The following is a 57671-nucleotide window of genomic DNA, read 5'->3' on the forward strand; positions in this document are numbered from 1 at the left end:
GTGCTTTAATTTGCTCTAATGATGTTGTGGTATTCATTGATCACACCTTAGTTGTTTAGGTTGCAATCAAGTATGCCGGATGGTTTTTACTTATTTGCGCTATCTTGCCGTAAGGTCACAAAACAAACATTTCCTGAAAAGAGCTGGAGTTCGACATCCGTTGGAAGGCTTTTGCAACCCATGATCGAAGATGGCTTCATATCCGAGACCAACATGGGGAAAACCAAGTTGCTTACAGTTACATCTAAGATGTTAACCTTTTAAATCTAAATAACATCAACAACAACACCCCCTTTATAGGGGGTGTTGTTGTTGATGTACTATAAGAGGATTGATTTTTTGAACATGCATTTGCTTAATATTTTACGAAATTTATTCGTCTTATTACTTGATTAATTAAAAAATGACCAAATATCAACTAAATATAAAGAACTACATAGAAGACTAATTGATATGGAAGTTACAACTTTAAAGTCAAAAGTTTGTTTTGTAATCATGGGGTTTGGTAAAAAGTCAGATCCAGAGTCCAAAATAACTTATGACCTAGATAAAACTTATAAAAATATTATCCGCCCAGCTGTTATTGAAGCAGGTTACGAGTGCGTGAGGGCTGATGAAATATTAGATTCAGGTCTGATTGATAAAAGTATGTATGCCTTATTGATGCAAGCTGATTTAGTTATTGCGGACATTACGACATATAACCCTAACGCAATTTATGAGCTCGGTATTAGACATGGCGTAAGACCTCAATCCACCATTATTTTGAAAGAAAAAAATGGAAAAATTCCATTTGATCTTGATCATAACACAATGTGTATGTACACGCACATGGGCGAAGATATAGGCTATGAGGAAGTTATCCGATGTAAGAATTACCTTATCAGCCTTATTGAAAATATTTCAAAGCAACAGCAAGTTGATAGCCCTCTATATCAGTTTATCAACAATATAAACCCTCCAGTCTTGCCTCAAGAGGAGTACATTTCTCTAATTGATGATTTGGCTGAGAAAGAAAATTTAATATTTGCTGTTGTTGAAAAAGCTAAGGCCAAAATGTCAGAGGGGGATTTCGAGTCTGCTGCTAAATATTGGGATAAAGCGCATCAAAATGCGCCAAATGAACCTTACTTCATTCAACAAAAAGCATTGAGCGTGTATAAATCAGAAGTGCCAAGCCCAGCAACTGCTCTTACTGACGCTTTGAATATTATTTCTGAGCTATCACCTGATGAAGCTTCTACCAATGATCCCGAAACGCTAGGTATTACAGGTGCGATATACAAGAATCAATGGTTATTGAGTGGAGATATAGCCTCTTTAGAGAGAGCGATCACATACTATGGAAAGTGCTTTAATATTCGAAATGACTATTATACAGGCGAAAACTATGCCTTATGTTTAGATATGAAGTCTAATCAAAGTAAGGACGCAGAAGAGAAAATATATGCGAAGTTTGAAGCCAAAAAAACTCGTGAAAAAATAGTATCTACTTTGTTGGACATTATCGAATATGGGGACTTTGACACCAGAATTGATCGCATGTGGATATATGCAACATTGTCACACTGCTATTTAGCTTTAGGTAACGATGAAGAGCACCATAAGTTTGAGGCTTTATTCATGACTGAATCGCCTGTTGAGTGGCAGGTTAAGACATATGAAACAAGTAAACAAGAGTTAGTACAATTGCATGGAGGTAAGTAATTATGGCAAGGCATAAGTGTTTTATTTCATACCACAAAGATGATGAAGATGAAGTTAACGAGTTCATCAGAAATTTTGATCATGATAAAGATGTATTTATAACTCGAGGTATTGGCGAAGAAATGCCTGGAGACGTTATAAATAGCGACGATCCTGATTATGTTATGAAGCGTATTCGAGAACTATATTTAAAAGATTCAACAGTTACTTTAGTCATGTTAGGTAAATGTACATGGTCTAGGAAGTATGTTGATTGGGAGCTTCAATCATCACTGCGAAATGGTGAAACTGTTACTGCAAATGGATTGTTGGGGATTAAATTGCCTAGCTACAGCAAAGGGGATGGATATCCAAATAGATTGAACCTCAATCTAAAGCAAGATGATTCTCAGGAAGATTGTTACGCACGAACAATTGATTATCCAAAAAGAAAAGATACCCTCACTAATGCGATAGATGAAGCATTTGATAGACGGAAAACTCATACAAAGTGGATTAACAATCCAAGGGATAAATTTAAAAATAATCGGAGTTGCTGCTAATGGCTAAAAAGGATGTATTTATCAGCTATGACTATGATAATGATCGCCATTATAAGAGCTTACTATTAGCATGGGATGCAAACGGACAGTTTAAGTTTGGTTTCCATGATCATTCTGCCGATGTTTCGATCAACAGCACCAATGCTTCAGCAATAAAAAGAGCGATATCAGCAAAAATTAATAATGCGAGATATTTTCTTTGTATTGTGGGGAGTAAGACGCACAAGAGTAAATGGGTTGATTGGGAAATTGAAAAAGCTGTTCAGCTGGGGAAAAAAATTGTTGCGGTGAAAACTGATAGAAGTAACACAACACCAAGTGCGTTATATGGCGTTGGCGCTTCGTGGGCTATGTCATTTACTTTTGATTCTATCTCTAAAGCAATCAACAATGCTTAGTGTAGTTGATTGAATCAGTGTTTAATTGAACTGTCAGATTCAATTACTCGATTTCAAATCTGACAGTCGCATTAGTGTGTGAACATAAGGGAAACGTCCACACTTGAGACTAGTTTTGAGCGCAGTGGAAAAGCAGCCCGACAACATGCGCTTGTTATGTTCGTTAATATGCACCAAGCTGGTCATGACCAATAGATGATTTTTCTTTAAGCATTGAGATAAGGGGAGCGTATTTTTCCTTTAGGAGCGGATTGGATACGTTATTAGCCATACCTTGTAGATTAGAGGCCAAATTATTCCTATCTTCATCTGAATTACATATTTTATATGGATCAACAATAATGTACCCATCGACATCTTTTCGAAAATTGGCTATCAGGTGATCAGTCATAGTGCTTGGATGTCTGGTGGCTATATCTGCGAGTATTTTGTTTAATTTTGACGAAATTACAACTCGAGATACCCTCGCGATTTCAGATTCAAGGCGATATGCGTTAATAAATGCTGGACCTATCAATTCATTTTGATCCCAATAAATATCACCAATATCAATCGCTCCCCGTAAGGTATAGCCGCTCACTATTGCTGCACGCCAGACTTCACGAATATTTGCAACCAAAGCTTCAAGACCCAGAGCCATATCACCAATTATGAGTTTTGGTTCGAGACCAAAGGCTATCGTTATGCTGTCGGACACTGTATTAACGCGGCATACATAGCTACGGATAGAGGACTCCGGATTTATCTCTTCAACTTCCTCGCTAAGTACAGGTAATGCGGATTTGATCGCTAATAGTTTCTCTAAAGGATTGGATTCAATCGCCTTCCAGTTTTCCAAAATATCCTGAGAAAAGCCCAGTATGTCTAGAAAGCAGACATAACCAACACCTTTAAAGCTTTTAACATTACCAAGCTGCAATAGTCTACTCCTATAAAATATAACGGGTTATTATCTAGACATTTTAGTGAATGTCCACTCAAGATTTTCTTTCTAAACTACCATGAATTATAAATAACTCAATACGTTATAAGCTACTACACCTAAGCTTTCGTTGTGTATTAAATTTCAGTTTAGTAGTCGCAGTAATAACGCATATGCAATCATTTAAATTATAAAGCTTTTACCTTTGCTTCATAGTGTGTGGCAATGTTGAGGATAGTTCTCTCTTTCTGAGGATAGAAGATAATGTTGTTCTACATTTTCGAGAGATAGCTGTACTCATTTGATTTTTTAATTCACTGAGTTTAGCAAGTTCGAGTGCCTGTCCACGTTAATTTAATTTACCTCGTTAATTTATTTCTTATCTCGCTGACACGCTTATAATTTACCTCGTTAATTTATTTCTTATCTCGCTGACACGCTTATCACCAGCCAACAGCGCAACACGTGCTGCATCATTAGGTTGAAATGGTCGAAGTAGCAAACGTTCCGTCAAAATGTTTAATTTCATAAAATCAGGTTCCCCTAAAATGAAAATTTAACCTCAAGCGTTAACTATCGAGCAATCCCTCTCATTAAACTAACAAATTACTTTTTAAAATCAATAGGTAAGTCACTATAAAAATCAAAACAAACAAAATTAGAAAGAAAAGTAGGTACAAGTATGTTGACGCATGCAATTGTTATAATATAACATTCGACAATGATACATTATAACATTACGGAAATTTAAATTGAAAACGCGCTTATTACTCAGTTTTATCTCTCTCGCTGTTCTCGTGGGCTGTGGCTCAGATAAACATACACTCACGCCAATCGCACAAGATAGCCATGATGAGCATACAACCCCTATCAGCAAACAACCTGATGTAATCTTGCCACACGGCCGACTCGCTGTGTCCCACGCTAATATGGTCTCAATTTACAATGTGGAAGATGGTAGTTTGGTTGAGTCATTAACCACCACACATGAAGAACTAACACTAGTAACCAGTGCCCAAGGGCGCTATGTACTGGCCATGTCACGCCAAAACGACCTTGTGCAATTTATTGATTCAGGATTACATTTAGAAACCACTGACAATAAGCAAAGCCTTCATCAAGACACGCCAAGTTTGCTTAGTTTTGAGCTATACGACAGCAAGGCAACGCACTATATACCTAACTCACAAAATGCTTTGCTGTTTTTCGATGGCAACAAAGACAGTGGCACAGATGCAAGTTTCGCGTTACTTTCCGATACGAGCATCGCAAACAATTCAGTACTAGCAAGTCACCACTACACAACGTATATGCATGGCACAGGACAAGTGCGTGGTGATTGGGTGATTGCCACATTACGCGAGCCCGAAAGTGAAAGCTCGCTGCCAAGCTCACTCGGCTTATTTGAATTACACGGTGATCATTTTCATCAAGAACAGACTTTTGAACATGCCTGCCCTTCGTTACATGGCAGTATCCAAACCACATCTTATATCGCATTTGCATGTGGTGATGGTATTGTGAAAATAACCCAGCATGGTGACACTTTTACGTCAGAGCATATCGCCAATACAGCGGCATTACCTGAAGGACATAGAATCGGCAAGCTCATTGGCAGTCATAGCAATGCCCATGTGCTGGGCGTTGCGAGAGGGAGCTTCTACCACGTTGATTTAGAACACAATGAGTTGAGTGCTTTCAACTGGCAACCCGAAGGTATTGAGAGTTACTTAGCGTACGGGATCAGCGCTATTTCGCAAGATTTGCTGATCTTGGACGAACAAGGTTATATCAACGTATTTGATAGTGAAAATGAGTGGCAGGCCACGGGCAGGTTTAAAGCACTCGCGACAATTTCAGCTGATGTGCCCACACTGTTAATAAACAATCAGGCGTACGATGTGACTTACCTTGTGCATGGCCAAGAAGTCATCAGTTTAGATCTTAAATCGCTGCAAGCAACCCCTCTTTTTACACTAACGGAAAACACTCAGACCGCTGCTTGGGCCGGAATCCCTGCAACCAAGTAAAAACACAGACACTCCCTTAACCTTTTGCGCTGCCTCTTTTGGTAGCGCGTTTTTCACAGTCACTATGGGCGCTTGTTATGGTTTTTCCAAAAGTGAAGGCTTTATCATGAAAATACACCCTTCCAGTGAACCTTCATCCGATACTGGTGCTTTCACAACAAATAAAAGTGGATGATGAGATGGACGCTCCAAAATCGGCGTCAATGCGCCAAACTGATTTGGTAGCAACAGTTCATAGGAGCATCCATCATGAAAAAAGTTAGCACATTGTCCATTGACCTCGCAAAAAATGTATTTCAATTACTGGGCGTCGATAGTCAGGGTTATCCGTGTTTATCCAAACGCCTGTCTCGAAGCAAGTTTAAAGAAACCATTGTTAACTTGCCACCTTGTGACATTGTTATGGAAGCCTGTGCGTCTTCTCATTTTTGGGGAAGAGCATGTTTGGCTGCGGGTCATCAAGTCAACTTAATCCCTGCACAACATGTCACCCCTTTCGTGCGTGGTAATAAGAATGATAAAAACGATTGTCTCGCCATTTATGAAGCCAGTCGTCGACCAAACATTCGCTTTGTGCCTGTAAAAACTGAGCAGCAGCAAGCTGTACTTATTCCGCATCGGATGCGTGAGCGTGTTTTATCTGCTCGAACGGCTTGTATCAACCAAACTCGCAGTCTGTTACTTGAGTTTGGCATTGATATTCCTCAGTCTTACAACAAGTTTAAGCAAGAGTTACGAGGGCTACTGACTCATTCATTACAACCAGCTGTTCTTTTGATGATTTCAGAAGTCTGCGATGAACTCACTTGCTTTGAAAGGAAAATCCATTTACTCGATGATTTGTTTAAACAAGAAAACACCCGTAGCGAAGCCGCCCAGATCATACAATCTATTCCCGGTATTGGGCTTATCAATACCTCCGCTTTTGTGGCTTCAATTGACAAAGGCCAAGCTTTTAAAAGCGCCAAAGAATTTGCTGTATGGCTTGGTCTCACTCCTTCGCAATACGCTTCGGGTAATACCAACCGTTTGGGCAGTATAACCAAACGTGGCGATGGTTATCTTAGAAAACAACTTATTCATGGTGCCAGAACCGTTGTGACGCATGCCAACAAGAAAGACGATGATTTAAGTCGTTGGATAACAACGCTAAAACAGCGACGCGGTCATAACAAAGCCGTTGTTGCTACTGCACATCGACTAGCGAGGCTGATGTGGATATTACTGCAAAAAAACGAACCTTATCGGCCCCAATATACGCAACAAGGCGCTGTGCATAATGTTTGATTATTTTCATCTTTGGTTGTTAGGTAAGCTCGTAATGGACAAGGGAAAACTAGCCCGAGTGGGTGTAGTGAGCACCTAACAACCTTTTACCACTGCTTATTTTTAATTGATGAACAAAGGCCAGAACCTGCCTGCATCAATCCCGTATAGGGCACGGCTATAAAGGCCGAGTGGGTGATTAACTTTTTTGGGAATGCAGGCTCGAAGCTCATTAGGGGCGCTGATAGACACAGTTAAGCCCGGATATATGTCAGAGCAGCTTTTTATTGCATAACTGTTTGATTCTAAATTAAAACGATAAGCAGATAGATTAGGCAAAAAACGGCACGAGGCGACTAAAAGTCACCTCGATTGATTCGTATTATTTGACAACGGCTGAGCGTCCATATATGTCCACGATTGGTTTTCTGCCCACACCATGCTCTCTATCTTTTCAAATTTGAGCAATACAGTCAGTTTGTCATCTCGTTCTTTAAACTAGTTATCGGTAAATGACTCGATTGACGTAGGCAAAGCCTCTTCCATTCAAGCTTCAACAGAATCTGATTTTTGAAACTTTTCAGGCTTTTCTTCGATTGATTCTGCAAGATTTTGCCAAAGTTCTGTCTGAATTACCTCAGGGCTTTGTTGACTTTGCTCTGCGCATCTATGAACCATTTACTACCCTACACCCAACAGTTCATATGAACTGTTTGATTAAAAATTTTCCCTTTTTTAAAATCAATATCAAATGGTTCAGGCTAAAGCCTTGCAGCTTTTCAATGTCTGAACCATTTGCTTTAAGACGGGGTGCTGGTATAGCAGTTAATAACAGCGATATCTCTTAAACAATAGTTGGTATCTAGCGGGTCGTCAGACAAATGCACAAAGTTGGCGTGATTGCCTACTTCTAAGCGCCCTGTCTCACACCCTAAGTGCATGGCGCCCGCATGGGTGATGGCATGTAGCGATTGCGATTTAGATAAACATTGATCTGGTAAAAGCACGCGCTCATGTCGTGTATAACATCCCGGCGCGTATTCCATCACTCTGGTACTGGCTTGTTCCGCTGCTCGCATTGGACTGAGCGGCTGTGCAGGAAACCCAGATTGCAAACAAACATTGTAGCCCTCGCTAACAAGTTGCTGGCATGGTTGCAGTAAAGACTGACCATGATAGCTTTGTACCCATTCGTAGCCACAATAGCCAACGTCACCAATATTAATCACGATTGAGCGACTCGCTGTAAACGAATCGATGCTCGAATCGTGGTTTAAACATGCAAGGCTATTAATTTCACGCAACCAACCATTTTTGGGTTCAATTAAATTTATGTTTTGTGTTGCAAGTTGGTATTCTGATAGCACTTTGCGTGCAAAAGGATGGGTATCAATCACGCCTAAGTGTGTGATCCCTTGCCTTATCGCGGTGTCGATTATTTTATCGATATTGACAAATATGCTATCTAAATAGCTTTGCATCTGAGATGTTGGCAGCGCGCCAACAATCCATAATAATTGTTCATTCTGCAAACCATGTTGGTTATCAACCATCTCTTTTAGCTGTGCTTTACTAGAGAACGGACATGCCCCACTGCTTTTCAAGTAATCATAAATCAACTCTAAAGCGGCGTCGTTCACATACGCGATTGCGCTACCCGCATCAAATATTGCAACAGGCCTTTGCACATTTAGTTGCTTGATCAACGCGTACACTTCACGTCGGCTTTCTTTGCTGTTATGACCTAGCAAGCCACTATATAAGCCATAGCTTAGTAACCAATGCTGTGGCGCAAGCCCTTTGTCTAAATACAAAATGGCGCGGGCAATATAGCTAACACTATAATTAGGCATGAGTTTTTGCCAACTACAGTCAAAACCAAATGGGCCGAGGTGACTCCATTGCCTAAGCACTGCGCTCATCACTAAATGAATGTTTGGTTCAACAAAACCTGGGCAAATTGATTGGCGCTCATCCAAATACTGAACACGTACTTTTAGAGCGTATTTAGATAGGTAGTCGTTAACTTCTTGCACACTGCCAAGGGCCTCGATTTTGCCCTGTCGCACCAACATAGCATCAACAACCTCTACATAAGGCTCAAATTGACAGTAAATCTTCCCATAAAAAACAATACTATTAGGGTCATTGGAAGAATATTGATTACTCGCATAAGCACTGCAAAACGACAACTCAGACAGCTTATCCAATAAACCATCAAAGAAAATATGATTGAGTGAGAAACAAGAGCTTGCCTGCGGTATTTCTTCCATCATATACATCCAACAAAACACACCATGTAAACGTTAGATGATATTTCATAATCTGCCATTACAGCACATTACATGACTAAGTTTGCAGTAGATTAGTTCATGATAGATAAGTGAATATAATCACATTGGAAGGCAGAAGGCGCGGTAACTGCGTTAAATACGATGGTATATCTGTGCTATATAACATCGTATTTAACGCACTTGCTTGGTCGCTTAGTGCTGTTGTTGATAAGCAACTTTTATAAATAACAACTACTTGATAGGTAAAGTAATATCTGAAAACAAAGCATCAACATCATCTTGATTGCGCAACAAACTTGCTTTTTCAACAAGATCCTTACTCAAGTGAGGTGCAAATCTTTCAATAAAGTCATACATATACCCACGTAAGAAGCTGCCTTTTCTAAAGCCGATTTTAGTGGTGCTGGCTTCAAACAGGTGGCTTGCATCAATACATACAAGGTCTTGATCTGCCACCTTATCTATCGCCATGGATGCTAGCACACCAACGCCTAGACCCAGACGGACATAGGTTTTAATTACATCCGCATCCGTGGCTGTAAACACAATGTGGGGTTCAAGACCATGGGCATTAAACGCCTTATCGAGTTCAGAGCGGCCAGTAAAGCCAAATACATAGGTGATCAACGGGTACTTAGCGATATCTTGCACCGTTAGGTTATGTACTTTTTGAGCCAATGGGTGGTCTTTGGCTACCACAATACTGCGATTCCAGTGATAGCAAGGTAGCATCACCAAGTCTGAATACAAATGAAGTGCTTCAGTTGCAATTGCAAAGTCTGCGTCGCCGCGGGCCGCTGCATCTGATATTTGCTGCGGTGTACCTTGATGCATGTGCAAAGACACCGCAGGGTATTTTTTCATAAAACCCTGAATGACGCTCGGCAGTGCATAACGAGCCTGCGTATGCGTTGTGGCAATATTAAGCTTACCTTGATCGGGTAAAGTATGCTCATTAGCGACCGCTTTGATCCCTTCTACTTTAGATAGAATTTCACGCGCAATATTAATGATTTCATTGCCAGCATTAGTAACATGAGTGAGATGCTTTCCGCTGCGGCCAAAAATTTGCACGCCTAATTCATCTTCAAGCATTCTTACTTGTTTGGATATGCCTGGTTGAGATGTATATAGGCTTTCAGCTGTTGCTGACACATTTAAGTTGTGATTTAAAACTTCTACAATATATCTAAGTTGTTGTAATTTCATAGCTTATTTTTCTTATTAGTTTTTACAAGGCAATGATCACGGCGCGCTACAAGTTCTTGCTTGGGATAAAGCCAATCTATCTTAGGCTAGCATATTTACTTCTAACGAGATAGCTCTCAAGTTAGATGATTGTGCAAGATATAAAACTATTTCCTTTGGTCTATAATGATAAATAGTGATTTTTTAAAAAATTTCATCCATATGAACGGAAAACTGTTCAGAAAGCAATTAATTGATGTAAGATAAAAAATCATCTTTTGAGTCGTGGTCTAAGAGAAGTCTGTTATGTTTGTTTCTATCATTATTATGTTGATTGTTGCATTGATCGTTATTGCGGTGTGGGTCAGTGCAGTTCAGCAGCACAGAGAGAAGCAAGAAGCCGAACGTAGAAAAGAGCTCGCCAAGCAGAAAAAAATCATTGAAGAATCAGAAGATATCATTGTGAATAGCTGCAATATTCCAATGTCTGAATTGATACTGCGCGTTTTACAGCGTCGTGTGTATGATGCGCTATGCGTTATGGTAGAACTATCCCCCTCTAATAAAGAACTAAAAAACCGCCTTAAAGAGGCAAAAGAAAGATTAAATTCACAACTTGACCCTGAATCTCAAATAGATACATTGAGCTTGCCTGATGCAGATAAGCAGCTGATTGCTTTAGTGCAAGGTATTAAGCGCCTACGACATGTTATCCGCTCTGAACACTCAAAAGGTAAGGTAGATACACAGCTTTTTGTAGCTGAAGATCGCCGACTAGAAAAACTACAGTTGCGCATTAATGTTGAAAGCCAAATCAAACGTGGTGTATCAGCGCGTGCTGCAAATATGGTCGGCTCTGCCCGTCAATATTTTGAAAAGGCCTTCGCAACAATTAATGGAGTTACTTACACCGATGACTATGTAGCTGAAAAGAAAGCCCAGTTACAGACCTATTTAGACGAGATAAGCACCGAGCTTAAAGCTTCTAACGCTTCTGCGGTAAAGAAGAAAAAAGAACAAGAAAAAGACGATTTGGATGTTTTATTTGCACCAAAAAAGAAGTGGTGATCATACCACTTCTCTTCTTACTACTTTTACTCAAAAGCAAACTTAAGTACGAACAAGCCTGTAAGTAACCAAACGCTCACAGTCACTTCATGCGCTTTATTGCAAACAACTTTTACCGCTGTATAGGCAATAAAACCAAGTGCGATGCCATGGGCAATTGAAAATGTCAGCGGCGTCATCAGCAACACCACACTGACAGGAATTGCATCACTCATATCATCCCAATTAACTAGCTTAAGGTTTTGCAACATCAACACTGCCACATATAATATTGCCCCAGCAGTTGCATAAGCAGGCACCATTTTTGCCAGCGGCGCAAAAAATACCATGAGCAAAAAGCATATTCCAACGACCACCGCTGTTAAGCCTGTTTTTCCACCCACCGATACACCTGATACAGACTCAATATAAGAAGTGGTAGTGGATGTGCCAAGCATTGAGCCTGCAATTGTCGCGGTACTATCTGCCGATAGCGCTCGGCCTAATCGCGGCATTTTGCCATGAGCATCAGCTAGCCCCGCCTTTTGCGTAACGGCTACCAAAGTGCCCGAAGTATCAAATAAGTCAACAAACAAAAATGCAAAGACCACGCTCAGCATTGATACCTCCAACGCACTGGCAATATCAAGTGCCATCAGCGTGGGTAAAACGCTGGGTGGTGCCGATACTAGTCCCTGATAAGTTATTAGATCCATGCTCCACGCAGCGCCAGTGACAACCAAAATGCTGATCAGCACGCCACTTTTTATATCTCGAAACATTAATGCCGCGATAATGAAAAAGCTGAAAATAGCCAACAATGGACCTGCTTGGGTTATGTCACCAAGTTGCACCAGCGTGGCGGGACTGGCAACGATGATCCCTGCGTTTTTCAGAGCAATCAACGCGAGAAACGCACCAATTCCAGTGGCAATAGCCTGTTTTAGCACCAGAGGGATGGCTTGAATGACCCATTCTCTGATCTTAAAAACACTCAATATAAAAAATAAACAACCAGATAAGAACACCGCACCTAATGCTGATTGCCAAGAGTGCCCCATTCCCAACACAACACCATAAGTGAAAAATGCGTTCAACCCCATTCCTGGCGCTAATGCCAAAGGGTAATTAGCCCAAAAACCCATGATAAAGCACCCTATTGCTGCAGCAATACAAGTTGCAACAAAGGCTGCCCCCATGTCCATGCCTGCTTGAGCTAGCATCAGTGGGTTTACAAAAATGATATACACCATGGTGACAAAGGTAGTGAAGCCTGCCAACACTTCGGTTTTAATCGTCGAGCCTTGCTGGCGAATGGCAAAAATGCGTTCTAACATAGATATGGGATTAAATTGGAAACAAGTGTTTGGATTTTAACATAAATCACTGGTTTATTCGGACAATTTCGTTAGAATTCAGCTACACTTTCTATTAGGTTTATTATTGCGGTTAGACTATGGAACGAGAACAACTTGAAAATTCGGCCAGCCAAGATTTAGAGCAACAATTGCTTAATGTACTTAACTTTGTCACTGCGCCAATGAATAGTGATGCTCAGCTACCTGAAGACAACGACCCACAAGCCGCATTTAAAAAAGGCCTCTATTATCTTAAAGAGCAGGCTTACCCGCTTGCTGCTAAATGGTTCAGAATGGCGGCAATGTCTGGCAATAATAAAGCACAGTTTTACCTAGGCCTGCTATTTGTTAAAGGCCAAGGCGTTCCACAAAGCCCATTTCATGCAATGGCCTGGCTGACGCTCGCACAAAGCCAAGGGATGGAAGCGGCAGATGCAATGATAGAGCAACTAAAACCTCACCTTTCGACCAAACGTATTAAAGATGCGCATTGCTACGCAGCCACTTTATACGAACAGATACATCAGCTCACATTTATCAAACCTTAAAATATAAAGCTTTTATATTTCAAATGCATATTTAAATTATGAGGGTGCTGCGTGCATACTCATACAAATTTGTATAAAAAACTAACAACTTTTTCTTGCATCTAATTACTGTATAAACTACTGTATACAAATACTGTATATAACACCAGTGAGTTGATTATGTTACACGCAAGTTCAGTTTTAAGAGTTTCGTCAAAGTTACCGCAGGTATCAGTTTCTAACCAGCACTTAGTGCACACAGCCGATGATATCTGTGCCAGTTTGGAGTTATTAAAAATTGTTCATCAATGTAATCAAAAAAAGGGCTGGACATTATTAATTGCGCCAGACAACGTGCCTAATAAGGCAATGATGGATAGCTGCTCTATTGATTCTAGTAAACTGCTCGTTATCAGAAAGAAGCACATTGTAGATCTTAATTATGTTCTAACATCGGCTCTAAACAATGGAAACTTTGCGGCGGTGATCACCTGGACTGATATTCTCTCACCCGATGAATTAAAAAAGATGAGCTTGCCCAGTTCAAATACAGAAATTTATTGCTTTTCTAAGGCTATCAATAAGGAAGCATGTACAATACCCGCATTGATTTCTTAATTTTCTACGAAGCTATGTGCTACTGCCCTAGTAATACCCCATTTAATGAATGCTGTGAGCCTTTTATTATAGGCTCAAAGCGACCAACTACTGCAGAACAACTAATGCGTTCACGCTACAGCGCTTATTGCACCAAAAACGCTGAATATATCAGAGCGACTTACATTGCAAGTGAACAGCATAACCACAGCGTTGAAGATATCTTGGCGTTTGCAGATATTGCACAATTTATTAAGTTAGAAATAATTGCAACGGGCGATACCTCTGACGGCAGCTACGTTGAATTTAAAGCAACCTATATAGCTGATAACAAAGTGTGCTTATTACATGAAAAGTCTTTGTTTGTGAAAGAGTCGGAACATTGGAAATATGCAGATGGTACGATTTATCCAACGCCAGACGTCAAAGTAGGTAGAAACGACGAGTGTCCATGTGGCAGTGGTAAAAAGTACAAAAAATGCCACAGTAATTGAGTTTAAGCACTTAGCTGCAAAGCACTTTGCATTTGACCCGATGCAATTTGATCATAAAACCCCGCAGCATTCATGGCGGGTTTTTCATCTGTTGCATAACCTTTTTTAGTCGCTTCTAAACGCTTTCTCACAGCAAGATCACAGTTATCCACAACGACTAACGGAATGTGGGTTTTGTCATCACGAATAGCGAGCGGCTCGGGGTTCAAGTAGTCTTGTAATTTCAAAGACGTTAAACTGCTTTGTTCAAGTATCTTGGCATTATCTTGCCCTATCAGCATATCAAATTGCTCTGGCGCCAAAGCGCGCTGGGGCCCTATTTGCAGCTTCTTTTTTAATGCCTGCTCTGATAAATCGGCTTCGGTTTGTTGTGCTTCAGGTAAGTGAAATTGGCTAAAATCTAATACATCTTGAGAAAGCATCGCCAGCAGCATAGCAAAATCGGCTCTGCGATGTTCTGCCACACTGACTGACAAAGCACTGCCGAGCTGTTCTTCTCTGGTCAAGACTGCATCAAGTTGCATAGAGTTTCACCAATTAATTACGAATCTATGCTTTTATCGGCATTTTTTTAAATTTCTTTAGTAGTTTTCTTTACTTAATTAGAAACTTTGATATTATCAGCGCCGTTGTTTAGGAGGGGTTCCCGAGCGGCCAAAGGGATCAGACTGTAAATCTGACGGCACTGCCTTCGCTGGTTCGAATCCAGCTCCCTCCACCACAAACAACGCAAATACAATTTGGAGGGGTTCCCGAGCGGCCAAAGGGATCAGACTGTAAATCTGACGGCACTGCCTTCGCTGGTTCGAATCCAGCCCCCTCCACCAAATTGTATTCTCCCATTGCGGAGGGGTTCCCGAGCGGCCAAAGGGATCAGACTGTAAATCTGACGGCACTGCCTTCGCTGGTTCGAATCCAGCCCCCTCCACCATTTTTATTCTTTCGCTATAAATAACTGCTTGCCATTACTTTTAAACCAGCTAATCGCCTCTTTATAATTGCTATCATACCTTGCAACCAACGACCAAAAAGCGCGATTGTGCGCCATTACATGGCAATGCGCTAGCTCATGTATCATAACGTAATCAATCGTTCGCTTAGGTGCCCCTGCAAGTAACACGTTAAACGTAAGCGCATAGTGGCTTGAACAACTTCCCCAGCGACCTTTGTATTCTCTGAACTTAACACTTTCAATCGGCGAATTCATTTGCACGCTCAAAGCGTGTAAGCGACTATCAACATATTGCTCAAGCTCAGTTGATAACAACTTTATTAACGCTAAGCGAATTGACTTAGTACTCGATTTAGCTGTCGTGCGCACCACAACTTTTTGTTGTAAATGATCAATATGTGAAGCCATAGCACTGTCACACATAAACGCATATTCATTGCCAAAAACCAGTACTTTACCGCTATTCCAAGGTACCTGTTGCTGCACGCCCTTGGCAAGTACTTGCTGCTGTTTTGCAACCCAGGCTTTCTTGGTTGCAAGCCAACGTTCTATTCCCTTAATGCAAGCGCCTTGGGGTGCATATACTAACACGCCATTATCTGTCACTTTCAGGGCAATCGTTTTACGTTTTTTGCTTAGTTTTAGTTGGTATTCAAACATCTTGATTTTAAAAAAATTTCATTGCTTGCATTCTACCGCGCAAATTAGCTGCTAATCTAATAAAATAAATCGGCAAAAGGATCAGGTATCTATGAGTGATAAGCCATGTTGTCAGTATAAATCACCCGATGGCCACCACTGCCAAGAAATTGATATGGGCTCTGGGCTATGTTTTTGGCACGATGCAAAATTCGACAAAAGTGGTTTAGAGTTAACACATAAACTGGAACGCTACGCCAAGCGAGGTGGGTTGCTGCAAGGTCTAGAGCTTAAACGTGCTAACCTAGAGGGGCTGAATCTCGTTAAATTTGGTGATCATAATGGCTATGATCTTTCCTATAGCAATTTTTATCGAGCCAACCTAAAAGGCGCGCATTTATTCAATAATACCTTTCGTGAAGCCTCTTTAATGAAAGCAGATTTAAGAGAAGCTAACTTACACTGCTGTCACTTAGAAAAGGCAAATTTACTCGGTATTAAGTTAGATAATACCCGAATTGATAATTTATACCTTGGCGATAAGCTTTTGCAAGAACAACAAGGGTTTGTTGCGCTTAAAGAAAAGCGTATAGATGACGCTAACGATTTATTTTTACAATCTGAAGAAATATACCGCTCACTGCGCAAAGGCGCTGAGCAACAAGGTCTATTTGAAATGGCGGGCAAGTATACCTATCAAGAACTGCGTATGCGCCATCAACAGTACCCAAAAAACTCTCAGCGCAGGCTAGTTTCCAGTTTTATTAACTTACTATGCGGATACGGTGAAAAGCCCGAAAATGTTATTCGCTTTAGCTTAACCATGATTATCGTGTGTGCCATTTTGTACTTTTTATTTGGCGTTACTTACGAGGAACAAATTTTACAACTCAATACCGCAAATTCTTTGAACGAGAATGTCAGTGCACTACTTAACAGTTTTTATTTCAGCGTAGTCACATTTACCACATTGGGGTATGGTGATATAACCCCGATTGGCGTATCTCGATTTATCGCTGCTATTGAAGCGTTTACTGGCAGCTTCTCATTAGCGTTGTTCGTTGTTGTGTTTGTAAAACGTATGACTCGATAGTCATACGTTTAAGATGTTATTTCCTGCTTAAGCTGCTCTAAAAAGGTATGCATAAAATCTGTTCGTTTGCGCGCTTCCTCTTTGGCTGCGTCGGTATGCATTTGCTCGGCAATATGTAATAACTTGATAAAAAAGTGGTCAAGCGTATAGCGCATATCATCCGCCTCGCGGTTTTCGCAAAAAGGGTCGTCAGGGTGATATAAGTGCCTTGCGATTGCACCTCCTACTTTCATACAGCGGCTCACACCAATTGCACCAAGTGCATCCATTCTATCTGCGTCTTGCACAATTTTCGCTTCTAACGTCTGTGGCATTACATTGGCGCTAAAGCTATGGGCAACTATTGCATGATGAATAGCATCAAACTTAGACTCGTCATAGCCGATAGACTGTAAAAAAGTAACGGCTTTGTCTGCCGCCATTTTTGACGCGCGCGCTCTGTCAGGATGGTTCTTTGCAACAGCCACACAATCGTGTAACCATGCAGCAGGTATTACAACCGCCAAATCTGCCTGTTCTTTTTCTGCTAGCTCTTTTGCTGTTTTCACTACTCGTTCAATATGGGTTAGGTCATGTGCGGTATCAGCAAATACGCTGTTGACCATAAAATTCTTACATGCCTGTTCAATATGTTGCATCACTTTCTCTTATCATCACTGCAAACTCGGTAGTAGAGCGCATTATTTTAGGTTGCTATCAAAAGATTACTTAATGTAAGTAGTTACTATCAAGCTTCTTTACCATATTATTCGTTGGTTTCGATTGTATGTTGGCATGGCCTTCACTAAAATGGCAAGCATTCAATTTTGTAAGGAATTTTTATGTCTTGTGCCCTGTATTTACAGCCCGGTCGAGAAAAGTCTCTAAAACGTAAGCACCCGTGGATTTTCTCTAAAGCAATAAAAAAAATAAAGGGCAAACCTGCCTTAGGCGATACAGTCACTGTATATAGTCACGATGGTGAATATTTAGCAACTGCCGCATATAGCCCTGACTCACAAATTCGCGCTAGAGTTTGGAGCTTCGATAAAGAAGAGCAAATCGATGCTCAGTTTTTTGTTAAACGTTTACGCAGAGCACTCGATGCCCGTCAGCAAGTCATTGAAGAAGGCGGATTAACTGGCTATCGTCTAAGTGCTGCAGAGTCTGATGGCTTACCTGGTATCACCATTGATAAGTTTGATAATTATCTGGTGTGTCAGTTACTCAGCGCAGGTGCTGAACGTCACAAAGGCGACCTACTAATGGCCCTTCGTGAGCTTTTCCCCAATTGCCATATTTACGAGCGTTCTGATGTTGATGTGCGTAAAAAAGAAGGACTTGAAAAAACCACCGGTGCATTATGGGGCGACGCACCGAGCGGACCAGTTGTTATTGAAGAAAATGGTTTAAAACTCGAAGTAGATATCATCAACGGTCATAAAACGGGTTTTTACCTAGATCAAAGAGATAGTCGTGCAGCCCTTGAGCGTTTTGTAAAAGGCAAAGAAGTTTTAAACTGCTTTTGCTACACCGGCACATTTGGGCTGTATGCGCTGCGTGGTGGCTGTGAAAAAGTCATTAACGTAGATGTTTCTCAACCCGCATTGGATACGGCAAAGCGCAACGTTGAACACAACAACCTTGACCTATCAAAAGTCGAATTTGTTAAACAAGACGTGTTTAAGCTGCTGCGCCAGTATCGTGATGAAGGCAAGTTGTTCGACACAATTGTCATGGACCCACCTAAATTTGCAGAAAGCAAAGCTCAGCTCAATGGTGCTTGCCGTGGTTACAAAGACATCAATATGATAGCCATGCAAATTTTAAAACCCGGTGGCACTTTACTTACCTTCTCTTGTTCTGGATTGATGGAACAAAACTTATTCCAAAAAGTGGTTGCCGATGCAGCGCTTGATGCAGGTAAAGATTTATTGATTATGGAGCGCTTAAATCAAGCTGCTGACCACCCTATTTCTGGTAACTATCCAGAAGGTTTTTACTTAAAAGGGCTTATTTGTAAGGTTTACTAAGCAATTGAGCATTACTAGGTACGTATTTGTACCTAGTAGCCTTTTCACTTTGATTCGTCTTCTTTTACGTGCATATGTGTTGCGCAATCCTCACATTCTGTAACAACTTCTCCTTTGATATGACTTGTTGCTTTTCCCTATCTCAGTTAGCTTTACACTTTAAAAACAAAAGTTTAAATATCCTAATACAACTAAAGTACAATTATCAAGGAAGCAATATGACCCTCATTCGCTCAGCACTTATTACACTGTGCTTTATCTCACCTTTTGTATCTGCGGATAATGATTTTTTCGATAACGAAATAAAAACCTATATGAAGGCCAATAACGTACCTGCTTTATCAGTAGGAGTTATTGAAAATGGCAAGGTCACGTTTAAACACGGCTATGGTGTTTACAATCGAAATAGTGACCAAGCTATTAAAGACGACAGCTTGTTCCAAATAGGTTCTCAAACCAAAGTGCTCACCAGCATAATTACCTTGGCTTTGATTGATGAGGGTCGATTATCACACACTAGCAATATTGCTGAGCTACTCCCTGAACATTTTCAAGCAATAGACAAAAACGTACTAAAAAACATAACAATAGATACATTGCTAAGCCACCGCTCCGGCTTACCAAACTACCCTAGCAATGTAACACGGGTTGATGGCGATGCAATGAAAGGCGGATATAGCGAAGCTCAACTATTTACAGCCCTAAAAACTGTAGAGCTTGCTCATCAACCCAATAGCAAATTTGCTTACTCAAACTTTAACTATGCATTATTAGGCTACATTGCGAGCAAAGTGTCAGGAAAAACCTACGCGCAACTTGTAAAACACTATATTAATGATGGCTTTGCTGTTAATGATGTATATGTGCAATTGTCACCTCAGCTACAAAAGCGCCTTGTAACACCCTATCGCAAAGATCAAAGAGATATTGCAACAAGTGCATGGAATATGGGACTGCTAACACCACATGGTGGTGCATATGCCTCTATCGACGGCATGCTCGAATTAATGAAAAAGCAGCTTATCGCTTATAACAATCATTCAGAAGATAAGCCGACTAGCCCCTTATTCTCAAGTCAAGCGGACTATGCAACTGGCTTGTACGATGGGCTAAACTACGGCTATGGCATGTTTTCAGCAACACCTGAACTAGGTTTATACCCACAAACCGTTTATTGGCATGGCGGAGACTTAGACGGGTTTGGCAGCGAATATGTGTTTGCTCCACAATCGAACAGCGGAGTGGTTTTACTTACCTCAAGTGGTGGCAAAGAGTTTGTGATGCTTGGTAGGAAGCTCATGCGCCACCTGCTGGCAAAAGGGAGTGAGTGAAATAAAAACCAATAATATTGTAAAAAATCAGAGTAAACCTGATTATCTGTACTTTTCACATAATTCTTCGCATAGCGCTCAACACAGGGCTATGCGAAGATTTAAAGCGTTTAATTAAACTGTTTTATTTCAAGCCCAAGCATGTACTGCCCATCTTGTTCTTGTGAGCAGCGCACCACGTTCGCATGCGCATTTAACGGCGGTATAGCTGCACTGGTAGAGTTAATATGTACTTCTATCAGTGTATTTGCTTCAACGGGTTCTGTTACTTCAATCGACAGGCCTGTTGCACTCAAATCATGACATTTACCTTCAAATGTTATACCCGATTCTAGTATCGTCAATCTGGCTGTGGTATTGACCATCATACGCATAAACCGTCGTTTGTCTTCGTGCAACATACTTCCCCCTTAAACCATTGATTTTAATTGTTCTAATAAGGACTGTATGGTGAATGGTTTTATCACGTAGGCATCGCAACCCGCTTCATAACCCGCTTGTTGCTCTTGCGCTGACTCTAACCCTGACACCATTACAACAGGAATATCTTTGGTTTCCGGTGTATTTTTTAACATACGACAAGTGTCGTACCCATCAAGGCCCGGCATACATACGTCTAGTAAAATGGCGTCGGGTTTATGTGCTATCGCATTGGATAAACAGCTTTTTCCCGAGTCGGCATAACTAAGCGTAAAAGCATCAGACAAGGCCATACTGAGCATTTCATAGTTAAAATATTCATCATCTACCACCAATACATGTGGTGTGTTATTCCTTTGTTCTTGAGTGGACATAGTTGATGTCACTTCCTTTTCAAAATCCAAAAATAGTTCCTATTAATAAGGTAATTGGCTTGAGGTAAATTGCAAGTTAATAAAAGCAATTATTCACACTCTTTCAAGGCATTCATTACCCGTTTAGCCGATATTGGATAAGGCGTCCCTAGTGTTTGCGCAAATAATGAGACGCGCAGCTCTTGCTGCATCCAAAAAATATCCGCTACATTATCAGGTAAAGGGTGTCCTTTTGGAATACGGGCAACCACTTTTTGATAAGCATCTGCTACTTTTTCAAGCTCTAACACACATAACCTATCTCTATTTGGGTCTACAGGGAGCTTTTCCAAGCGCTTTTCTATCGCTTTCATATAACGCAGCAAGTCAGGCAACTTTGCAGCTCCATGAGCGCTCACAAAGCCCTTGAAAATAAGCGACTCAAGTTGAGATTTAATATCTCCATGAGCGGTTATCATGGTCAAGTCGACCCTTCCCTTCATGCGTTTGTTAATGGCGTGCGCAATGCTCAGCACTTGCTCAACGCCAGTAGCAATACTGACAACCGTGTCACCTAAGTCACCACGAATGCGCTCTTTTGCTTGCTCAAATGCTTGCTCGTCACGAATGTCGTTATTGGCGGCGAGCAATAAATCAACGCCAGCGGCAATACAGTCATCGATTAAATCTTGCACTTTACCAAACGGGTTAAAATACAAGCCTAACTTGGCTTTATTCGGTAAATGTTGCTGTAGGTATTTTATCGGCGACGGCACATTTAAAAGAACCAAACGACGCAACCCCTTTTGATGGGCAGCCAATGCCTTAACTGGATTATCAAATAACTCTATCGCAGCTGAAGACTTTTTATCAACCAATGCAGGAAACGCTTTGATTTCGTAGTTCCCTTGTTTTTTGGTGTACTCAGTTGGTAGTTGCCCAAATTCCCATTGCGTTAAATCAGTACGCTCAATGCCTTTTTCAGCAACTTGAGAAAGGGTATCAGACACCCTCCCTTGCAGCTTGTCTTTAAGCGTTTGTAAATCAAAGCCATGAGCAATGACCTGATTGTCATCGCCAATGACTTGAAACTGAATTTTTAGATATGGCTCAAGGGCACTTAAATCCCAGTCTTCCACTTCCACCTTCACGCCAGTCATGCGCAATAGACAATTGGCTAAGACTTCAAGTAAAGAACCTTGCATAGGTTCAATCGACGCCAATACCGCATCGGCATAGTTCGGTGCTGGCACAAAATTACGGCGCAAATTTTTAGGCAAGCTTTTGATTAAGCCACAAATCAATTCATGACGAAATGCCGGTACATGCCAATCAAAGCCTTGCTGATCAACCTGATTTAATAGCGCTAAAGGAATGTTCACCAACACACCATCAACGGCTTGTCCTGGCTCAAAATGATATTCCAGCGGCAACATTAAATTCCCTTGCTGCCAGACATCAGGGTAATCAAACTCGGTAATTTGTTGGGCATCATGTTGCATTAAAAGCTCTTTGCTCATATGCAAAAAGCGCTTGTCGGATTGTTTTTGCTTTTTCCACCAATGATTGAAGCCTGCACGCGTACAAACATCTTGTGGAATGCGCTGATCATAAAATTCAAACAAGGTTTGTTCATCAACCAGAATATCGCGACGACGGGCTTTTTGTTCAAGCACGTGAATGTCGTCTATCAGCGATTGATTATGTTGTAAAAACCCTTCATTTTGCCCAAGTTGCTGAGCAATCAACGCCTCTTTAATAAATAACTCGCGGCAAAGTTTCGGCTCTATTTGGCTATAAACGGTGCGTTTACGCGCCACAATAATCAAGCCAAACAAGGTTTGTTGTTCAAAGGCGATGATACAACCGGGCTTTTTCTCCCAGTGTGGCTCACTAAAACTGCGCTTAACCACATGTTGTGCTAAAGGCGCTATCCAATTCACATCAATTTTGGCGTTGATACGTGCATAGAGTTTACTGGTTTCAACCAGCTCTGCAGACATCAACCATTTCGGACTTTTTTTGAATAAGCTTGAACCCGGGAAAATATGGAACTGGCTATTGCGCGCACCTTTATAATATTGTTTTTCATCTTTAACACCAATGTGACTTAACATGCCACTTAATAGCGCCTGATGAATATTATCTAAATCCGCTTGGTTGTCACTCAACTGCATATTCATTTCCTCGCAGATGGTGCCCAACTGATAAACAATATCTTGCCATTCACGAATACGCATATACGCCAAAAAGTCCTTTTGACATAGCTTTCTAAATTGCGCGCGTGTCAGCTCTTGCTGCTGTTGTTCGATGTAATACCAAAGGTTCAAGAATGTCACAAAATCTGAATCTGGATGTTCAAATCTGGCGTGTTTTTCATCTGCTGCGCCACGTTTTTCTTGCGGTCGCTCTCTGGGATCTTGGATTGACAGGGCTGCCACTATCACTATCACTTCTCGAAGCGCACCGAGTTTATCAGCGGTAAAGACCATTTTTGCCAAACGAGGGTCGATAGGTAAGCGACTTAACGTGCGACCTGATTGTGTTAGTTTGGTACTCTGGCGGCGTTTACTTGGATGCACGGCCTCAAGCTCTTCCAGCAGCGCAATACCATCATTGATATTACGACTGTCAGGCGCTTGCACAAATGGAAACTCAGTAATATCACCTAGTCCAAGACCTAACATTTGCAAAATAACCGACGCTAAGTTGGTTCTGAGGATTTCTGGGTCTGTAAACTCTGGGCGAGATAAAAAATCATCTTCCGAGTACAAGCGAATACAAATACCGGCTTCAACACGCCCACAACGTCCTTTACGCTGGTTGGCGCTGGCTTGAGATACTGGCTCAATAGGTAAACGCTGCACTTTTGTACGATAGCTATAACGGCTGATCCTGGCTGTACCTGGGTCAATCACATAACGAATGCCTGGTACCGTTAAGGATGTTTCAGCCACATTGGTTGATAACACAATGCGTCGTTGGCTATGTGGAGCAAAAATGCGGTTCTGCTCGGCGTTAGATAAGCGCGCATACAGAGGCAGTACTTCAACGCCCTTAAGGTTACGCTTTTCTAGTGCCTCTGCTGTATCACGAATTTCTCGCTCGCCGTTCATAAAAATCAGAATGTCGCCTGGGCCCTCAGCACACAACTCATCCACCGCATCAAAAATGCCCTGCAGTTGATCGCTTTCTGCCTCACTATCATTGCTGGCAGAGTCTAAAATTGGTCTGTATCTGACTTCTACAGGGTAAGTACGACCTGACACTTCGATGATTGGCGCGTTATTAAAGTGTTTTGAAAAGCGCTCAGGATCAATGGTAGCCGAGGTAATGATCACTTTAAGATCAGGGCGTTTTGGTAAGAGGTTTTTCAGGTAGCCAAGAATAAAGTCAATATTCAGACTGCGCTCATGGGCCTCATCAATAATGATGGTGTCGTACTGATTTAGATACCTATCTTGCTGAATTTCAGCAAGTAAAATACCGTCAGTCATCAACTTTACATAGGTATTGTCAGATACTTGGTCACTAAAACGGATTTTAAAGCCTACCTGCTGGCCAAGCTCACAATTAAGCTCTTCTGCAATACGGTTTGCGACACTGCGAGCGGCAAGTCTTCTTGGTTGAGTATGGCCGATATAACCTTCTACACCGCGACCCAACTCTAAACAAATTTTAGGTAACTGAGTGGTTTTACCTGAGCCTGTTTCCCCCGCCACAATAACGACTTGGTGGTTTGCGATAGCCTTTTTTATTTCATCTTTTTTTTGGCTAACGGGTAATTGCTCAGGGTATGAAGCTTTAGGTAAGTGTTCGCTACGTTGTGCTTTAAGTGCTTGGCTTGTTTCTATTGCCGCTTTGATTGAGGCAACCACCTTGCCTTGTTTGTTTGCATCAGCAATTTTACTAGCGCCATGCAACCGCTTTTTAAGAATAAACTGGTCTTTTTTCAAACAAGCATTTAGCTCAGCAAACAGTGGTCCTACACTCACTACACATTACCTATCTAACGTAAAATTTAAGAGCGCGTAGTGTATCAAAAACCGTTCACTGAGCCTATGCTCTAACGCAGAATATCTCTGCGCATTTTTGCACTAAACATACCTATGGCCAGATGTATAAGCGTCATGCAAATGTTTATCAATGGCCAAAAGTACATTAGCGCGACTGATCACCCCCATTAAACGGCCATCATCATCCACAACAGGATACACCTTAGGCTTATCAATCGTCATTTTATCTGCTATTTGCACGATACTGTCGTTTGGACTAACACAAACTGGGTTGGCACTCATAACGTCACCAACCACACTATGTGATTCATTTTGGTAAGTAGCTTCTAACATTTTTCTTAAACAGTCTTGCTCAGATAAAAAACCTACGACGCGCTTATTGCTATCAATAACAGGTCCACCAGATTGTGCGCTTTGTAATAGTTTTTCTACCGCAGACTCGATACGCATTTCAACAGTGAAGGTAACAGGGCGATGATTTAAGTAATCAGCGACTTTAATTGATTGCATAATTATTTGCTCCATAAAAAAACGCCAGCAATTTAACTATAGCTGGCGTGTATGGAATTGCCTGTTTTTTCAATCGTTTTTAAAGATTCCTACATAACTTTCTTGGCGGCTAGATTTACTCGCCCTATACATGCCTTTAGTATTAAAAGGCATACTAATATTCCCTTTTGTATCAACAATGATCACCCCGCCCGTGCCACCAATTGGGGCTAAAACGTCGTGTATGACTTCGTTACCAGCCTGAGTAATTGATTTATTTTGGTACTGTACTCGCGCACAAATATCACTGGCAACGCTATAGCGAATGAAAAATTCACCATGACCTGTTGCTGAAACAGCACATGAACGGTTGTCAGCAAACGTCCCCGCCCCAATTACCGGTGAGTCGCCAATTCTGCCAAAACGCTTTGCGGTCATACCTCCGGTTGAAGTGCCCGCCGCTAGATTGCCACTTTGATCCAAAGCCACAGCCCCCACTGTACCCATTTTATATTGACTAGGTAATATTTGATGCGCCGCTTGATATGACTTTGTGCCAGCTTTTTTTGCATCTAACTTTTGCTTTGCCTCTTTTAATGCTTCAAAGCGATGTGGTGTATCAAAATAATGGTTATCAATTAAATCGAACCCTTGGCGTTTTGCAAAATCTTCCGCCCCCTCACCACTGAGCAACACGTGAACAGAGTCTGTCATCACTTTTCTAGCAAGATTGATTGGGTTTTTAATATGCTTTACACCTGCTATGGCTCCTGCTTGTCGGTCTCGACCATCCATAATCGACGCATCAAGCTCATGCTCTTCATCATAGGTATACACTGCACCTTTACCCGCGTTAAAAAATGGCGAGTCTTCCAGTACATTAATAGCGGTTGTTACAGCATCTAAACTCTCACCGCCTGCCTCTAAAACAGCATAACCTGCTTCTACCGCTTCTTTTAACTTTGCTCGATATGCCGCTTCTTGTTCTTCACTAAAACGACTTTTGTCTATGGTTCCCGCACCGCCATGAATGGCAATCGCGAATGGCTTGCCGGAGGGCTTGCCGAATTGCTTGGTCTGCGCAAAAACATTATTTGAAATGACAAGAGATAACCCCAAGGTGAATAGCAACGGATATTTGTTTTTCATTCTTTTCTCCCCTAAAAATATCACCATGCTGCTCAACATCACAACTTGCAACAAAAACGCGACTAAACACTCTGGCAATAAAAAAGGCACCTGAGGTGCCTTTTTTAAATTATTTTGTATTGCTGTGATTAAGCTTCAGCGCGCTGTGCTTTTAAACGTGCTAAACGTGCAACTTGGTGCGTTGACGTTAAGAAAGCAAAGATTGGTGCCAAGTAACCACGCTTGCGCAGTTCTAGGTAATCTTCATCGCTCATCTCATTTAGCTTACGCTCATCAACAAGATAGATACCGTTGATGTCTTTTTTATCACCCTTGATTTCAACAGTTAGTGTTTGTTGAACAAGTAGCTCTTTGTCTGCTAAGTGCTTTGTGAACGCTTCAGTTACACGTGAAAACTCAATAAAGTTAATGAGTGCTTCTTTGCGACGTGCAAGATACTCAGTTTCTTTGCCGCCTTCAAATAACGCGTTACCTTCCTCTTCACCTACTAATGGGCTTGCTTCATCGATAACAATACCATATTGATCTTCTTCAGGATGCTTAACAAGACCAAATGGGTAACGAGTCACAGCTAAAGGTGCAAAACCTGCGTTCCACTTGCCGTCTTGAACAAATAGGTTTTCACCAGGCTCTAAACCAAACAAAGCAACAGCTTGGAATTGACCTGTTTCATTGTTCTTTACGAATGCCATTGGGAATTCTGTTGCTACACGAGCAAACTCATGCGCGACTACTGGGATTAAGTGCTGTGATTTTAAGAAATCAACGTTAATGCCATTTTTTACTTTAATGTTGGCATGCTTTTCGTTGTGTAAAGGCTGCACTTGTTGCTCCGCCATAATACTACTCCATTCATTTACGAAATTATCACTTGTGTGGGCCTAAGGCTAAAGGTTTTGGGCACAAATTGGAAGTTAAATATTTATAGCACTCTTAGAGTATGTAACTATCCATTTAAAAAATTAACCTTTACCGATCACAACTATCCCCAAAAAGAATACAAAATAGTACTTTTGTGTCGGCTACTTAGCACCGTTAGCCCCAGAGCTTTTGGCAAAATTTCTCCCAGCAAAATTAGCTTTAAACATTTCAATCGCGCCGCGCTTTTGCATGGTAACAAACACGCTTTTGCCATCTTTACCACCAAATGCAACATTTGTGGGGTACTGACCTTTGAGACTTATTTGCTTAATCAACTCACCTTCTGGCGATACCACTGCAACCTTTCCTGCTCCATAACGGGCAATATATAAATTACCCTGAGTGTCGGTTCGCATTCCATCTAAACCAAAATCAGCAAATTCAATATGAAGCTGTTTGTTTGCAACTTTACCATCTTCTTCTAGCTCATAGCGCCAAACCTTTCGTTGTACACTTTCATTAACGTAGAGTGTTTTGTTATCTGGGCTAACCGCTACGCCATTGGTCGTTCCCATATTTGTTTCAACTAAGTGAGTGCTGCCATCGGTGTCAATACGCCACAAATTGCCGGTATTATTCTGCCAGTTTGGATCGCTGGCAAACAAAATGCCATTGTCCATCATTGCCAAATCATTTGGCTGATTCATTTTACTGTTGTGGGCATATACTGTCAGATGCATAGACGCATCAATGTCCTCGCTAAACGCAGCAGCCGATAGACGCAGCACGTTGTGATTGACATAATCAGCGATAAACATATTGCCTTGCTTATCAAAACGAATGCCATTTCCGATTGAGCCATTTGGCAACGTCAACAACTTTTGCGCATGCCCTTGCGCTGTTACCATCCCAATGGTGCCCTGTTGGCTATAATTCACGGCAAATAACCTGCCTTTAGCATCCACCGCTGGCCCTTCCACCCCCTGCGTAAACACACCATCTTTTATCCAATCTTGCGTTTCGATGTTGGCATTTTGCGCAGCGACGTTGCTTGTAGCGAATAATAAGCTTGCAAGTGTCAGCTTCATTGTTTTCTTTATTTGCATGCTAAATATAACTCTCGTAAAGGGTAAATAGCAGCAATGACCGCTTCGTCATGCAGCTGCTGTAAATTCAATAACATGTGTTCTAGCTGAGGTGCATTAGAGTGACCTTTACACACCGTCAGCACCTTTTTCCCGAGCAAAACAAATTGCAGCAACTTATCAGCGGTGTACTGCTCAGTTTTTAATAACGGGCTTTTCGCCAACAGATGTTTATTTTCTTGTAGTATTGTTTGCCACTGGCTCAGCTGAGCAGCAATAACATCAAGCTCAGCTTTATTACCTGCCAGATATCGCGCCACGCTTGTGTTTATCGCTCGAATAGTCTTACTTTCAACAGCTAAAAAATCTACAAATGCATTCAAAGGGGCTTGTTGATGATATTCATTGTTGAGGTGCTTAATGTGGTGGCGCGTATAATAATGACTGGGCTCCAACATCTGTGCCATTGTATTGAGCAGACGCAATGTCTGAGTTTGCTCTTGGTCACTGAGGTTTTTATTAATCAAATGAGTAAAGCCGCTTTGCTGCTGCAGATAGTGCGCTAAGCCAACCACTTTATCCGCATAGTGACTCATTTTTTCTAATCGTACATACATATCATCTAGGTCCGTGACGTTTTTGCTAGACCATAAACGCTCTGCAATGGCATATAGTCTGGGCCAAATACGCAAGTCGATGTTGTCTTCGGTGACCATTTCACTCCAAATGGTGGCCTCGGCACCTAAGATAAGCGCTGCTTGTGTTTTATTGAGTGAAGGTGCAAAGCTCACCGCTTGTGCTTTTTGTAGCTCATGAATCACAAGTGGATAGCGACTATTGCCTATCATCACCGAACCAGACGAACGTGAAAAATCGAACTCAAATTTGAGTGGGCCCATCCAGCTATCCAAAGCCGCTACTAAGTGTGCATGTTCACCTTCAGATAAACCTATCACTTGCGCAACTTGATGGTGTTGATTGTTAAGCTTAATGAGTACCTGCGGCCCAAAAACCAGTAATTCGCCCTTTACATCACTGCCTTTTAGCCGTTTGATTAAAAAAGATTTACGCAGCTTTGGCTCGGCTAGTTTCACGTTATCTAGCTCTTTTTGCGGATCGTTTCGATAGTGATAACTTGTGTACTGAGGTTGGTCGATATAAAACCCTGTCGACAAAATACCTCGATAGCCATTTTTAGCCGCGCTATATAATGAGTCATGGCCGCGCCAAGACTGTACCACCACATTTTTTGATAACCGGGGATGCAAAATTTCATCCCATCCCATCATGATCCGCTCATGCTTAGTGACAATTTTTTGCAGCTGTGCATTAAAGTAGCTTTGTAAGTCTTGCCCATTTTCAAGCTGATTATCTGCCATGAGTTTCTGAATATCTTTACTTTTTAGCCATTGCTCTGGCTCTACTTCGTCGCCGCCAATGTGCAGGTATTGATCAGGAAAAATCGCCATCATTTCAGCAAATAATTTATCAATGAACTCATACACTTTAGGGTCAGCAATGTTTAATAAAGGTTTAAAAACCCCCCAATGACGCTGCATTGTATAGTCTTGGTTTAACGTGATTAATTCGGGATAGGCAACCGCTATGGCGCTGGCATGACCCGGCATACCAAATTCTGGCACTACTCTTATGCCGAGTAACGCCGCATAACGGATCACCTCCAACACTTGTTTTTGAGTATAAAAAAGCCCATCGGATGCATGACTTGTCAGTTTTGGAAATACCTTACTTTGTATGCGCCAGCCTTGATCGTCCGTTAAATGCCAATGCAGCACATTGAGCTTGGCTGAAGCCATACCGTCGAGCTGGCGCTTAACCGTCTGTACCGGCATAAAATGACGAACACTATCTAATAACAATCCGCGCCAAGCAAAGCGCGGACTATCATCAATATTAATAAACGGCAGTGCCAGCTGGTCCTGCTTGTCAACATATGCCAACTGCGAAAGGGTTGCCAAGGCATGTTGCGCTCCAAAGACCGACGCAGCTCGAATCATTATTCCGTTGTTATCAATCTTCAGTTGGTAGCTTTCATCTTCAGCAAATTGTGGGGTAAATAATGCTTGCTCGACATCATTTACCACAATCGACAAATTCGCTGCTTTTTCTGCTGACAAAGCCCATGATGTTTGCTTGCCTGTTAGGCGAGTAAAGTGTCTTGTTAACCTATCGAGCTGAAACTGGGTTCTGTGTTGGTTAAAACCTACAACTGAAACGTTAAGAGTGCTTGCCAGCTGAAGTGTTCCCTGTGCTTGCTCAATAGACTTTGGCATTGGCATAAGCGCCAACTGACTCAATACCTGTGTGCTAAACAACATACCGAGCAGCAGAGTTAGGCATTTCAAATTTATGCGTTTGGTTAGCAAGTTATGCACTTATCACCTCCTCACTATCGAGTGTTGGCAATAAATGAGGTGCTATCAAAGCACCATGATGTTGGATAACTTCTGCCGCTACTTTATGGGCAAATTGCGCAGCTCGCCTAATTGCATCACTTGCTTGACGCTCACACACCAACCACTGTGCTAAAAACCCAGCAGCAAAGGCATCACCTGCAGCGCAAGTATCTACAATACATTGCTCATGTAACTGCTCTGCTGCAACATAAATAAGCTCATGGCTGTGTGGTTTTTTGATAACACATGGCAATGGCCCTTGGCGTATTATCAGTAGTTGTTCTTTGCTATTTTGATGACAGGTTAGAGCTTCATCTAGCGTACGTGTGCCGTAAATTGCAAATTCATCGTCGAGGGTCAAAAATGCGATATTGGCTAAATTCATCACAGCCAAATAAGCACTTTGTGGTTTTCGGCCATGCCAAAGGGATGCGCGATAATTATTGTCAAAAAAAACCATGCCACCTTGTTGCTTAAAGCGTGTTAGTAGCTCAAGTAAATAGGTTAATTGCTCCTCGCACAAAATCGCTATACTGATCCCAGATAAGTAAATAGCATCCACAGCTTTAGTGTTGAGCGCGTTACTAAAAAGTTCATTGCTCTTGAAGTACACCCGTGCAGCGCTTTGCTCGCGCGCAAACTCAAAACTTCTTTCACCGTTTTGAGCCAGCTTTATCCAATACGTACCCATGGTTTTACTTGGATGCGTTACCACAAGGTCGCAGCCAATACCTACTTGCGCTAACAAGGTTTGAAATCGTTGACTGTGTTGATCGTGGCCGATAGCAGTCGCATATTTCACCGCAGGCTTTGGTAATGACGTCTGCTGTAGCAAAGATGTGAGGTACCAAGCGGTGTTAAACGTATCACCGCCAAAATAACTAGTGCCATCCGTGCGATGCTCCACCATACACTCACCAAAAAACGCAATTGCATTGATAACTGTATTCATGACACCACCTGCTGTTGTGTTGTATCGTCCTGACTGCTTTTGCTGAGCAAACTTACGACAATACCAAGCATTAAGGCACTCAAAAGAGCAGGAATGATCGGGTTACCAAAATAGCTGAGCCAACTGCTATGTGTGCTCACAATCACCGCACCTAGGCTGCCACCTGCCAACGTTGCCAAGCTACCTTGCCACGTATAACCAGACCAAAACCTACCAAGTAAACCCATAATACATAGCCCAGCTAACACTACTGACACCATTTTAGTGATGTAGCCTATGATGTTGTTAGAGAGCAGCGCCAACCCCAGCGCAATAAACACCGTAACCAACATCGCAAGGCGAGAAGCAAATAACTGTTTTTCAGGTGCTATGTCGGCTTGCACAAGCCATTTATAGATGTCACTGACTAATACACTGACCCCTGCTATGGCATCTGAGCTTGCGCTCGATAGCGTAGCAGAAATACCAGCAAGCAAAATAAAACCGCCCACCGCTACAGGCAAGGTATTTATAGCAATGTAAGGAAAGGCAAAAGCGGGGTTATCTAGCTGGTCATTCAGCAAATAAGCGCAGATCCCTATCACTGCGGGGATCAAAGAAAACCCTAAGTAAAGGCCCCCCGATATGACAAACGATACGCGGATACTTTTTACACTGTGCGCCGAATATATACGTTGTCGAAATGAAGGCGTAGCAAGCACGCCAACTAGAATCGCCAAAGACATTGAAAACGCCGGAAGTAGCCCAACGCTTTGATACGACAACAGGCCGTTATTGGCAGCGATGTGATTGTTACCCAGCGCTTGCCAGCCACCAATCACATCAACGGCAAAGTAAGCCATCAGCAAAAAACCCACAAATAAAATAATGGCTTGAATAGAATCTGTCCAAACGATTGCAGAGTATCCCCCTAACGACACGTAAATAGCTAAGCCGATACCAATTAATAACTTGGCACTACTTTCATCAAGGCCTGTTAGCCATGACAAATACATGCCGCCACCTATCAAATGTGCGCCAAGCCAGCCGATGCTGGCTGCATAGATCAAAACAGCCAATAGCTTTTTCACAACAGCTTTGTTGCCAACATAGCTTGCAAGCTCCTCACTCATAGTCGAGAAAGCCTGTGTGCGAGCGGGTGCAAAAAGCCATGCCAGTATTAAGATCCCAAGCGCGCCTCCTATGCCATAAAGCGCGCCCGCCCACGCATGTTGATAGGCAAATCCAACGGCCCCCATTGATGAGCCTGTGCCAACCATGGTTGCCACCGTAGTACCTAAAGTGAGCAGCAGCGGCACCCGACGCCCAGCCAATAAAAAATCATCACTGGAGCGTTGCCAGCGAGACACAAGCCAACTGATCACGACCATCGCCAGCAAATAAGCGATAAAAGCTAGCAAATAAATGATTTGACTCTCAGACATACTTCCTCCGCTGCACGTGCATTCAAGCTTGTGTTATTCGCCTTTGTAACACGTCACATCAACCTCAACTTTGCAATCAACAACGAGCCCAGCCACCATACATATACGCGCGGGAGGATGTGCGCCAAAAAACTCAGCAAACACTTTGTTAAACGATTGAAAATATCGCGCATCGGTTAAGATCACAGATACATGCGTCACATGTTCAAGGCCGTAGCCTGCCTCTTCCATAATGGCAATACAGTTATTGATGGCCAGTCGTGACTGCTCTACGATACCGCCTTCTACTACTTCACCATCTCGCATGGGCGTTTGCCCAGAGACTTTAAGCCAGCCCCCCGCTTCAACCGCTCTTGAAAACGGTAAATGCTGCCCGCCTGTACCCGTGCCACCCTCTGCACCAATTCGCTTTATTGTCATGTTAACCTCATGATTTATGTTTAATTATTTTTAGATGTTCTATTTAAAAACCGTCCCGCTCGGCCATAGTCAACAACTGATGCAAGATCTGCATCGCCAGCATAGCTGAGCTTGCCGTTAACCCACACGCGATCTATGCCAATTGCGGGTAAATGGGGTTGACTGTAGGTAGCCTGATCGCACACCATTGTTGGGTCAAATAACACCAGATCGGCAAAATTACCCACTTTTATTTGTCCTCGTTTTTCAAGCTTAAACTGCTTTGCTGGCAACGCTGTCATTTTATGTATTGCTAAAGCCAAAGGCAGTGTTTGTTCGCGGTGGCTATAATGTCCGAGCACTCTTGGAAAGGTTCCCCACAATCTGGGATGCGGGTGAGGATCGCAAGGCAATCCATCAGAGCCAATCATACTATGCTCATAACTGAGAAATTGCTTCACATCATCTTCTAACATACAGTGATATACAGCGCCTGCAGGTTGCAATCTTCTAGCCGCATCGATTAATGACATTTGCCACTTTGCAGCAATCTCTTGTAAATTCTTTTGCGCCATTTCTGGATGTGTTTCCGACCAAGTAATAAAAATATCTGTCTCTTTCGTCACTTGGTTTAGATCTAAGGTACTGGAGCTGGCGGCATAGGGGTAGCAATCGCAGCCAATGTCTTGATGTTTGCGCTGCTTGTTGAGGTGTGCAAGCACCTCAGGCGCGCGCCCCCAGTTTTCTTTGCCGGCACATTTAATATGCGAGATAACTAATGGCACGTCTGCATGCTGCGCCGTTGCAAATGCTTCATCCATAGCATCTAAAATACCGTGAAATTCAGTACGTAAATGGGTGGTATATATACCGTCAAAAGGCTTGATCACTTCGGCCAACGCATTCACTTCATAGATACTCGACCCTTTGGCATTGTGATACGCAAGTCCTGTGCTTAAACCCAGCGCGCCTTGCTCCATCGCCTGTGTTAACAACGCTTTCATTTGAGCGATTTCATCGGGGTTTGCAGGTTGTGACAAATCTTCAACCACTTGTGCGCGTAAGCTGGTATGACCCACTAACATTGCCAAATTTACACTGGGGGCAGCCAATGTAAAGGCACGCTGATAATCACCAAGCTCAGGATAGATCAGTTGCTCTTTTGTTCCCAATAAGTTTATAGGATCAACGGGAGCACACGCTTGAAAATACGGGGCAGCACTTATGCCACAATTGCCCGCAATCACTGTCGTAACACCTTGACTGATTTTACTGAGCATATGCGGACTGCGAAGCACTTCTAAATCATCATGAGTATGTACATCAATAAACCCAGGCGCTAACACCAACCCTGTCGCATCAAAGTTTTGCTGTGCTTGATATTGGCTGCAATCACCCACTGCCACAATTAAGCCCTTGTCAATGGCAACATCCATTATCTGAGGTTGCTCACTCGGCCATTGATATACGGCCGCATTTCTAATTATGCTCTGAGCATACATGGTCTTCACGTCAGCTAATCTCCTAGCGGGAAGCGTTTGTCTGCAGGTGTTGCATTGGCGCTTTTATCACGATGCTGGTCCAACTGAACTTTTAAGCGTCTTAGCTTTTCTTTGGAGCGTTTTTGGTTACGTATAGCCACTTCACTGGACAGAATATCTACCGCAGCCATCATCGCGTAACGTGCTGCACTGGGTTTGAAGATATAGTCGCTTTCTTGGGTTTTTATGGGCAGATGAAAATCTGCCATATGCGCAAGCTCACTGTCTGGGCAGATAGCAACAAGCTGCGCGCCATACGCTTTGGCAATACGAGCGGCTTCCATCACATCCGGCGAAACACCACTGAGAGATAGGCAGATCACCACATCATTTTTATTAACTGTGGCCGCGGCCATACGCATCATCATCGGATCTGAATGCGCATTACTTAATACGTCTAAGCGAAACAGGCGATTTTGGCACTCTTGTGCCATCATGCTACTGCCACCACCAACACCAAATATCAAGCAATGACGTGTATCACAAATCGCCCCCGCAGCTTGCTCTACAATATGCTCTTCTATGAGTCCTGCATTGAGCGCTAAGATCTCTTGGATTGAGGCATACACATGAGAAATTTTTTCTTTATCTACCAACTCGGGATTGTTGAAGCGCTCACCAATTGCCGCAGACTGAGTAAGCTGAAATTTCAAATCGCGTACGTTTTCACAACCCAAAGTTCGAGCAAGCCGCGTAATGCTAGCGTGACTGACTTGGGCTTTTTCAGCTAATTCACTAATCGAGGCACTGGCTGCAAAGTTCAATTGAGCGATGATCAATCGTGCAACCTTTTCCTCTGATGGGCTGAAATGACCCAGCCCCTCTTTTATTTTACTAATAATATCCAAAGCGTTGTCTCAATTAAAAATGTGTCATAATGGTTTTGGTGATCACCCAATCGCGTTCGACAATGCCAATTTGTTTCCATTTATCAAACGTTAAGCACGGGTGTGAAGTAGAAAAACATATCATATCGCCAACGCTGAGTAAGTGATTGGGCGACAAACGCAACATGGCGTGTTGGTCCATGATTTTTTCGATATAAAAATCACCATTTAGGCTTTGCAAACGCTTATTGCGAATATCATAGTGAAATTCGGGCTTGGGTAGCCCCGCATCAAACGCAACATCACGCTTACCCATACCAACGATCGCCAAACCAGGTTCTGGTAACGACGTTACATACGCCCAAATAAATAGGCTCGACACCAGTTCACCAGCAATATCACAAGCCACCTCGCTGCGCGCTAGTATGGCTTGCTGTGCATCTTGGTAGATGCCTGTATCGTGAATTAAATAACAGCCTGGGCGAATAACAAATTTAAACTCATCAGAGCGCGCGCTTTGTTTCATTACCTTGGTCACAACATCGTACCAAGCAGATCCTGCACCCGTAATGAGTGGCTCAGAACAAGCAAACATACCTTGTTGATGTAACAAATCAGCTTGCGTTATAAGGCCTTTAACAAAGTGTTCTACATCTTGCTCAGCACGTTCGCCACCAATCACCCCTTCGTAAAACCCAAGCCCCATTACTTGCAGGCTTGAATACGCTTGGCAAGTCTTAAACAGCTGCGTTAACTCATCAAATGTGCGTACACCACACCGGCCACCAATTACGCCTACCTCTAACAACACGTTGAGCTTAAGCGCTTGTTGGTCAAAAAAATCCCCTAAAACTTTGGCGTTATCAATTGACTCTACAAAGCAAAATAACTGCAAAGATGTCGTTTTGAGTAAACGTGCAACCACTTCCAAGTGATAACGACCCACTAATTGATTGGCTAAAATAACCCGCTCAACGCCAGCTTCAACGGCACACATTAACTGGGGTACCGTTGCAACCGTAATAGCCCAAGCACCTGCATTTAACTGGTATTTAAACAACTCGGGTGACATCGAGGTTTTACCGTGAGGCGCAAGTAATACCTGATTTTGCTTTGCAAACTCGGCCATCCAATTGGCATTTTGCTGCAATGCACCTTGGCGTAACACTGCAACGGGCAGACTCACTTGCTCAGCTAGAATATCCCAACCTTGCAGCTCCAACTGTTGAAGGTCACCTGAGCCTTTTAAAAATTCTGGCATAACTTAGTCATTCCTTGCGGATCATAGGGTAATCATTAGATAAGCGCATAAAAATAAAGACTGCAACTTTACTAAGCTTGACCACCAGCGTATCGACTTTGCCGATACGCCGACACTTTTTAATACTAGAATGTGGCACGAACACTCAATGCAAACCGCCTGTCGGTAGTAAAGTTAAGCGCTTGCGTTCGCGTACCCGCTTGGTCCATTTGGTATTGTGTTTTAGTCTCAGTATCAAGTAAATTGCTCGCCTCAAGACCCACTTTCCAAATGTCATTGATAGTGTAATAGAGACTGGCATCCATCATTCCTGACGCTTTTGCATAAGCAGGTACATACTCTTCTGACTCACGTAATGTCAGTAGATATTCTGAACGCCACGTATAAGCTAAGCGCAGCGATATTGCCTCGTACTCATACATACCAATGATGTTGAAGTTTTTATCTGAATAGCCTTGCAACGGCAAGCCGCTAAACACTCGGAAGGTGTTACGGTTGTCGTTTAAAGGGTTACCATTTTCGTCAAAACCGAGCGTACCTGCAGATACTTGATTTGGATCTTCAAGACCATCTTGATCTATATAGGTGACATTAAACTGTAGCCCCAGTCCGCTCCATGCCCCGGGCAACATGTCGTAAAATTGTGAGTATGAAAACTCGGCACCACGTAATGTACCAGAGCCAGTATTAGCAGGACCATACGCTGAAATATCGTAGCTTTCACTGCCATAGGTTACGTCTAAATCAAACGCTCGATTACGGATAATATTATCAAGTTTCTTGTTGAATAAACCGACAGTAATGTAACCTGCATCTGCGAAATACCACTCGGTACTCAAATCTAGATTAACCGCTTCTTCTGGCTCAATGTAGGGATTGCCCGATAATGCGGTAAGTTCTATATCATCTAAACCAACAACAGGGTTGGTTGCTTCATCATAATCAGCGCCAGGCGTCTGTAAACGTCTGGTGTAATCTAAGCTAATAATATTGATGTTTCGCGCATCGACTAGGCTTGGATAATAGACGGCTTTTGATGCGCCAAATCGCACCACCACATCTTCGGCTACACCAAAACTGACGTTAAGACTTGGCAAAACCGTTGAGTAATCCGTACCATCCACCGTACTTAGCGCAGATTGCCCGCCTGCAATATCGTAATAGCGCTTATATTCAGGTTGCTGCAGCACATTGTTTAATGATGTGCCCGCGTCGCCACGTTTACTTTGGGGTGGCTGAACAAGCGCCCCTGTCGATTTAAGTTTGTAGTTCACATAGCGCAAACCGACATTACCAACAACGGGTATACCTTGTAGTTCAATATCAAAATCGCCGCGCACATAAAACTCTGTGCGTTTTTCATTGGTTGAACTGATATTATGCGCTGCAAAAGGCCCCTCAACGCGATTTGGCTTATCTTCATAAGGTACATACGTGCCTGTACATTGGCCGTTATTTTCAGCACTTAACGTGGCATTATGCCAGCCATCTTTACAACCTTGACGCAGCGATTGGGCGTAATTTCTTACTAAATCCATTTTAGGAAACAAGAAGTTATTAACATTACCTTGCAACACATCGCCATGGTAGTAGTCAGAAAAGTCCACACGCTCAAATAGCTCAGGTCTATTAACTGCTGCAGCTGCGTTTCTATCTTCTTGGATCCAAGGCGTACCGATGGCAGACCACCCCTCGTAAGCGGTATCGCGCACCGTTAGGTCTTTATCAGACATGTAAGCACCTGCACTTACACTTTTAAAGCTACCATCTAGCTCATATTTAAAGTCAAGCTTAAAACTATCCGACTCAGCGCTATTGCGCTCAACTTGCTCCATACCACTGCCTAAAAACACATTCGGCACTGGACCATTCCAGTCTTCATTGGGTGACCAACCTGCGGTGAGAATATTGTCACTTAAAAACTTCACGGTTGGGCGCTCACCCCGCATATCAAGGAAATACGGCGATACCACATGCACATGGTTGCCTCGGGTTTGCCCCGACATACTGTAGTTTTCAACTTCTTTCTCTGAACTAACATGTTGATAATCAAACTCTACCGTGAGTCGGTCAACAGGTTTGAGCGTTAGCTTGAACGACGTATCATCAACGGTATTTTCGTTATTGTTCCAGCGGCTGCGATAAAAAAATGGCGTTTCGGGCGACACACCCAGTGCAACACCTGAGGTGACAAAACCATTATCGGTTGTAAGTGGATAGCCATTTTCCGCATCATCTAACCAGTTTTGCGAAGAGCCCATAAACCCTTTAAAGCCTTGCGCAGCCTGGCCAATTTGCCGTTCATTCCACTCAAGGGATGCTTTTGAGTGAATATGTTCAAGCGTAGCAACAATGGTTTCATCATCATTTGCCCACTGCAAAGATGACGTTAAACCGGTGCGTTTACGGTCATTGGTCGCCGTGCTCATATGTATTGCCACGGGCACGTGCCAAACACTGCCCTCTGGCTGCCCTGGTAAAGCGGGGCCATCCACAGGCGACGACGGATCGACACCTGTTATGCCACCCCATTGATCCAAGGTAGGAACAAATGCATCACCTCGAGAATGGAAATTACCTAAACCAACACCATCTCCACGAGTTTGATATTCTGATTGTGATGCCGCAATTAAAAAGCCAAACTTACCCGCACTGGTTTGCCAATTATCTGCAAATAATGCCGAAAATGACGGCGTGACTTCTTCTCTAAAGTCACCGTAATTGGCTTTTGCATTGAAAGATATTAAACGCTCATCCGAATCAAAGGGTTTGCGTGTGATTAAATTGACGGTGCCAGAAATCCCCCCCGAGATCAGATCTGCAGTTTGGTTTTTAACCACTTCAACAGCACCCAATAACTCCGCGGGAAAATCTTCATAGCTCAACCCGCCCGAGGGGTTTGCACTGAACGCATCACGACCATTCACTTCAGAGCGCACACGGTCCAAACCTCGCACCAATACGCCAGTACCTTCATCGGCATAGTGCTTAGGATCATCAGAAGAAGCAAAACGCTCGATGGTTACACCTGGTACACGTTGCAATGCCTCAGTGACCGATTTGTCTGGCAATGCGCCAATATCAGATGCGGTAATAACATCTTTTACGGTATCAGCATAGCGCTTGATATTTTGCGCGCTGTTAATGCTGCCACGAATGCCGGTTACTTCGATTACTTCAATTTTTTCGCTACTCTCACCCGCGCTGACATCGCTGTCATTTTGAGCCGAATCTTGAGCCGCCAGCAAGAAAGGACTCAGCCCCATAATTGCTGAAGCAACGGCTAAACTTAGCTTTGTTTTCTGTACATTAACGGTCACTTTATTAGACATGTTTGTTCCCTTATTATTATATTCAACCCAGTTGATGCATTACCCAAAAGTACAAATTTGCAAATAACTCCTGCAGTTACAAAATGAGAAGTTGTATAAACTTATAAAGTAACCTTCAATGTTACTTACTAACCAAAAAGCACAATCCTTTGTGTTACTTTTTAACACAACAGAATAAAAAGTAAACGCTTTTTTATACTAAAATAACTTCACGCTTCCCTATTCTGCCTTTCACTCTGTCCTAATTAGCATTGCTAAATGCTTGTTAAACTTTGAAAATAATATTTTTTATGTGGCGACAGTTTACTTATGCCAAGCGATAGACTTTTAATCAATTGGAGGAACAGCCTGAAGATGAGAGGATGCAAAAAGTACAAAAATTCACCTAAACTTGATTGAATTGTCATTTTAATTTGCTCTTATTTTGTACTAAACAATAGAACAGTGTGAAAAAACATCCACTCTAAATCACCGTCTTAACTGTTGAATAAAATTCAATCACCTCCCAACTTAAATAAATTTCATTATTAATAAATTCATAAGGTTAACCTTATTTATGGGCTTTTTGGCTATTTGCATCTTGAATAATACGAATCATCTATTGATTTGTTTTTGTTTAGATTTTATACATAAAGTGTCCAATTTAGGGGCAGCAAAAATAACTCTCAGCCAAATTAAGGAAAGTAGTATGAAAAAATGGCGGTCAGGGATTAGCGTTGTTATACCAACATACAATCGTAGTCTACTGCTTAATCTCACTCTAAACAGTCTAGTGAGGCAAACACTAAACAATGACCTATTTGAGGTCATTGTTGTCGATGATGGCTCAAGTGATGATACCAGTGAGATTGTCCAGTCATTCGCTAACCGTTTACAGGTTAAGTATTTGTTTCAAGAAGACTTGGGATTTCGAGTAGCTAGAGCAAGAAATTTGGGGATTACTTGTGCCTCTTTTGAACATATCTTGTTTATCGACTCTGGCGTTCTCATAGCGCCAGATTGTCTGCAAAGCCATCTTAGCAATTTTGCAACCCGTGAAGTGGATGTGCAAATAGGCCTATGCTACGGCTTTGAAGAACATAAGATATCTGATTTGGCTCAGTGCCAACAAAGGCTTAGCGATCCAGATATTTTCTCTGATAGTGAGTTTTTGGCGCAATACAAAGATTGTCGCGATGCTTTTTTGGCGCAACAGCACTACTGCCTAGAACAGATTTATGAGCCTTGGCTGATTTTCTGGACTTGCCACGCTTCATGTAAAACGGATGCCTTGTATGCCATAGGTGGCTTTGATGAAACCTTTACCAGCTGGGGGGGAGAGGATGTAGAGCTTGCTTTGAGACTGCAAAATTTAGGCTATAAATTTGCGATTAATGCCTCAGCACAAGCAATTCACTACCCTCACCACAAAGATCAAAACGCCGTTAAGCGCAGTGCTAAAAAAAATATTGAGTACATTCACAACAAACATTGCACTGTCGCAACGTTGCTTCTCCAACAAGGCCTTTGTTGGAAAGATATTCTAGCCGCGCATACTCAACCTACAACGTGTAATCCTGTGTCATTGCTGCAAAGCCCTACCAACGCAATTCAAGCGCAATAACCTAGCTGAACTAATTTTTGGAAAAATAACATGAACAAAACAAAGATAAACCACAAAACACTTGAAAATAAAAATGACATCGCTGTCATTGGTGTTGCTTGCAGATTGCCAGGTGACAACAACAACCCTGCAACATTTCATGAATTCTTACTCAACGGTGGCAATGGTATTTCGACAATTCCCGAAGACCGTTGGAGTGTAGATGCCTATTACGATAGTGATAAAACTGCACAAGGGAAAATGTATGTAAAAAATGGCGGCTTCTTGTCAGGTTTGAGCCTGTTTGATGCCACCTTTTTTGGCATTTCTCCAAAGGAAGCGCCCTATATTGACCCCCAGCATCGCTGGCTATTGGAAGTCAGTTACGAAGCAATGGAAAATGCGGGATTAGATACAAAGCAGCTCAAAGGCAGTGATACGGGCGTATTTGTCGGGCAATTTATGCATGATTTTGAACAACTGCAAACTGACTCGAATGCACACGCTCAGATCAGCAATCACTCAGCAACCGGCTCTTCCATGACTTTAACCGCAAACAGGCTCTCCTATTGCTATGATTTTCATGGCCCTAGCTTGACTCTCGATACAGCTTGCTCCTCTTCTTTAGTAGCACTGGACCTTGCGTGTAAAGCCATTCAAAACGGTGATAGCCAAATTGCACTTGCCGCAGGCGTAAATTTATTACTGCGCCCCGAAATGACCATGTCGATTTGTAAAGCGTCAATGCTTTCACCTGATGGCTTATGTAAAAGCTTCGACAGCAGTGCCAATGGTTATGTTAGAAGTGAAGGTGTTGCGGTTGTTGTGCTTAAGTCGCTATCTCAAGCAATCGCGGACAATGACCCTATTCTTGCTGTGATCAAAGCCAGCGGCACAAACCAAGACGGCCATACCAGTGGGATCACGGTACCAAATGGCCAAGCGCAACAGCAATTACTCGGCAAAACACTTGCCATTGCCGGATTAAGCGGAGCAGACATCGACTATGCAGAAGCCCACGGCACAGGCACCGCGGTGGGCGATCCCATTGAAGTCAACGCGCTGGGTAATGCCTTAGGCAAAGATCTTCAACGCACAAAAGACAACCCGAGCTTAATTGGCTCAGTAAAAAGTAATATTGGCCACACAGAACCTACAGCTGGACTCGCAGGTTTAATTAAAACAATTAACGCGATGAACAGTGGCGTGATCCCAAAAAACATTCATTGCCATACCCTTAACCCAGCCATTGACGAGTCTGAACTGAATATCAAAATCGTCACAGAAAATACGCCGTGGCCCGATAAACCAGGCAAACCGCGCAGAGCAATTGTCAACTCATTCGGTTTTGGTGGTACTAATGCCAATGTGGTGATTGAGCAAGCACCAGCAACCCATGCTGCGTTAAACCCGCAAAAAGATTTTCTACAGCTGTTCATCAGCGCAAAATCTGAAAACGCGCTCAAAGAGTCTGCTCGTCTGTATTTAAATAGAGCACAGCAACTTGATGAGTCACAACTTAGAGACTTTTGCATTAACTCGGCGATATTGCGCACTGCACACAGACATCGTGTGGTTTTTTCAGCGATGACTCAATCACAGTTATTACAGCAGCTCGAAGACTACATTGGGGAGCTGTCGAACAAAGCCACTCGATATGGCCAAGCGCAGCACGATGAAACCACCCCGATTGCGTTTGTGTTTTCAGGCATGGGCACTACTTGGCCGCAAATGGGCATGAAACTTTATCAAAGCAATCAAATTTTCAAAGCGCAAATCGATAAGATAGCTGATGAACTTAAAAAGTACGTGTCTTGGTCTTTAGTGGATGTACTTGCGCAGCAGTCACAGCAGATCCACGAAACTCAGTATGCACAACCGGCTATTTTTGCCGTACAAGTTGCTTTATACCAAGCACTTATCGCACAAGGCGTGCGCGTTAATGCCATTGTAGGTCACAGTGCAGGAGAAGTTGCCGCCAGTTACAGTGCGGGTATGTACAGTTTTGCAGACGCAGTAAAGATTGTTTATTACCGAAGCCAGTTGCAACAAACCACCAGCGGTGAAGGTAAAATGCTCGCAGTTGGTGTCGATGAGGCTAGAGCCAAAGCGCTTTGTGAGCAATATCAAAACCTGGTATCAATCGCAGCAATTAACAGTGAAACCGCCATTACACTCTCTGGTGATAGTCAAAGCCTCGAACAAATTGCTCAGCAATTAGATGACGCTGGCCAGTTTGCTAAGTTTTTGAATGTAGACGTTCCTTACCATAGTCCAGCGATGGAAAAGCTAAAGCAACCACTGATCGCTGCATTAGCAGACATTCAACCAAAAGCCCCACGTGTACCTATGTATTCAACCGTGACAGGCGTCGCGGCACAATGGCAAAGTTGGACCGGCGAGTATTGGGCCGACAACGTGCGCGACCCAGTATATTTTTACCAAGCGATACAACAGATCCTTGCTGAGGGGATCGAATGTTTTATAGAGATAGCGCCACACGCTGTGCTTTCACATTCGATCAAGCAAATTTCAAGCAATCCAGCTACGTTCACAACCCATACGCTATCTCGCGAACAAGATGATCGGATTCAATTGGCAGCCTGTGTTGCATCGCTTGGGACAGCAGGATTGATGGACATTGCAACAGCCCTTAATGTCAGTGACTGCAAACCAAATCATAGTATAGCGTTGCCTAACTACCCTTGGCAGCACGAATCCTACTGGCTTGAAAACCCTGATGTACAGTTAACTCGTATTGAAAACAAACAAAAAAAAGACGCCTATTTTGATGCCGTATTGCCGCTACTCGGTCAACAGCTGATCAGTCAACAACCCGTTTGGCAAAGTAAATTTGACCTAGCCGAGCAAGCGTTTTTATCCGGTCACCAAGTGGGCGAAGATATCATCTACCCAGGTGCCGGATACATTGAATCGGCATTGCAACTGGCCCGTCTGCAATGGCCAGATAGTAGCATCGAGCTTAAGGATATTGAGTTTTTAAGACCTCTTTTTCTAGAAGCAACGGCCAATATCTTAGAAACGCGCCTTAACAATCAAACTGCACAACTGACTATCCATGCCTTTGAAAATAATGATTGGCACTTACAAGCGCAATGCCAATTAAATCACAAACCAAACATTGCCCTAACAGGTAAACCATTGCAGCAAGCTAAGCTTGATTTTGCCATCCAGCTTGACCAGACGGCGTTCTACCAGCAATGTCACCAGCTTGCCATGAATTATCAAGGCCAATTCCAAAGTGTTATTCAGTGCTACAAAGACGAGCGAACTGTCTTGGTTGAATTAAGTGGACAAGAAAACGCCAACTATATTTTAGACCCAACGCTTTTAGATGGTGCTTTTCAAAGCTTTTTCCAACTGGTCGATCATTCGTATTTACCCGTTAAGATTGCCGCGGTGCGAGTTCATAAAACACCTGCATCTCATTGTTTTGCCAAATTGACGGTGGAATACATTAATCCACTGGCAAGTAAAGGTGATATAGACATATTTGATATGGATGGTCGCCTGTGTGTGCAAGTTCAAGGCATTGAGCTGCGCAGTAACACCGTTGAGCATCATGATCCAAGCCTCGAATTAAAATATCGCTATGCATGGGCATGTTTGAACATTGCCGACACGGTACCTGAAGCACAAAACCACCCAGCAACTTTGCTGCTTGGCGGTGCGCATACTCAGCAACAGCTAAGTGGTTTGCCGGGTATCGTTGCATCCTTGCCTTTATCTGTAAGCTTGGCAGATGAACTTAGCCAATATACCGACCATATTCAGCGCCTTCTTATTGACTTGCGCTCACTCAGCGATATAGCACTGCACGACTCATCTAGCATCATTGATCAGCAACAGGCATTTGTACAACCACTGCAAGTATTGCAGGCGCTGCAAGCCCAGCAATGGCAAAAAGCCATTGAAGTTGTGCTTGTTACGCAAGGGGCTTACGCACCATCGCAATCGACAGTGGTGCCTACGCAAACCGCATTGTGGGGATTAGGCCGCGTGTTTGCATCTGAAAACCAACAGTTTAATACCGTATTATTAGACTTAGATGATGATGAGCATTCATTGGCAGTATTACAGCATCTTCTTGAGCAATCACAGTTACACGATAGCGAAATAGCCATTCACCAAGGAGCAGCGTATTCGCACCAATTAAAAGCATTTAGTACCTTTGATTGTTTAAATGACACCCTGTATCCAGTATTACCTTCAGCGCCTAACCACTATCAATGGCAATTTGTTGATGGACAATGGCTTGCTATAAAACAGCCGCTATCGAAAGAGCATGACTTGGCGCAAGTGCATTTTATTGCTACATCCTCGCAAGTACTCTCAGGGCAACTAACACCAGCCCTTTATTTATTGACAGATAATCATGACAACCCGCTTCTGAGTGTGGCATTTGAGGGACTAACTAGTTATTTAGATACCGATATTCCCTTTGTTACGCTTGCCAATGGTACGCTTGATTGGCTCACAAACAACATTGCAGCAATGCACAATACGCTGGCATTACAGCTTGGTATTGAAGCCCTAAGCCCTCGCTCTACCATTGTATTTTACGCCCCGTCGCAGCTGGCTGACCTTGCAACTATTGAGCTATTACAATCATCAGGACATACCGTTCATGTAATTGAAGAAGAGCAGCTGGAACAGTTTGATGGTTTGATTGAAACCCTTATCTGGTGCGCCAATACAATTCCATCTCCCTCATTGGTGCGCAAACTACAATATGGTGCACAAGTGGTAAGCTTAAAACCATCGATAAGTGCCGCACATTTACCTGATAGCTGTTCGGTCATAAAGCCAACTTTAACGCTTGCGACCCAGTTAAACAAAATTGAGCTTACAAGCAAACTCAACACTATCGTCGATACACTAACTAAACTTGGCACGCATTTACAAACACATACAGTTACAATGCCTAACATTCCATCGCAAGGTGTAAGCGATGTGGTTACCATTTCCATGGCAAACGCGCCAAGCGACTTATATCAGCGTCAAAACACCTCTAGTTCATTTGAAAATGCCAGCTATCTTGTCACTGGTGGACAAGGCGGTATTGGCCTTGAAGTAGTGCAATGGCTGGTAAAACAAGGCGCTAGTCAAGTGTTTGTAACTGGTAGAAGCACACTAAATGAACAACTTGCAGAAGTGATAAACAACGCCCGTCAACACCATTGTACGGTCGAGTATATTCAAGCAGATATTAGCCAACGTGATGATGTGACAAGACTAATCACGGATATACAACGCACCTCATCTCCATTGAAAGGCATTTTTCATGCCGCGGGAGTGCTCAAAGATGCCACCTTCAGCCAGCAAAGCCCTGAACACATGCACACTGTGCTGGCACCAAAAGTCAATGGTGCATGGTATCTTCATCAAGCAACTCTTGATTGCGAGCTTGATTACTTTGTTTGCTTCTCATCCATTGCCGCTATGGTTGGCTGGGCTGGACAAGCAAACTATGCAACCGCCAATGCCTTTATGGATGGCCTTTGTGCCGCCCGCAAACAGCAAGGGCTCAATGCCACAAGCCTCAACTGGGGCCCATGGTTAGAAGCGGGTATGGCGGCACAACTTGCCGAGCAAGAACGTCTGCAAATGGAACGCTCTGGTATGTATGCGCTGTCGTCTTTAGAAGGTGTTACTGAGCTTGAACATGCATTGTCATGTGCCACGGCGCAAGTGGGTATATTTAAAGTGGATTGGCAAAATGCCAAATTAGTTGGCAGCCAACCTAGCGCTCGCAGTGTTTACACACATTTACTCCCAGAGCAAAGTGCCGACACAGAAAACCCTATAAAAGCACAGCTTGCCAACGCCTGTTCATCACAAAGAAGCAACTTATTAGTCGCTGCGGTTAAGTCTGAGCTGGCAGGCGTGCTTGGCTTGAGCGACCCAGAACACATAGAAGTAAACACCAGCGTGTTTGACTATGGTCTGAACTCATTGATGGCCATTGATTTAAAACAGCGGTTACAAGCCTTTAGCGATAGCCCCTTACCGGCCTCAATGGTCATGAAACACGATTCGGTCAGTAAACTTGCCGAGTATATCGGCGAGCTATACAACGAGGCCACGCAATCGATTGATCATGTATCTGATGACCAAGTGGTAACGGTGACCTTATGAGCATTGAAGTTTTAATTACCAAATGTCAGCAGCAAGGTATCTCTTTTTCTTTAAAAGACAATACCCAGTTAGATTTACACGCCAAAGCTCAGCCCAGTGCCGAGCTTGTGGCGCAGCTCAAACAACACAAAGCCGAGATAATCGCATACCTACAACGCCACAAGCTTAACCAGCTAGAAAAAGCGCTATCTCAACCTATAGCAGCCTCTTTGGCAACACGTGGCGTAGTGTCATTTCAACAACAACGAATGTGGCTTATCGATACGCTTAGAAGTGGCGCCATTGAATATCATCTTGCGCGTAGTTTTGTGATGACAGGCGCGCTGCAACTAGAAGTATTTAAAAAAGCGCTCAATCACGTTATTGAACAAAATGAAGTTTTAAAAACAACCTACGCTAAACAAGGTGACACTTTATATCAACAAGTGTTGCCGAGTTTTGAGCTGCCATTGAGCGTTATAGAGCACACGCAACAGCAACTAACGGCAAACTGTGAGTCAGCCAATATAATCACTCAGTTTATTGATAAGCCATTTAATTTGAGCAATGAACCACCGCTTAGATTGTTATTGCAAAAATATTCGCCCGAGCACTTTGAACTGACCATCGTTATTCATCACATCGCCGCCGATGGCTGGTCAATCGCGCTATTTTGTCAACAAGTTGCCTTGCATTATGCAGAGCAACTGAAGCTACAAAGAGCACCCGTACAACAACGCACGTTGCGGTATATAGATTTTGCGCGCTGGCAAAGACAGCTGCTCAACGAGCAGAATCTGGCGCTGCTTAGTCAATGGTGGCAAAACACACTACAAAGCTGCCAGAGCAACGTAACCTTTGCACTGGACAACCCAAGAGCACAACATATGGCGGTGTCAGCAAGGTTGCATGTCAGTCACATTGACAGTGAGCTTTACGGCAAAATTACGAGTTTGGCAAAACAGCTGGGCACCACACCGTTTACCGTCATCTATAGTGCGTTTAGCATTTTATTGGCATTTCATGGTAATGAGACCGACACGCTGATCGGCACACCCGTTGCAAATAGAGAGCATGAGCAAACCAGCGAACTGATTGGTTTTGTTGCAAACACTGTATTACTTAGGCATCAAGTTGACTATACACAAAGCTTTAGCAGCTGCATTGCCAAAGTAAAAAGCATTATGGCCGATGCTTTTGCGCATGCACAATTACCCTTTGAAGTGTTGTTAGACAGTTTAGATGTTCCACGCCATGCCAACCAACCACCTTTAATTAATGTATTTTTGGCGATGCATAATATGAAAGCCATAGTGCCAGAACTACAAGGAGTAGACATTACACCGTCTGACAATCAGCACAGATTGGCAAAGTTTGATATCACTTTGGATATCTACGCTCAAGACAATACCCTATCACTTGAATGGGAGTTTGCAGCTGAACTTTTTGACCAAGCATCCATTACACAGTTGTCACAATCATTTGAACACTTGTTAGAACAACTACTGGCAGATCCAAATGACACCATGTTGTCACTCGATTTACTCAGTTATGCGCAGGCTAATAAGTTAATGACCGATTGGCAAGGCGTGGTTCGCGACTATTCACAGCTAAAAACGCTGCCAAAGGCACTGCAGGAGATATTCACCAATTTACCAAAGCACAAAGCGGTTGCTGATTCAAAAACGTCGTTAAGTTATAGTCAATTTGCACAATTAGTTAGGCAATACAGCAGCGCCATAAAAGAGTTTGAACTGAGTGACAATAGTATCATTGGCGTATGTTGTGAGCGCAGCACTCACATGCTGGCTATGATGATAGCAATATGGAATAACGGCCACGCTTATTTACCGCTTGACCCAAGTTATCCAAAAGCTCGGCTAGGCTACATGCTTGAAGACACCCAAGCCCCCTTGGTGCTTAGCGACAATGCCAATTACGACTACGCTTGTGAGCTACATAACAATGTGCGCGCATGCGACACTTTGCAAGCGCTAGAGACACACACTTTCGCTGACATACATCCAGCTCATACCGCTTACATCATCTACACTTCGGGCTCCACGGGTAAACCCAAAGGCGTTTTAATCAATCATGCGTCAGCGCTCAATTTTGTTGCAGCTATGGTTGAGACGCTTGAGCTAAATAAACAAACACGCGCATTGGCAATTACGTCTATCTCATTTGATATTCATGTTCTAGAGCTGTTTGCACCGCTACTTTGTAATGGTTATGTATACATTGCAACATCTGAGCAAAGTAAAGATCCACAGCAATTACAAAACGTTATCACTGAGCATCAATTAAACCTTGTGCAAGCCACTCCCACGACCTGGAAAATGCTGCAGCAATATAATGTAAAGCTAAACCCTAGCAGTCTTGCCCTGAGCGGTGGAGAGCCGCTTAGTAAAGAGCTACTTGGGTACTTTTTTTCTCAGCCTGTCGAGCTTTGGAACATGTATGGACCAACAGAAACGACAGTTTGGTCTTCAATGACAAAATTAAGCCCTGAAGAGACCATTCACCTAGGTTCACCTATCGCGAATACGCAGTTTTATATCGTAAACAATCAGCATCAACTCGTCCCCTCTGGTACCTCTGGAGAGCTATTGATAGCAGGTGATGGGTTAGCAATCGGTTACCTCAATCGAGATGATGAAACCCAGCAAAAGTTTATTAACTTATCACTGCCAGATGGCAAAGTGGTCCGCGCTTATAAAACTGGTGATTTAGTCAAGTTAAACAAACAAGGACAACTGCTTTGCCTTGGACGAATTGACCAACAAATAAAGCTCAACGGCTTTAGAATTGAAATATCCGAAATTGAATCGGTGCTTATGCAACACAACGCGATAAAGGCCGCAGCCGTGGTGCTCAATAGCACCAATCAGCTTGTAGCGTTTGTTGTCTGCGATGAATTTTCACAGCAGCTGGTTTTACAGTTGCAAGCACAGTTTAATCATCAACTCCCCGCCTATATGCGACCTCAGCATATTATTGAAATAGAGCGCTTGCCAAAAACGCCAAATAACAAAACGGACCGCAATAAGCTCGCTCAGATGGCTGTTGTAAATCAGCCGCAGCCAGGGCAATCATCGCAGCTAAACGCGTATTCACAAGCGCTAGTGACACTTTGGCAAAAACATCTTCAAAAGCCAGATATTGACCCACATAAGTCATTCTTTGACCAAGGAGGTAACTCTATTCAATTCATCGACTTATTATCGTCGGTGACACATATAACGGGTAAATCACTGGTGATCAAAACGCTGTTAGCTGAGCCAACGCTTGATCATATGCATAGATTGCTTATGAAAGATCAGCAGGACATAACTCAAAAGGTAGATTTAACTGCGCCTCTAGAGCAGCACCCTAGCTGGCAACATGATGAGATTTACCTACCTAGCCTACCCAATCGTCAGCTGTTTTTATCTTTTGGCGGCCAAAATAATCTTTGGATAGTAAACCACACCATTGTGCTTAATGATGAAAATGAGCAGCTCAGTTTTGCATTAATAAGCCAAGCTGTGATGTTACTACTAGCACACCACCCTGCACTTCGAACCGGCTTTAAATTAGGCAGCTATCAGGAATACATTGGTGATTTAAAAACCCTGTTACAAAAACAAATTTGCTTCGATTTAACCGCTTTGACGAAAACCAGCGAGATCTGCGAGTTTATCGAGCGCGAAGTGCTGTCAATGCGGCTTAATTCTGGCTTAGTAAGACTGTTTTATATCAAACGTGAACAGCGGGTATTTTTAACCCTGTCGCTGCATCATGCGGTGTTTGATGGCTTCAGTATGAGTATCATAACCAGAAACTTTACCGCCATTATTAAATCACTGCTTAATGGTGAACGTTCGGTTACTCTGAGCAAAGACCAGTATATTGCATTTGTCAGAGCGTTTGCTCGTTACTTCCAGCAACCGTTATACGTTAAAGGTCAAAAGAATTGGCAAGCTGATCTGGCGTTTTGGAACCAAAGCGCACAAATTCAAGCACCAAGAATGATTAGCGAGCAACAAGCGCTTGAGGCGAATATTCCATGCTTTTTACATAATCAAAGAACGCCTATTCCGTTACATATCACCAAGCAAATCACCTCATTGTGCGCTAGTAACCAAGCTATACACGCATCAGATATCCATACGGCGGCAATTGCACGAGCATTACAAAGTACATTTTCTTTAAGTAATGTCAGCTTAGAATTGTCTCAATTTAATCGCTTGAATACAGAAATTGAGGTCGATACTAACACCGTTGTGGGTTATTTAGTCTCGCGAGTCGTGCTTTCGATTGACCGTGATACGCTTCACTCGCAAAGTCAAAGCGCTGCTTATATCGCACAATTTATGAAGCAAGCGCCACACAACGCGATTAGTTACCATGCCCTAGCCGCACTTAATCACGACGCTGAACTGCAAGCTCAGTTAGAGCCGATATATACGCCTGATTTTAGTTACAACTATCAAGGTGAACTCAATGCTAATGCGCGCTCGGAGTTTATAGCGACATCATTAAACGAGCAGGAAATTGAACTGAAGCAAGCTATCCCCGAAGTACAAAACGATCATGACCTGAGCAGCCCTCACACCATGTACATTTCTACCTATTTCGAAAATGCCCAACAACATATTTACGTCGGTTGCAGTTCAAAATTAATTGAAAAACATAAAGTTACAGAACTCATAGAAAACTACATAAAAAATTTAGAAGGAATAACACTATGAAGCATCTCTACCTCATATTATCGCTCTTTAGCATGTCAGTGTTTGCCAATATATCGCACCCAAACTTTGCGCTTGCTGACTATTATTCATCGGATTTGTTTTATCAAAAACTCAATGTGAGCAAAGCGATGTATGACGAAGTTAAACCTTTATATAATCAGTTACAGCAAAGCAAAGCGCACCGCTCTTTTGACGATATGCTGAGTATTTCTTATATGGAGTCACCAATTTATCAGTCCGTCATTTCGCTTGCTGCTATTCGTCACTTAAGTGCCTCTTTACTGGCCGATAGCAATGTGACACCTGAGTCTTTAGAGCACAGTATTTTGGCTCTTTTTTACCTTGAACGCTTAGCGCTAGTATCTGCTGACTCAACTTGGGCAGTGGGATCACAAAGAAAACTGGGCCGACTTGTTAATCAAGTACTTAGTTATTCATCGTTGAATGTAGATGAGTCATTGCAAAGCCACACTCAGTTCCACCATGCATTTAACAAAGCATCTGAGCTTGCGATTCCCGCAGGAAATGCATTAGTCGCGAGCCTTATCCAAGATCCAGGTAACGTAATGACTCTGACTTTAATTACAGGGTCTCGACTATGGCTTGGTGGTGAAGCGGGCTTTGATGACCCCAGCACCCTCAACTATTTTATCCTTACGAGCTTTTATAGTGTGCGCGCAATAGCGATGGCACATGCGCTTGAAAACAAAGTAATTGCCAACCCTCAAAACCATCGTACCATGAGACTGGCCTCTATTTTGGGGGGATGGACAACATTGCCAAGGCGTTGGCTTGCTGGGATCCACCAAGACAAACTCAGCCAAATATTAATAGAACAAGAACATGCACAGTGGTTTCAAGTCAACCCAGGTTTTCACTCGGTAACCTTAGCATCGAGCTATTTTAATGAGCCTCAATATTTCTTTAGTGGATACAATTATCTAATGCAAGGGCTGACAAGCTGTAATCAGGATCTCTCTTTTCGAAGTTGCTCTGACAACCCAAGGTTCTCTTTTAACCGCCTAGTTTTTATCACCACGATTATTGATTACTCGATTAAGGCGGGTGATTTCAATACTGCAAATGCATTACTTGGTGTTAAAAACTGGCCTGAATTTCACTGGTCTGAGTGGCAATTAGGTCAAAGTGCTTGGCAGTTGCGTGAGAATAATATGGCACAGCTTCATGAAAGTTGGAACAACGACAGTGTTGATGATGATATTCCCCTTATCACCACCACCAAAAGGCAGTGGGGCGATGACACCATGACCTGCCAAACATGTCACCAACAGCAAGGCCGTGCATGGACGAAAGAACAAGAAGAGCAAGCGAAAAATCCATCACCTAGCATCAGCGTAATTGGTCAATGGCCACCTGTGACTACTAGCTGGACATCGAGTGAACAAGCGTTTATTGATTGCTCGCAAAGCGCTTTTTGGGATAATCAAGCCGTTTACCAAGTCAGTCAGCAGGTACAGTTCAAGCATGCACTTTATGAAGCTAAATGGTGGACAAAATCAGAACAACCGAACTCATCAAACGAGTTTGATGTGTGGCAGTTTATTGGTTTTTGTCACGAAGGAAGCGTACGCTAACTCATGAGAGAATTATTCACAAATAATGAGTTTAAGCTCCATTGGGTTGGCATGTCGCTGACCCAAATCGGCGCTTATTTTACCTTAATTGCCCTGCCTTGGCTGACGCTAGAGGTCACCGAGAATGATCCTATCGAACTTGCAATTGTGATGGCATGTTTTGGCGTGCCTCACAGTATTTTTATTCTTATTGGTGGCGTATTTAGCGACAGGTTAACGCCACTGACGGTGGTTCGAGCTGGCAGGCTTGGCTTTGCGTTAAGTACGCTCGTATTTTCTGCTTGTTTAATGGTATGGCCAGCCAATATTGCAATGCTGATCACATTTGCCATAACCGCGGGGAGTTTTTCAGCACTGTGTTTTCCGGCCAATCAATCTATCATTCCTCACATAGTACCAAACTCAAGTATTTTAGCAGCCAATGTGCTGACTATGGGGGGGAATTTTATAATTCAATCATTTGCGCCAGTACTGGTGGGTTTGTGTTTATTGTGGGCTAAGTCTTTTATCACAACGCTAATCCCTGGGCAGATTGAACATCAACATCTCACTTTTGCGTTTTTGGTTGATGCAATGTTGGTGTTAGTCGCAGCAGCTTGCTCATTGATGATGCGCCCTCAAAAGCGCTCAACAGATAGTGATAGCAAACTACTGAACAAGCTTCATCAAGCCATTATAGATAGCTTTAAATACACTTTCGGCCATCCGAACTTAAGTTTAATTGTTAGCTATCTTATGCTTATTTCTATTTTGATATATGGGCCACTGGTCATCTTTATTCCCTATTTAGCCAAAGTACACCTTGCTACTAACGAAGCCGGATTGAGTTATTTATTTGCAAGTCAGGGAATTGGTACTTTTATCGGTGCAATGCTGGTGATTATACTCAAACCTAAAATGCGCTATTTGGGCATGTATATCTTAGTGTTAGATTTACTCGCTGCGGTTGCTTTTATTTGCCTTGGCTTTCAAAGCTCCCAAATAACCCTATGCATTCTGCTAATGATACTCGGCTGTACCACTGGATTTGCAATCGTTGCTGGCACAACTTGGTATCAGTTACATGTGCCAATGAATAAATTATCAAGCGCCATCGGCATCGTGCTGTTTGCTGTGCACGGATTAGTACCTATTTCTTCAATTACCTTGGGAACGTTACTTGATATCGTCGATATTAATACTGCGACTTCAATACTTGGAGGGCTTGCAGCAGCCGCGTGTCTCATTGGCCTGAGCTTGCAACGTGTGCGCAATATGGGACAAGTAAATGATCAAGGCGAACCTGAAACTCTAGCATATGAAAGGACCTCCAATGGCAAAGTTTGTTAATCACTTTTTCCCTGCTGACTGTGCATCACCAATCCATGTGCTTCACGAGACAGGGGTGATGTTTAAAAATACACCTCAGCTGCTAGGCACACCGAGGTTCGCATATGTCGAAATATATGAAAACACCATGCAACCTCCAAATGGCGTTACTATTGACCATTTCCAACACCATATAAGTTTCGGCAGAGACGCCTTTTTAGACTCTAGCAATGCTGCTGCATTTCCTAACGATTTAGTGAAGTTAACTATTGTAAAACGTCCCAACTTTAGCGCCGGCAAAATCATCATTGGCGACAATGTTTGCTTACAGGGCACCGCCATTGTCAGCTACGAATCGGTAACGATTGGTGATAATGCCCTATTTGGACCAAATGTAGTGATCATGGATTGTGATGGGCATACGCTAAGTGGCAGAAACAATGCCGATGAAGTAAGTCGACTCGTCACCAAACCAGTAAGCATTGGCAACAATGTTTGGATTGGTTATGGTGCAATTATTACCAAAGGCGTGTCAATTGGTGATAATGCCGTAATTGGCGCTGGGAGCGTCGTACACAAAGATGTTCCGAGCAATACCGTATATGCTGGTAACCCAGCAAAGTTTGTTAAGAATGTAGAGTAATAATGTTGTTAAAAAATTGGTATAAGGACCTAAAAGTACAACAGAGTTAATTTTTACTCTTAGAGTTAATCTGAAGTATATTCAATTCAAATAATCGTACTACCGAGCGAGGCCCAGTAATATCTTCGCCTCGTTTAAATTAGCTAACGTATCTAAGGTAGATTAAACTGCCTATTTGATAATGCCTAAGCAATATTAATTTGCTAAAATAAAATGACTATTAAGATTTTTTGCAATGAAAAACGCCCAGAAAATTTAAATCATGAAAAAACCAGATGACAAGCTATGAAAGAGTTAAAACTTCACGAAAGCATCAAAATAACTAAACTTAATATCCCTGAAACGGAAAAACATGTATATATAATTGATGATTTCTTGGATAGTTTGGATAGTATTTTCGACTTTGCCTACAATATTGCTTACTTCAACCCTATGTTTGCAGAGCGTTCTTTTTTTCCCGGAATAAGAGACAGCATGCCAATGCCATATATGAGAGGCTTGGAGCGATTTTTTACTGAAAATATATTAACAGATCTATCAAATGATTATGATAAAGTTATTTTTCACAGAAGCTTGTTATCATTAGTGACTTGCACACCTGATAAACTTGTTACTGAACAAAGAATGCCACATATAGACACCTTTGATGCATTGCATTTTGCATTTGTTCATTACTTATATGATGAAGATTTTGGCGGTACAAGTATTTACAAATATAAACCAGTAAACCTTATTGAATTCAATGAAGA

The 57671-nt window shown here is 42.6% G+C and carries 43 protein-coding genes and 3 tRNA genes (1 of these 46 running past the window's edge); 22 read left to right on the forward strand and 24 right to left on the reverse strand.

All coding sequences use genetic code 11. The features are described from left to right. Positions 1 to 453: 453 nt before the first annotated feature. Genes HC733_RS11315 through HC733_RS11325 form a run of 3 tightly spaced genes read left to right on the forward strand, consistent with a single transcriptional unit; the run spans position 454 to position 2647 of the window. Positions 454 to 1707: a tetratricopeptide repeat-containing protein gene (locus HC733_RS11315; protein ID WP_190365160.1), complete on the forward strand. Its 1254-nt coding sequence runs from the start codon at positions 454 to 456 to the stop codon at positions 1705 to 1707. A 2-nt stretch (positions 1708 to 1709) separates the two neighbouring features. Then, a complete protein-coding gene (locus tag HC733_RS11320; RefSeq protein ID WP_190365161.1) occupies positions 1710 to 2249 on the forward strand; it encodes a TIR domain-containing protein in 540 nt (179 codons plus the stop codon). Then, positions 2249 to 2647 (forward strand): TIR domain-containing protein, encoded by a 399-nt coding sequence (locus HC733_RS11325; protein ID WP_190365162.1) that lies wholly within the window; start codon positions 2249 to 2251, stop codon positions 2645 to 2647. The genes HC733_RS11320 and HC733_RS11325 overlap by 1 nt, the downstream gene beginning before the upstream one ends. A 163-nt stretch (positions 2648 to 2810) precedes the next feature. Here HC733_RS11325 and HC733_RS11330 read toward each other — a convergent pair whose 3' ends face one another. Further along, positions 2811 to 3566, reverse strand: coding sequence for a hypothetical protein (locus tag HC733_RS11330; protein WP_190365163.1), 756 nt, complete (start codon positions 3564 to 3566; stop codon positions 2811 to 2813). A 406-nt stretch (positions 3567 to 3972) separates the two neighbouring features. Next, on the reverse strand, positions 3973 to 4098 hold the full coding sequence (locus HC733_RS23155) for a GNAT family N-acetyltransferase (protein WP_238937529.1): 126 nt from the start codon (positions 4096 to 4098) through the stop codon (positions 3973 to 3975). Between the two features lie 223 nt (positions 4099 to 4321). Here HC733_RS23155 and HC733_RS11335 point away from each other — a divergent pair, with 223 nt between their 5' ends. After that, entirely contained in the window at positions 4322 to 5599 is a 1278-nt protein-coding gene (locus HC733_RS11335) for a hypothetical protein (protein WP_190365164.1), read from the forward strand. Positions 5600 to 5848: 249 nt separating this feature from the next. Next, on the forward strand, positions 5849 to 6886 hold the full coding sequence (locus tag HC733_RS11340; protein ID WP_190365165.1) for an IS110 family transposase: 1038 nt from the start codon (positions 5849 to 5851) through the stop codon (positions 6884 to 6886). 525 nt (positions 6887 to 7411) lie between these two features. On the opposite strand, the gene HC733_RS23390 is transcribed toward HC733_RS11340, so the two are convergent. From HC733_RS23390 to cysB, 3 genes are all read right to left on the reverse strand, one after another. After that, positions 7412 to 7543, reverse strand: coding sequence for a hypothetical protein (locus HC733_RS23390; RefSeq protein WP_274602026.1), 132 nt, complete (start codon positions 7541 to 7543; stop codon positions 7412 to 7414). A 122-nt stretch (positions 7544 to 7665) separates the two neighbouring features. Continuing rightward, entirely contained in the window at positions 7666 to 9141 is a 1476-nt protein-coding gene (locus tag HC733_RS11345; protein WP_190365166.1) for an amidohydrolase family protein, read from the reverse strand. Positions 9142 to 9390: 249 nt separating this feature from the next. After that, positions 9391 to 10368: an HTH-type transcriptional regulator CysB gene (gene cysB, locus HC733_RS11350; protein WP_190365167.1), complete on the reverse strand. Its 978-nt coding sequence runs from the start codon at positions 10366 to 10368 to the stop codon at positions 9391 to 9393. A gap of 285 nt (positions 10369 to 10653) precedes the next feature. Between cysB and HC733_RS11355 the strand changes: the two genes are divergently transcribed. After that, complete coding sequence (locus tag HC733_RS11355) at positions 10654 to 11415, forward strand: hypothetical protein (RefSeq protein WP_190365168.1); 762 nt, start codon at positions 10654 to 10656, stop codon at positions 11413 to 11415. A 26-nt stretch (positions 11416 to 11441) separates the two neighbouring features. Here the strand turns inward: HC733_RS11355 and HC733_RS11360 are convergent, their stop codons facing one another. Further along, entirely contained in the window at positions 11442 to 12731 is a 1290-nt protein-coding gene (locus HC733_RS11360; protein WP_190365169.1) for an NCS2 family permease, read from the reverse strand. Between the two features lie 119 nt (positions 12732 to 12850). Between HC733_RS11360 and HC733_RS11365 the strand changes: the two genes are divergently transcribed. From HC733_RS11365 to HC733_RS11375, 3 genes are all read left to right on the forward strand, one after another. After that, positions 12851 to 13300, forward strand: a complete 450-nt coding sequence (locus HC733_RS11365; protein WP_190365170.1) for a tetratricopeptide repeat protein — start codon at positions 12851 to 12853, stop codon at positions 13298 to 13300. Positions 13301 to 13459: 159 nt separating this feature from the next. Beyond that, positions 13460 to 13897 carry a SulA-like leucine-rich domain-containing protein gene (locus HC733_RS11370; protein ID WP_190365171.1) on the forward strand — a complete coding sequence of 146 codons (438 nt, stop codon included), beginning with the start codon at positions 13460 to 13462 and terminating at the stop codon, positions 13895 to 13897. Beyond that, the gene (locus HC733_RS11375) at positions 13870 to 14370 is read left to right on the forward strand and encodes a YchJ family protein (RefSeq protein ID WP_238937530.1); all 501 of its coding nucleotides are present in this window, start codon (positions 13870 to 13872) and stop codon (positions 14368 to 14370) included. The genes HC733_RS11370 and HC733_RS11375 overlap by 28 nt, the downstream gene beginning before the upstream one ends. A 2-nt stretch (positions 14371 to 14372) precedes the next feature. On the opposite strand, the gene HC733_RS11380 is transcribed toward HC733_RS11375, so the two are convergent. Beyond that, a complete protein-coding gene (locus HC733_RS11380) occupies positions 14373 to 14894 on the reverse strand; it encodes a VC2046/SO_2500 family protein (RefSeq protein WP_190365172.1) in 522 nt (173 codons plus the stop codon). A 112-nt stretch (positions 14895 to 15006) separates the two neighbouring features. On the opposite strand from HC733_RS11380, the gene HC733_RS11385 reads away from it, so the two are divergent. The 3 genes from HC733_RS11385 to HC733_RS11395 all read left to right on the forward strand — a co-directional run bounded on the left by HC733_RS11385 (position 15007) and on the right by HC733_RS11395 (position 15301). Continuing rightward, a tRNA-Tyr gene (locus HC733_RS11385) sits at positions 15007 to 15091 on the forward strand. A 21-nt stretch (positions 15092 to 15112) separates the two neighbouring features. Further along, positions 15113 to 15197, forward strand: a tRNA-Tyr gene (locus HC733_RS11390). A gap of 19 nt (positions 15198 to 15216) precedes the next feature. Beyond that, a tRNA-Tyr gene (locus HC733_RS11395) sits at positions 15217 to 15301 on the forward strand. Positions 15302 to 15304: 3 nt separating this feature from the next. Here HC733_RS11395 and HC733_RS11400 read toward each other — a convergent pair. Then, positions 15305 to 15982, reverse strand: a complete 678-nt coding sequence (locus HC733_RS11400) for a M48 family metallopeptidase (RefSeq protein WP_190365173.1) — start codon at positions 15980 to 15982, stop codon at positions 15305 to 15307. A 91-nt stretch (positions 15983 to 16073) separates the two neighbouring features. Between HC733_RS11400 and HC733_RS11405 the strand changes: the two genes are divergently transcribed. Beyond that, a complete protein-coding gene (locus HC733_RS11405) occupies positions 16074 to 17054 on the forward strand; it encodes an ion channel (protein ID WP_190365174.1) in 981 nt (326 codons plus the stop codon). An 8-nt stretch (positions 17055 to 17062) separates the two neighbouring features. Here HC733_RS11405 and HC733_RS11410 read toward each other — a convergent pair whose 3' ends face one another. After that, positions 17063 to 17692 carry an HD domain-containing protein gene (locus HC733_RS11410; RefSeq protein ID WP_190365175.1) on the reverse strand — a complete coding sequence of 210 codons (630 nt, stop codon included), beginning with the start codon at positions 17690 to 17692 and terminating at the stop codon, positions 17063 to 17065. Between the two features lie 183 nt (positions 17693 to 17875). Between HC733_RS11410 and HC733_RS11415 the strand changes: the two genes are divergently transcribed. Both HC733_RS11415 and HC733_RS11420 read left to right on the forward strand, forming a co-directional pair. After that, positions 17876 to 19066 (forward strand): class I SAM-dependent methyltransferase, encoded by a 1191-nt coding sequence (locus HC733_RS11415; protein ID WP_190365176.1) that lies wholly within the window; start codon positions 17876 to 17878, stop codon positions 19064 to 19066. 218 nt (positions 19067 to 19284) lie between these two features. Beyond that, complete coding sequence (locus tag HC733_RS11420; protein WP_190365177.1) at positions 19285 to 20397, forward strand: serine hydrolase domain-containing protein; 1113 nt, start codon at positions 19285 to 19287, stop codon at positions 20395 to 20397. A gap of 110 nt (positions 20398 to 20507) precedes the next feature. Here the strand turns inward: HC733_RS11420 and HC733_RS11425 are convergent, their stop codons facing one another. The 15 genes from HC733_RS11425 to HC733_RS11495 form a co-directional block, all read right to left on the reverse strand. Continuing rightward, the gene (locus HC733_RS11425; RefSeq protein WP_190365178.1) at positions 20508 to 20798 is read right to left on the reverse strand and encodes a PilZ domain-containing protein; all 291 of its coding nucleotides are present in this window, start codon (positions 20796 to 20798) and stop codon (positions 20508 to 20510) included. Between the two features lie 9 nt (positions 20799 to 20807). Next, on the reverse strand, positions 20808 to 21191 hold the full coding sequence (locus HC733_RS11430; RefSeq protein WP_190365204.1) for a response regulator: 384 nt from the start codon (positions 21189 to 21191) through the stop codon (positions 20808 to 20810). 89 nt (positions 21192 to 21280) lie between these two features. Further along, complete coding sequence (gene hrpA / locus HC733_RS11435) at positions 21281 to 25165, reverse strand: ATP-dependent RNA helicase HrpA (protein ID WP_190365179.1); 3885 nt, start codon at positions 25163 to 25165, stop codon at positions 21281 to 21283. Positions 25166 to 25267: 102 nt separating this feature from the next. After that, the gene (locus tag HC733_RS11440) at positions 25268 to 25696 is read right to left on the reverse strand and encodes a CBS domain-containing protein (protein WP_190365180.1); all 429 of its coding nucleotides are present in this window, start codon (positions 25694 to 25696) and stop codon (positions 25268 to 25270) included. Positions 25697 to 25765: 69 nt separating this feature from the next. Continuing rightward, a complete protein-coding gene (locus HC733_RS11445) occupies positions 25766 to 26824 on the reverse strand; it encodes an isoaspartyl peptidase/L-asparaginase family protein (RefSeq protein ID WP_190365181.1) in 1059 nt (352 codons plus the stop codon). Between the two features lie 128 nt (positions 26825 to 26952). Then, positions 26953 to 27663 (reverse strand): SapC family protein, encoded by a 711-nt coding sequence (locus HC733_RS11450; protein WP_190365182.1) that lies wholly within the window; start codon positions 27661 to 27663, stop codon positions 26953 to 26955. Between the two features lie 183 nt (positions 27664 to 27846). Beyond that, entirely contained in the window at positions 27847 to 28773 is a 927-nt protein-coding gene (locus HC733_RS11455) for an SMP-30/gluconolactonase/LRE family protein (RefSeq protein WP_190365183.1), read from the reverse strand. A gap of 8 nt (positions 28774 to 28781) precedes the next feature. Beyond that, entirely contained in the window at positions 28782 to 31166 is a 2385-nt protein-coding gene (locus tag HC733_RS11460; protein WP_342366009.1) for a beta-N-acetylhexosaminidase, read from the reverse strand. After that, positions 31159 to 32139 carry a PfkB family carbohydrate kinase gene (locus tag HC733_RS11465; RefSeq protein WP_190365184.1) on the reverse strand — a complete coding sequence of 327 codons (981 nt, stop codon included), beginning with the start codon at positions 32137 to 32139 and terminating at the stop codon, positions 31159 to 31161. The genes HC733_RS11460 and HC733_RS11465 overlap by 8 nt, the downstream gene beginning before the upstream one ends. Next, the gene (locus tag HC733_RS11470) at positions 32136 to 33563 is read right to left on the reverse strand and encodes a sodium:solute symporter family protein (protein WP_190365185.1); all 1428 of its coding nucleotides are present in this window, start codon (positions 33561 to 33563) and stop codon (positions 32136 to 32138) included. The genes HC733_RS11465 and HC733_RS11470 overlap by 4 nt, the downstream gene beginning before the upstream one ends. Positions 33564 to 33596: 33 nt before the next feature. Continuing rightward, positions 33597 to 33983 (reverse strand): RidA family protein, encoded by a 387-nt coding sequence (locus HC733_RS11475; protein ID WP_190365186.1) that lies wholly within the window; start codon positions 33981 to 33983, stop codon positions 33597 to 33599. A 20-nt stretch (positions 33984 to 34003) separates the two neighbouring features. Next, positions 34004 to 35464, reverse strand: a complete 1461-nt coding sequence (locus HC733_RS11480) for an N-acyl-D-amino-acid deacylase family protein (protein ID WP_190365206.1) — start codon at positions 35462 to 35464, stop codon at positions 34004 to 34006. 14 nt (positions 35465 to 35478) lie between these two features. Beyond that, on the reverse strand, positions 35479 to 36351 hold the full coding sequence (locus HC733_RS11485; RefSeq protein WP_190365187.1) for a MurR/RpiR family transcriptional regulator: 873 nt from the start codon (positions 36349 to 36351) through the stop codon (positions 35479 to 35481). A gap of 13 nt (positions 36352 to 36364) precedes the next feature. Further along, the gene (locus tag HC733_RS11490; protein WP_190365188.1) at positions 36365 to 37591 is read right to left on the reverse strand and encodes an alanine racemase; all 1227 of its coding nucleotides are present in this window, start codon (positions 37589 to 37591) and stop codon (positions 36365 to 36367) included. 125 nt (positions 37592 to 37716) lie between these two features. After that, positions 37717 to 40923, reverse strand: coding sequence for a TonB-dependent receptor (locus HC733_RS11495; RefSeq protein WP_190365189.1), 3207 nt, complete (start codon positions 40921 to 40923; stop codon positions 37717 to 37719). A 688-nt stretch (positions 40924 to 41611) separates the two neighbouring features. Between HC733_RS11495 and HC733_RS11500 the strand changes: the two genes are divergently transcribed. The 7 genes from HC733_RS11500 to HC733_RS11530 all read left to right on the forward strand — a co-directional run. Beyond that, complete coding sequence (locus HC733_RS11500; RefSeq protein ID WP_190365190.1) at positions 41612 to 42526, forward strand: glycosyltransferase; 915 nt, start codon at positions 41612 to 41614, stop codon at positions 42524 to 42526. A gap of 30 nt (positions 42527 to 42556) precedes the next feature. Next, positions 42557 to 48664 (forward strand): type I polyketide synthase, encoded by a 6108-nt coding sequence (locus HC733_RS11505; RefSeq protein WP_190365191.1) that lies wholly within the window; start codon positions 42557 to 42559, stop codon positions 48662 to 48664. Beyond that, a complete protein-coding gene (locus HC733_RS11510; RefSeq protein ID WP_190365192.1) occupies positions 48661 to 53376 on the forward strand; it encodes a non-ribosomal peptide synthetase in 4716 nt (1571 codons plus the stop codon). The genes HC733_RS11505 and HC733_RS11510 overlap by 4 nt, the downstream gene beginning before the upstream one ends. Continuing rightward, a complete protein-coding gene (locus HC733_RS11515) occupies positions 53373 to 54971 on the forward strand; it encodes a hypothetical protein (RefSeq protein ID WP_190365193.1) in 1599 nt (532 codons plus the stop codon). Before HC733_RS11510 ends, HC733_RS11515 begins: the two co-directional genes overlap by 4 nt. Before the next feature lie 3 nt (positions 54972 to 54974). After that, positions 54975 to 56300 (forward strand): MFS transporter, encoded by a 1326-nt coding sequence (locus HC733_RS11520; RefSeq protein WP_190365194.1) that lies wholly within the window; start codon positions 54975 to 54977, stop codon positions 56298 to 56300. Next, complete coding sequence (locus HC733_RS11525) at positions 56284 to 56922, forward strand: acyltransferase (RefSeq protein WP_190365195.1); 639 nt, start codon at positions 56284 to 56286, stop codon at positions 56920 to 56922. Before HC733_RS11520 ends, HC733_RS11525 begins: the two co-directional genes overlap by 17 nt. A gap of 285 nt (positions 56923 to 57207) precedes the next feature. Further along, positions 57208 to 57671 carry the 5' portion of a DUF6445 family protein gene (locus HC733_RS11530; protein WP_190365196.1) on the forward strand. It continues 247 nt past the right edge of the window, so 464 of the gene's 711 nt are visible here — the first part of the coding sequence; its start codon is at positions 57208 to 57210; the stop codon falls past the right edge of the window.

The sequence above is a fragment of the Pseudoalteromonas sp. S16_S37 genome, from assembly GCF_014694405.1.
In the GTDB taxonomy this organism is placed as follows: Bacteria; Pseudomonadota; Gammaproteobacteria; order Enterobacterales; family Alteromonadaceae; genus Pseudoalteromonas.

What these genes read in the sequence shown, in the direction of transcription:
- HC733_RS11495 (WP_190365189.1), bottom strand. Translation starts at nt 40,923, where the DNA reads ATGTCTAATAAAGTGACCGTTAATGTACAGAAAACAAAGCTAAGTTTA.
- HC733_RS11520 (WP_190365194.1), top strand. Translation starts at nt 54,975, where the DNA reads ATGAGAGAATTATTCACAAATAATGAGTTTAAGCTCCATTGGGTTGGC.
- HC733_RS23390 (WP_274602026.1), bottom strand. Translation starts at nt 7,543, where the DNA reads ATGGTTCATAGATGCGCAGAGCAAAGTCAACAAAGCCCTGAGGTAATT.
- HC733_RS23155 (WP_238937529.1), bottom strand. Translation starts at nt 4,098, where the DNA reads ATGAAATTAAACATTTTGACGGAACGTTTGCTACTTCGACCATTTCAA.
- HC733_RS11515 (WP_190365193.1), top strand. Translation starts at nt 53,373, where the DNA reads ATGAAGCATCTCTACCTCATATTATCGCTCTTTAGCATGTCAGTGTTT.
- HC733_RS11375 (WP_238937530.1), top strand. Translation starts at nt 13,870, where the DNA reads ATGTACAATACCCGCATTGATTTCTTAATTTTCTACGAAGCTATGTGC.
- HC733_RS11360 (WP_190365169.1), bottom strand. Translation starts at nt 12,731, where the DNA reads ATGTTAGAACGCATTTTTGCCATTCGCCAGCAAGGCTCGACGATTAAA.
- HC733_RS11410 (WP_190365175.1), bottom strand. Translation starts at nt 17,692, where the DNA reads ATGCAACATATTGAACAGGCATGTAAGAATTTTATGGTCAACAGCGTA.
- HC733_RS11370 (WP_190365171.1), top strand. Translation starts at nt 13,460, where the DNA reads ATGTTACACGCAAGTTCAGTTTTAAGAGTTTCGTCAAAGTTACCGCAG.
- HC733_RS11445 (WP_190365181.1), bottom strand. Translation starts at nt 26,824, where the DNA reads ATGAAAAACAAATATCCGTTGCTATTCACCTTGGGGTTATCTCTTGTC.
- HC733_RS11430 (WP_190365204.1), bottom strand. Translation starts at nt 21,191, where the DNA reads ATGTCCACTCAAGAACAAAGGAATAACACACCACATGTATTGGTGGTA.
- HC733_RS11490 (WP_190365188.1), bottom strand. Translation starts at nt 37,591, where the DNA reads ATGCCAGAATTTTTAAAAGGCTCAGGTGACCTTCAACAGTTGGAGCTG.
- HC733_RS11355 (WP_190365168.1), top strand. Translation starts at nt 10,654, where the DNA reads ATGTTTGTTTCTATCATTATTATGTTGATTGTTGCATTGATCGTTATT.
- HC733_RS11455 (WP_190365183.1), bottom strand. Translation starts at nt 28,773, where the DNA reads ATGAAGCTGACACTTGCAAGCTTATTATTCGCTACAAGCAACGTCGCT.
- HC733_RS11465 (WP_190365184.1), bottom strand. Translation starts at nt 32,139, where the DNA reads ATGAATACAGTTATCAATGCAATTGCGTTTTTTGGTGAGTGTATGGTG.
- cysB (WP_190365167.1), bottom strand. Translation starts at nt 10,368, where the DNA reads ATGAAATTACAACAACTTAGATATATTGTAGAAGTTTTAAATCACAAC.
- HC733_RS11440 (WP_190365180.1), bottom strand. Translation starts at nt 25,696, where the DNA reads ATGCAATCAATTAAAGTCGCTGATTACTTAAATCATCGCCCTGTTACC.
- HC733_RS11320 (WP_190365161.1), top strand. Translation starts at nt 1,710, where the DNA reads ATGGCAAGGCATAAGTGTTTTATTTCATACCACAAAGATGATGAAGAT.
- HC733_RS11505 (WP_190365191.1), top strand. Translation starts at nt 42,557, where the DNA reads ATGAACAAAACAAAGATAAACCACAAAACACTTGAAAATAAAAATGAC.
- HC733_RS11425 (WP_190365178.1), bottom strand. Translation starts at nt 20,798, where the DNA reads ATGTTGCACGAAGACAAACGACGGTTTATGCGTATGATGGTCAATACC.
- HC733_RS11325 (WP_190365162.1), top strand. Translation starts at nt 2,249, where the DNA reads ATGGCTAAAAAGGATGTATTTATCAGCTATGACTATGATAATGATCGC.
- HC733_RS11340 (WP_190365165.1), top strand. Translation starts at nt 5,849, where the DNA reads ATGAAAAAAGTTAGCACATTGTCCATTGACCTCGCAAAAAATGTATTT.
- HC733_RS11380 (WP_190365172.1), bottom strand. Translation starts at nt 14,894, where the DNA reads ATGCAACTTGATGCAGTCTTGACCAGAGAAGAACAGCTCGGCAGTGCT.
- HC733_RS11345 (WP_190365166.1), bottom strand. Translation starts at nt 9,141, where the DNA reads ATGATGGAAGAAATACCGCAGGCAAGCTCTTGTTTCTCACTCAATCAT.
- HC733_RS11420 (WP_190365177.1), top strand. Translation starts at nt 19,285, where the DNA reads ATGACCCTCATTCGCTCAGCACTTATTACACTGTGCTTTATCTCACCT.
- HC733_RS11415 (WP_190365176.1), top strand. Translation starts at nt 17,876, where the DNA reads ATGTCTTGTGCCCTGTATTTACAGCCCGGTCGAGAAAAGTCTCTAAAA.
- HC733_RS11450 (WP_190365182.1), bottom strand. Translation starts at nt 27,663, where the DNA reads ATGGCGGAGCAACAAGTGCAGCCTTTACACAACGAAAAGCATGCCAAC.
- HC733_RS11365 (WP_190365170.1), top strand. Translation starts at nt 12,851, where the DNA reads ATGGAACGAGAACAACTTGAAAATTCGGCCAGCCAAGATTTAGAGCAA.
- HC733_RS11405 (WP_190365174.1), top strand. Translation starts at nt 16,074, where the DNA reads ATGAGTGATAAGCCATGTTGTCAGTATAAATCACCCGATGGCCACCAC.
- HC733_RS11525 (WP_190365195.1), top strand. Translation starts at nt 56,284, where the DNA reads ATGGCAAAGTTTGTTAATCACTTTTTCCCTGCTGACTGTGCATCACCA.
- HC733_RS11500 (WP_190365190.1), top strand. Translation starts at nt 41,612, where the DNA reads ATGAAAAAATGGCGGTCAGGGATTAGCGTTGTTATACCAACATACAAT.
- HC733_RS11480 (WP_190365206.1), bottom strand. Translation starts at nt 35,464, where the DNA reads ATGTATGCTCAGAGCATAATTAGAAATGCGGCCGTATATCAATGGCCG.
- HC733_RS11510 (WP_190365192.1), top strand. Translation starts at nt 48,661, where the DNA reads ATGAGCATTGAAGTTTTAATTACCAAATGTCAGCAGCAAGGTATCTCT.
- HC733_RS11400 (WP_190365173.1), bottom strand. Translation starts at nt 15,982, where the DNA reads ATGTTTGAATACCAACTAAAACTAAGCAAAAAACGTAAAACGATTGCC.
- HC733_RS11315 (WP_190365160.1), top strand. Translation starts at nt 454, where the DNA reads ATGGAAGTTACAACTTTAAAGTCAAAAGTTTGTTTTGTAATCATGGGG.
- HC733_RS11470 (WP_190365185.1), bottom strand. Translation starts at nt 33,563, where the DNA reads ATGTCTGAGAGTCAAATCATTTATTTGCTAGCTTTTATCGCTTATTTG.
- HC733_RS11475 (WP_190365186.1), bottom strand. Translation starts at nt 33,983, where the DNA reads ATGACAATAAAGCGAATTGGTGCAGAGGGTGGCACGGGTACAGGCGGG.